53 protein-coding genes and 1 riboswitch (2 of these 54 only partly in view) are annotated in these 57,671 nt (G+C 35.6%); of the genes, 34 read left to right on the top strand and 19 right to left on the bottom strand.

The features are described from left to right. A protein-coding gene (locus LNQ34_RS11395; protein ID WP_229999787.1) for a DUF4394 domain-containing protein crosses the window boundary here: on the bottom strand, positions 1–1,262 show its 5' portion. The gene continues 274 nt to the left of window position 1, outside the view; the window shows 1,262 of its 1,536 coding nt (coding positions 1–1,262); it begins with the start codon at positions 1,260–1,262; the stop codon falls past the left edge of the window. 181 nt (positions 1,263–1,443) lie between these two features. Here LNQ34_RS11395 and polA point away from each other — a divergent pair, with 181 nt between their 5' ends. Next, positions 1,444–4,287: a DNA polymerase I gene (gene polA, locus LNQ34_RS11390; RefSeq protein ID WP_202702276.1), complete on the top strand. Its 2,844-nt coding sequence runs from the start codon at positions 1,444–1,446 to the stop codon at positions 4,285–4,287. A gap of 653 nt (positions 4,288–4,940) precedes the next feature. Here polA and LNQ34_RS11385 read toward each other — a convergent pair. Next, entirely contained in the window at positions 4,941–5,873 is a 933-nt protein-coding gene (locus tag LNQ34_RS11385; protein ID WP_202702277.1) for a glycosyl transferase family 90, read from the bottom strand. Between the two features lie 1,432 nt (positions 5,874–7,305). Beyond that, complete coding sequence (locus LNQ34_RS11380; protein WP_202702203.1) at positions 7,306–8,331, bottom strand: LacI family DNA-binding transcriptional regulator; 1,026 nt, start codon at positions 8,329–8,331, stop codon at positions 7,306–7,308. A gap of 184 nt (positions 8,332–8,515) precedes the next feature. Here LNQ34_RS11380 and LNQ34_RS11375 point away from each other — a divergent pair, with 184 nt between their 5' ends. From LNQ34_RS11375 to tsf, 6 genes are all read left to right on the top strand, one after another. Beyond that, the gene (locus LNQ34_RS11375) at positions 8,516–9,262 is read left to right on the top strand and encodes a ferritin-like domain-containing protein (RefSeq protein WP_017497944.1); all 747 of its coding nucleotides are present in this window, start codon (positions 8,516–8,518) and stop codon (positions 9,260–9,262) included. A gap of 26 nt (positions 9,263–9,288) precedes the next feature. Next, positions 9,289–10,101, top strand: coding sequence for a ferritin-like domain-containing protein (locus tag LNQ34_RS11370; RefSeq protein ID WP_229999785.1), 813 nt, complete (start codon positions 9,289–9,291; stop codon positions 10,099–10,101). 194 nt (positions 10,102–10,295) lie between these two features. Next, positions 10,296–10,751: a 50S ribosomal protein L13 gene (gene rplM / locus LNQ34_RS11365; RefSeq protein WP_017497946.1), complete on the top strand. Its 456-nt coding sequence runs from the start codon at positions 10,296–10,298 to the stop codon at positions 10,749–10,751. Beyond that, the gene (gene rpsI, locus LNQ34_RS11360) at positions 10,751–11,137 is read left to right on the top strand and encodes a 30S ribosomal protein S9 (RefSeq protein WP_017497947.1); all 387 of its coding nucleotides are present in this window, start codon (positions 10,751–10,753) and stop codon (positions 11,135–11,137) included. Before rplM ends, rpsI begins: the two co-directional genes overlap by 1 nt. A 241-nt stretch (positions 11,138–11,378) precedes the next feature. After that, a complete protein-coding gene (gene rpsB, locus LNQ34_RS11355) occupies positions 11,379–12,146 on the top strand; it encodes a 30S ribosomal protein S2 (RefSeq protein ID WP_017497948.1) in 768 nt (255 codons plus the stop codon). Between the two features lie 138 nt (positions 12,147–12,284). Continuing rightward, the gene (gene tsf / locus LNQ34_RS11350; RefSeq protein WP_202702205.1) at positions 12,285–13,247 is read left to right on the top strand and encodes a translation elongation factor Ts; all 963 of its coding nucleotides are present in this window, start codon (positions 12,285–12,287) and stop codon (positions 13,245–13,247) included. A 218-nt stretch (positions 13,248–13,465) separates the two neighbouring features. On the opposite strand, the gene LNQ34_RS11345 is transcribed toward tsf, so the two are convergent. Next, on the bottom strand, positions 13,466–15,577 hold the full coding sequence (locus LNQ34_RS11345) for a M3 family metallopeptidase (RefSeq protein WP_229999783.1): 2,112 nt from the start codon (positions 15,575–15,577) through the stop codon (positions 13,466–13,468). A gap of 171 nt (positions 15,578–15,748) precedes the next feature. Here LNQ34_RS11345 and LNQ34_RS11340 point away from each other — a divergent pair, with 171 nt between their 5' ends. From LNQ34_RS11340 to LNQ34_RS11295, 10 genes are all read left to right on the top strand, one after another. Beyond that, positions 15,749–16,435, top strand: coding sequence for a queuosine precursor transporter (locus tag LNQ34_RS11340; protein ID WP_202702207.1), 687 nt, complete (start codon positions 15,749–15,751; stop codon positions 16,433–16,435). Next, on the top strand, positions 16,425–16,997 hold the full coding sequence (locus LNQ34_RS11335; RefSeq protein ID WP_229999781.1) for a DNA-3-methyladenine glycosylase I: 573 nt from the start codon (positions 16,425–16,427) through the stop codon (positions 16,995–16,997). The genes LNQ34_RS11340 and LNQ34_RS11335 overlap by 11 nt, the downstream gene beginning before the upstream one ends. Before the next feature lie 119 nt (positions 16,998–17,116). After that, positions 17,117–17,214, top strand: a riboswitch (TPP riboswitch). A 64-nt stretch (positions 17,215–17,278) separates the two neighbouring features. Next, a complete protein-coding gene (thiS, locus tag LNQ34_RS11330) occupies positions 17,279–17,485 on the top strand; it encodes a sulfur carrier protein ThiS (protein ID WP_229999779.1) in 207 nt (68 codons plus the stop codon). Between the two features lie 139 nt (positions 17,486–17,624). Then, positions 17,625–19,448: a phosphomethylpyrimidine synthase ThiC gene (thiC, locus tag LNQ34_RS11325; RefSeq protein WP_070905797.1), complete on the top strand. Its 1,824-nt coding sequence runs from the start codon at positions 17,625–17,627 to the stop codon at positions 19,446–19,448. Between the two features lie 163 nt (positions 19,449–19,611). Next, positions 19,612–20,202 carry a thiamine phosphate synthase gene (locus LNQ34_RS11320; protein ID WP_229999777.1) on the top strand — a complete coding sequence of 197 codons (591 nt, stop codon included), beginning with the start codon at positions 19,612–19,614 and terminating at the stop codon, positions 20,200–20,202. Then, the gene (locus LNQ34_RS11315) at positions 20,169–20,924 is read left to right on the top strand and encodes a hydroxymethylpyrimidine/phosphomethylpyrimidine kinase (protein WP_229999776.1); all 756 of its coding nucleotides are present in this window, start codon (positions 20,169–20,171) and stop codon (positions 20,922–20,924) included. Before LNQ34_RS11320 ends, LNQ34_RS11315 begins: the two co-directional genes overlap by 34 nt. Further along, positions 20,914–21,552 carry a thiamine phosphate synthase gene (locus LNQ34_RS11310; protein ID WP_202702213.1) on the top strand — a complete coding sequence of 213 codons (639 nt, stop codon included), beginning with the start codon at positions 20,914–20,916 and terminating at the stop codon, positions 21,550–21,552. Before LNQ34_RS11315 ends, LNQ34_RS11310 begins: the two co-directional genes overlap by 11 nt. Further along, on the top strand, positions 21,533–22,309 hold the full coding sequence (locus tag LNQ34_RS11305) for a thiazole synthase (RefSeq protein WP_305038650.1): 777 nt from the start codon (positions 21,533–21,535) through the stop codon (positions 22,307–22,309). The genes LNQ34_RS11310 and LNQ34_RS11305 overlap by 20 nt, the downstream gene beginning before the upstream one ends. A gap of 99 nt (positions 22,310–22,408) precedes the next feature. Continuing rightward, entirely contained in the window at positions 22,409–23,521 is a 1,113-nt protein-coding gene (gene thiH / locus LNQ34_RS11300; RefSeq protein ID WP_229999775.1) for a 2-iminoacetate synthase ThiH, read from the top strand. Positions 23,522–23,598: 77 nt separating this feature from the next. After that, positions 23,599–24,309, top strand: a complete 711-nt coding sequence (locus LNQ34_RS11295; RefSeq protein ID WP_229999774.1) for a HesA/MoeB/ThiF family protein — start codon at positions 23,599–23,601, stop codon at positions 24,307–24,309. 51 nt (positions 24,310–24,360) lie between these two features. On the opposite strand, the gene aat is transcribed toward LNQ34_RS11295, so the two are convergent. From aat to LNQ34_RS11280, 3 genes are all read right to left on the bottom strand, one after another. Beyond that, positions 24,361–24,999: a leucyl/phenylalanyl-tRNA--protein transferase gene (gene aat / locus LNQ34_RS11290; protein WP_202702216.1), complete on the bottom strand. Its 639-nt coding sequence runs from the start codon at positions 24,997–24,999 to the stop codon at positions 24,361–24,363. 170 nt (positions 25,000–25,169) lie between these two features. Continuing rightward, complete coding sequence (locus tag LNQ34_RS11285; protein WP_017497965.1) at positions 25,170–25,541, bottom strand: DUF3127 domain-containing protein; 372 nt, start codon at positions 25,539–25,541, stop codon at positions 25,170–25,172. 31 nt (positions 25,542–25,572) lie between these two features. Beyond that, positions 25,573–26,448 (bottom strand): flavin reductase family protein, encoded by an 876-nt coding sequence (locus LNQ34_RS11280; RefSeq protein ID WP_017497966.1) that lies wholly within the window; start codon positions 26,446–26,448, stop codon positions 25,573–25,575. Between the two features lie 160 nt (positions 26,449–26,608). Here LNQ34_RS11280 and LNQ34_RS11275 point away from each other — a divergent pair, with 160 nt between their 5' ends. Then, complete coding sequence (locus tag LNQ34_RS11275; RefSeq protein ID WP_229999773.1) at positions 26,609–27,760, top strand: sensor histidine kinase; 1,152 nt, start codon at positions 26,609–26,611, stop codon at positions 27,758–27,760. A gap of 796 nt (positions 27,761–28,556) precedes the next feature. Here the strand turns inward: LNQ34_RS11275 and LNQ34_RS11270 are convergent. Both LNQ34_RS11270 and greA read right to left on the bottom strand, forming a co-directional pair. Continuing rightward, positions 28,557–28,946, bottom strand: coding sequence for an HIT family protein (locus tag LNQ34_RS11270; protein WP_202702218.1), 390 nt, complete (start codon positions 28,944–28,946; stop codon positions 28,557–28,559). A gap of 57 nt (positions 28,947–29,003) precedes the next feature. Beyond that, positions 29,004–29,480: a transcription elongation factor GreA gene (gene greA, locus LNQ34_RS11265; RefSeq protein ID WP_017497969.1), complete on the bottom strand. Its 477-nt coding sequence runs from the start codon at positions 29,478–29,480 to the stop codon at positions 29,004–29,006. A 156-nt stretch (positions 29,481–29,636) separates the two neighbouring features. Between greA and LNQ34_RS11260 the strand changes: the two genes are divergently transcribed. After that, entirely contained in the window at positions 29,637–30,050 is a 414-nt protein-coding gene (locus tag LNQ34_RS11260) for a Rieske (2Fe-2S) protein (RefSeq protein ID WP_202702219.1), read from the top strand. Between the two features lie 66 nt (positions 30,051–30,116). On the opposite strand, the gene LNQ34_RS11255 is transcribed toward LNQ34_RS11260, so the two are convergent. The 5 genes from LNQ34_RS11255 to LNQ34_RS11235 all read right to left on the bottom strand — a co-directional run bounded on the left by LNQ34_RS11255 (position 30,117) and on the right by LNQ34_RS11235 (position 36,468). After that, a complete protein-coding gene (locus tag LNQ34_RS11255; protein WP_202702220.1) occupies positions 30,117–32,306 on the bottom strand; it encodes a TonB-dependent receptor in 2,190 nt (729 codons plus the stop codon). A gap of 297 nt (positions 32,307–32,603) precedes the next feature. Next, positions 32,604–33,008 carry an alternative ribosome rescue aminoacyl-tRNA hydrolase ArfB gene (gene arfB, locus LNQ34_RS11250; protein ID WP_229999772.1) on the bottom strand — a complete coding sequence of 135 codons (405 nt, stop codon included), beginning with the start codon at positions 33,006–33,008 and terminating at the stop codon, positions 32,604–32,606. After that, on the bottom strand, positions 33,008–35,122 hold the full coding sequence (locus LNQ34_RS11245; RefSeq protein ID WP_229999771.1) for a DUF4301 family protein: 2,115 nt from the start codon (positions 35,120–35,122) through the stop codon (positions 33,008–33,010). Before LNQ34_RS11245 ends, arfB begins: the two co-directional genes overlap by 1 nt. Continuing rightward, entirely contained in the window at positions 35,095–35,706 is a 612-nt protein-coding gene (gene pnuC, locus LNQ34_RS11240) for a nicotinamide riboside transporter PnuC (RefSeq protein ID WP_229999770.1), read from the bottom strand. Before pnuC ends, LNQ34_RS11245 begins: the two co-directional genes overlap by 28 nt. 33 nt (positions 35,707–35,739) lie before the next feature. Continuing rightward, the gene (locus LNQ34_RS11235) at positions 35,740–36,468 is read right to left on the bottom strand and encodes a phosphoglycerol geranylgeranyltransferase (protein ID WP_229999768.1); all 729 of its coding nucleotides are present in this window, start codon (positions 36,466–36,468) and stop codon (positions 35,740–35,742) included. A gap of 81 nt (positions 36,469–36,549) precedes the next feature. Between LNQ34_RS11235 and LNQ34_RS11230 the strand changes: the two genes are divergently transcribed. The 3 genes from LNQ34_RS11230 (at position 36,550) to LNQ34_RS11220 (ending at position 37,919) form a co-directional block, all read left to right on the top strand. After that, complete coding sequence (locus tag LNQ34_RS11230) at positions 36,550–37,146, top strand: Crp/Fnr family transcriptional regulator (protein ID WP_229999766.1); 597 nt, start codon at positions 36,550–36,552, stop codon at positions 37,144–37,146. Positions 37,147–37,227: 81 nt separating this feature from the next. Then, complete coding sequence (locus tag LNQ34_RS11225) at positions 37,228–37,515, top strand: hypothetical protein (protein ID WP_229999764.1); 288 nt, start codon at positions 37,228–37,230, stop codon at positions 37,513–37,515. Beyond that, complete coding sequence (locus LNQ34_RS11220; protein WP_229999762.1) at positions 37,512–37,919, top strand: group III truncated hemoglobin; 408 nt, start codon at positions 37,512–37,514, stop codon at positions 37,917–37,919. The genes LNQ34_RS11225 and LNQ34_RS11220 overlap by 4 nt, the downstream gene beginning before the upstream one ends. A 74-nt stretch (positions 37,920–37,993) precedes the next feature. On the opposite strand, the gene LNQ34_RS11215 is transcribed toward LNQ34_RS11220, so the two are convergent. Beyond that, a complete protein-coding gene (locus LNQ34_RS11215; RefSeq protein ID WP_229999760.1) occupies positions 37,994–38,644 on the bottom strand; it encodes a 4'-phosphopantetheinyl transferase family protein in 651 nt (216 codons plus the stop codon). A gap of 328 nt (positions 38,645–38,972) precedes the next feature. Here LNQ34_RS11215 and ahcY point away from each other — a divergent pair, with 328 nt between their 5' ends. Then, on the top strand, positions 38,973–40,289 hold the full coding sequence (gene ahcY / locus LNQ34_RS11210; RefSeq protein WP_017497980.1) for an adenosylhomocysteinase: 1,317 nt from the start codon (positions 38,973–38,975) through the stop codon (positions 40,287–40,289). A gap of 224 nt (positions 40,290–40,513) precedes the next feature. After that, complete coding sequence (locus LNQ34_RS11205) at positions 40,514–42,832, top strand: patatin-like phospholipase family protein (protein WP_229999758.1); 2,319 nt, start codon at positions 40,514–40,516, stop codon at positions 42,830–42,832. A 77-nt stretch (positions 42,833–42,909) separates the two neighbouring features. Here LNQ34_RS11205 and LNQ34_RS11200 read toward each other — a convergent pair whose 3' ends face one another. Then, complete coding sequence (locus LNQ34_RS11200; RefSeq protein ID WP_229999756.1) at positions 42,910–44,751, bottom strand: hypothetical protein; 1,842 nt, start codon at positions 44,749–44,751, stop codon at positions 42,910–42,912. A gap of 94 nt (positions 44,752–44,845) precedes the next feature. On the opposite strand from LNQ34_RS11200, the gene LNQ34_RS11195 reads away from it, so the two are divergent. The 8 genes from LNQ34_RS11195 (at position 44,846) to LNQ34_RS11160 (ending at position 50,766) form a co-directional block, all read left to right on the top strand. Further along, entirely contained in the window at positions 44,846–45,925 is a 1,080-nt protein-coding gene (locus LNQ34_RS11195; RefSeq protein WP_229999754.1) for a WG repeat-containing protein, read from the top strand. A 125-nt stretch (positions 45,926–46,050) separates the two neighbouring features. Beyond that, on the top strand, positions 46,051–46,890 hold the full coding sequence (locus tag LNQ34_RS11190; protein ID WP_229999752.1) for a hypothetical protein: 840 nt from the start codon (positions 46,051–46,053) through the stop codon (positions 46,888–46,890). A gap of 88 nt (positions 46,891–46,978) precedes the next feature. Further along, complete coding sequence (locus tag LNQ34_RS11185; protein ID WP_202702231.1) at positions 46,979–47,311, top strand: DMT family transporter; 333 nt, start codon at positions 46,979–46,981, stop codon at positions 47,309–47,311. A gap of 75 nt (positions 47,312–47,386) precedes the next feature. Next, positions 47,387–47,848: a GNAT family N-acetyltransferase gene (locus tag LNQ34_RS11180; protein WP_202702232.1), complete on the top strand. Its 462-nt coding sequence runs from the start codon at positions 47,387–47,389 to the stop codon at positions 47,846–47,848. A gap of 197 nt (positions 47,849–48,045) precedes the next feature. Next, the gene (locus LNQ34_RS11175; RefSeq protein ID WP_229999750.1) at positions 48,046–48,891 is read left to right on the top strand and encodes a methylated-DNA--[protein]-cysteine S-methyltransferase; all 846 of its coding nucleotides are present in this window, start codon (positions 48,046–48,048) and stop codon (positions 48,889–48,891) included. A gap of 150 nt (positions 48,892–49,041) precedes the next feature. After that, entirely contained in the window at positions 49,042–49,755 is a 714-nt protein-coding gene (locus LNQ34_RS11170; RefSeq protein ID WP_230000589.1) for a 2OG-Fe(II) oxygenase, read from the top strand. 170 nt (positions 49,756–49,925) lie between these two features. Continuing rightward, complete coding sequence (locus tag LNQ34_RS11165) at positions 49,926–50,171, top strand: Ada metal-binding domain-containing protein (protein ID WP_202702234.1); 246 nt, start codon at positions 49,926–49,928, stop codon at positions 50,169–50,171. Beyond that, the gene (locus LNQ34_RS11160) at positions 50,158–50,766 is read left to right on the top strand and encodes an alpha-ketoglutarate-dependent dioxygenase AlkB family protein (RefSeq protein WP_202702235.1); all 609 of its coding nucleotides are present in this window, start codon (positions 50,158–50,160) and stop codon (positions 50,764–50,766) included. Before LNQ34_RS11165 ends, LNQ34_RS11160 begins: the two co-directional genes overlap by 14 nt. Positions 50,767–50,783: 17 nt before the next feature. Here the strand turns inward: LNQ34_RS11160 and LNQ34_RS11155 are convergent, their stop codons facing one another. After that, positions 50,784–51,104 carry an MmcQ/YjbR family DNA-binding protein gene (locus LNQ34_RS11155; protein ID WP_202702236.1) on the bottom strand — a complete coding sequence of 107 codons (321 nt, stop codon included), beginning with the start codon at positions 51,102–51,104 and terminating at the stop codon, positions 50,784–50,786. A 53-nt stretch (positions 51,105–51,157) separates the two neighbouring features. Continuing rightward, a complete protein-coding gene (locus LNQ34_RS11150) occupies positions 51,158–51,913 on the bottom strand; it encodes an NUDIX hydrolase (protein ID WP_202702237.1) in 756 nt (251 codons plus the stop codon). Between the two features lie 303 nt (positions 51,914–52,216). Here LNQ34_RS11150 and LNQ34_RS11145 point away from each other — a divergent pair, with 303 nt between their 5' ends. Together LNQ34_RS11145 and LNQ34_RS11140 are read left to right on the top strand one after the other, a co-directional pair. Continuing rightward, positions 52,217–52,474 carry a hypothetical protein gene (locus LNQ34_RS11145; RefSeq protein ID WP_202702238.1) on the top strand — a complete coding sequence of 86 codons (258 nt, stop codon included), beginning with the start codon at positions 52,217–52,219 and terminating at the stop codon, positions 52,472–52,474. Positions 52,475–52,790: 316 nt separating this feature from the next. Further along, the gene (locus tag LNQ34_RS11140; RefSeq protein ID WP_229999748.1) at positions 52,791–54,812 is read left to right on the top strand and encodes a DUF3857 domain-containing protein; all 2,022 of its coding nucleotides are present in this window, start codon (positions 52,791–52,793) and stop codon (positions 54,810–54,812) included. Positions 54,813–56,046: 1,234 nt separating this feature from the next. Here LNQ34_RS11140 and LNQ34_RS11135 read toward each other — a convergent pair. Then, positions 56,047–57,671 carry the 3' portion of a glycoside hydrolase family 3 N-terminal domain-containing protein gene (locus tag LNQ34_RS11135; RefSeq protein ID WP_229999746.1) on the bottom strand. 601 nt of this gene lie beyond the right edge of the window, so the window shows 1,625 of its 2,226 coding nt (coding positions 602–2,226); its start codon lies off the right edge, out of view — the gene reads right to left on this strand; the stop codon is at positions 56,047–56,049.

The following is a 57,671-nucleotide window of genomic DNA, read 5'->3' as shown; positions in this document are numbered from 1 at the left end:
GTCGAAGCTTGTGCAAAATTATTCGTGTAAGCAGCAGCTGTAACGGATGGCGTCCCCGGATTAAGACTGAGATCTGTAGCGGCAACAACCCCTGTATCCGGATGCAATCGGAGATTTTGTCCTGTATTGCTTACTACACGTATTCTGTCAACCGTGGGATTAAAATCAAACCCAAAATTTTGTCCGGATAATGTTGGAGACAATCCAGCACCAACGGCGGTCACCTGTCCGTTTGAAGAATTAATCGTTAACAATCTGCTTTGATTGGTCAGGGCATAAAGCGTTCCGTTTGCAGGCCTGAAATCTAAACCAACCACCTGCTCGCTTGTATTCATCCCCATCAGAGCAACTGAATTTGAAGTTCCTGTAACCGGATTAAATCGATACAAAATGTTTGTTTCGGATGTTGCGAAGGCGATAGGTTTTGTTTTAAAGGCTACTTCAACAATCTGCTGTGTAAAAACCCCGACCCAGGTTGCTTCTCCATTCGTTAAATTAATCGTATACAATCTTGATTGGCTATTTTTATTGTTTACCGCTATTCCCAAATTCGAATCGGGCTGTATATCAAAACCTCCAACTCCCGAAAAATCAACTTTTAAACTTCCTACTTCCTGAAGAGCTCCATCATTTGGGGGATTTTGCAGGTACAATTTATCCGTAGCATAATCAATATCGAAAAGCTGTGTCGTCGTACTTCCTGAAAGACTATTGGTATAGGCAATTGCTCCTACCTGAGCATTCGCTACCCCGTTAATATTTCCGTCGGTTGCAGCTACAGTTCCGAGTTCGGGATGCAATCTCAGATTTTTTCCGTTATTAGACACCAGACGTACCCTGTCAACTGTGGGGTTAAAATCTATAGAAGACGATGTTCCTTCAATTGCCGGAGAGAAAGATGCCGTTCCTAAAGGTGTCGCCAATCCCGAACTTTCATTTATGGTATATAATCTGCTGGTAGAGCCCAATCCATACAATTGACCTGTAGCAGGTCTGTAGTCAATACTAATGATATTCTCGCCTGATTGTAATCCTGTTATCGAATAAGAACGAACAGGAGTTTTTAAATCTTTGGCATTAAAGTAAAAAACTTTGTTATCATTGCTTAATGCGGTGAAGTCTACCGGAGGGGCAGTACTAGGCATTGGTTCAGGTTCTGGCTGAGGAATTGGAGTTCTGTCGTCATCATTAGAACATGCACCTAAAAATGACATTAATCCCATCAAAAAAAGTGATCTTGGTGTAAATAAATTTTCTCTCATAACGCATTGTTTTTTATTTACTTACGGCAAAAAAAATCTTTTGGTTTGCAATTTTTCAAAGTTTTCAGAAAATAGTTATCAAATCTTCTGTTATTTCTGAAAAACAAATAACAAAGCATTTTCTTCCCTAATATTATAGTGATATTCGTAACTTTGAAAATTGAATTGATAAATTGTACTTATGTCGTCACAAAAACGCCTTTTTCTACTTGATGCTTACGCTTTAATATTTCGTGGCTATTACGCCTTCATAAAAAATCCAAGAATTAACTCTAAAGGAATGGATACCTCGGCGATCATGGGATTCATGAATTCGCTTTTGGATGTTATCAAACGTGAAAAACCGGATCATCTGGCTGTAGCTTTTGATAAAGGCGGAAGTGCCTTGCGTAACGAAATATTCCCGGAATACAAAGCCAATCGTGATGTAACACCGGAAGCCATAAAAATTGCGGTTCCTTATATATGTGAATTATTAAAAGCCATGCACATTCCGATTATTGAAGTGTCAGGTTTTGAAGCTGACGATTTAATTGGAACGATTGCCAAACAAGCTGAGAAAGAAAATTATAAAGTTTTTATGGTAACTCCGGATAAGGATTTTGCCCAATTGGTTTCTGAGAATATCTTTATGTACAAACCTGCCCGTATGGGGAATGGGATTGAGATTTGGGGAGTTCCTGAAGTTTTAGCCAAATTCGAAATCGAACGTCCGGAACAGGTCATCGATTTCCTTGGGATGATGGGTGACGCTGCCGATAATATTCCGGGACTTCCGGGAGTTGGTGAGGTAACTGCCAAGAAGCTTCTTAAGGAATTTGGAACAATGGAAAACCTATTAGCGAATACAGACAAGCTGAAAGGAAAAATGAAGGAGAATATTGAGGCTAATAAAGAGAAAGGATTGTTATCTAAAAAACTGGCTACCATCTTATTAGACTGCCCGGTAACTTTTGATGAAAACGATTATGAGTTAACACGTCCTGATATTGAAAAAACCGAAGCTATCTTTCAGGAATTGGAATTCAGACGAATGGCCGAACAATTTGATAATTTGTTTAAAACAGGAGGCGAGAATGAAACAACTTCAGCTCCGGTTTCTGATGCTAAATTGTATAAAAAACCACAGCCTAAAAACGAAGATCAGTTTGACCTTTTTGGAGGAGGCTCTACCGAAGAAAATACAGAAGCAACCCGAACTTCTTTTTACAATACTTTAGAAAACACCCCTCACTCCTATCAGGCAATTCAAGGGGATCTGGGAATAAAATTACTTTTACAGAACCTGCAAAACCAGACTTCTGTTTGTTTTGATACCGAAACTACCGGTTTAGATGCTTTGCACGCCGAACTGGTTGGTATTGCATTCTCTTACGAAAAAGGAAAAGCTTTTTATGTTCCTTTTCCGGAAAGTCAGGAAGAAGCTCAGGTTTTAATTGAAAAATTCAGACCTTTCTTTGAGAATGAAAACATTGAAAAAATAGGTCAGAATTTAAAATACGATTTAAAAATCCTTTCTAATTATGGTGTTACCGTGAAAGGAAAACTTTTTGACACTATGATTGCGCACTACCTGATCAATCCGGATATGCGTCATAACATGGACATTTTATCGGAAACTTACCTGAAATATGCTCCAAAACCAATTGAGGAATTGATTGGCAAAAAAGGAAAAAATCAAATTTCAATGCGCGATGTAGCTCTTGAAGATATCAAGGAATATGCCGCCGAAGATGCTGATATCACTTTACAGCTTAAAGAAATCTTCACTACAGAATTAGACAAAACCGAAACGAAGAAATTATTTGACGAAATTGAGATTCCGCTAGTAAGCGTTTTAGCGGCCATGGAAACGGAAGGAATTCGTCTGGATGTGGAGTTTTTAAAGGCGATGTCAAAAGAAATGGATGTTGAAATCAAATCTCTAGAACAGAAGATATACGAAACTGCCGGAGAGAAATTCAACCTGGCTTCTCCTAAACAGCTGGGCGACATTTTGTTTGACAAACTTAAAATTGGCGGAGCAAAGCAGAAGAAAACCAAAACCGGTCAATATGCAACCGGCGAGGAAGTTTTAACTTATTTGGCCAACGACAATCCAATCGTAAAAGAAATTCTGGATTGGCGTCAAATGGTGAAATTACAGAGTACTTATATTCTGGCTTTACCGGAACAGGTGGACAAAAAGACACAACGTGTTCATACGGATTATATGCAGACTGTTGCCGCAACAGGACGTTTGAGTTCTAACAATCCGAATTTACAGAATATCCCGATTCGTACCGAAAGAGGGCGTCAGATTCGTAAGGCTTTTGTTGCGCGCGATGAAAACTATACTTTAATCTCTGCCGATTACTCGCAGATAGAATTAAGAATTATTGCCGCTTTAAGTGGTGAAGAAAATATGATTGCCGCTTTTAAAAACGGAGAAGACATTCACAGAGCAACCGCAGCCAAAGTTTTTGATGTGCCTTTAGAGGAAGTTTCGCGCGAGCAAAGAAGTAATGCAAAAACAGTTAACTTTGGAATTATCTATGGGGTTTCTGCTTTCGGACTGAGCAATCAGACTTCGTTATCCCGCAGTGAAAGCGCCGCTTTGATTGAAGCTTACTACAAAACATACCCGAGACTGAAATCTTATATTTCTGAACAAATTGAATTTGCGCGTGAAAAAGGATATGTGCAGACCATTTTAGGCCGTCGCCGTTATTTAAAAGACATCAACTCGGCAAATGCGGTGGTTAGAAGTGCTGCTGAGCGAAATGCTGTAAATGCCCCAATTCAGGGAAGCGCTGCCGATGTGATCAAAATTGCCATGATCAACATTCATAAAAAATTGAAAGACGAAAACTGGAAATCTAAAATGCTGCTTCAGGTTCATGATGAGCTTGTATTCGATGTTCACAACGACGAACTCGAAAAAATCCAGCCTATGATCAAACACGAAATGGAAAATGCCTTTACTATGGCAGTTCCTTTGGAAGTTGAACTTGGAATGGGTAAAGACTGGCTCGCTGCACATTAATTTTACATCCGTTTTTTGCTAAATTCTGTTGGGCACACTCAGGACTAAAAAACCTGTTATCATCAGTGGTTTTAATCCCATTATTTCTGAACACCCCCGTTTTTAGGTATTTTCACTAAAAAACGGGGGATTTCATTTTTTTGAAGAGTAATTTGATTTTAAAATGCTAAAATCTTAGGTTTAAATCAATACTAAAAAAAGGAAAAAATCCAATGTTCCGTGAGAAATAGTTGAAGTTTGAAAAAACAATTCCCAGAAAGTAGTTTGTTTATTTCTGAATTTGCCTTTTTGAATTTTCTGTGTTGATTTTTCATAACACATCGGTTGGAATTTTCCATTTGTTGAATGATATTATGAAAAGCCGTATTCTTGTGCTGGAAATAGCTTTCTACACAAGAAAAGCCATCAAAAAAAGCTTTTTTTTGCCCCCTTTGCTGATGTTGAGAATGATCTTATCCATGACTTGATCTGATGAAAAAAGAGTGCCAAAAGAAATTTTCTATTAATACTACCCTATGGCAATGGATGAATATTAAAGAAAGTAATCCTTACAAAACCTTAAAAAAGTAGTTATCTCTTTTTAATCGGCTTTTACCCCTTTCCACAAAAACCAGACTGATACGTCATATTGTAATTTACCGAATATCGGAGGTTTATGATATATAAAGCGATTCTAAAACCAAAATAGATACCAACTCTTCCATATATTTGTTTCTGAATTTTTTAACATACTCATTTGCATTATGTATTATTTCCAAAGCTTCTTTAGGATTATTTAAATAAAAATCTAACTTTTCATCTAAATCCGAATAATCATCTGCAATTTCTATATAATGCTCCCCTCCTCGTAATTTCCCCTCCATAAACCATGTTTCAAATTTTAGTTTTGGAGATACAGCAATAGAATTGCTACTCATTATCCATTTAAGATTAGTTGCCACATCGTATCCCTCCAAACTCAAAATATATTTATAATTCAGGTGCTCTTTATATGAGAGTCTATCTTTAAACCATTGGGCATTTTCCCCATTTTTTTTCACATGCCCTATGTCAACATTTGGATTATTAAAATGTTTTTTAAAGAACTCTATTCTGTGTTGTTTACGAATGGATAATCTTCCAATAAGTATATCATTTTTTTGAGCATACGCTATATCATTTTTGATGAATTTGAAATGGCGCTGTCTGTCTAAATTTAAGAGTATTCCTTTCCCGTTGTCATTACCAATAGGCCGACTTTTAACTATTGCATGTTCTTTGGGGACGAAATCTACATCACCAAACACGAAACGAATTGGGTAATTTTTATCAAAATATCTAGCGTATTCAAATGTGTCAATATAATAAGATGTTGGACTTTTAATATTTCGCAGATCATCAATTGTATATTCGGAACTAATATCTCGAAAAGAAAAATTATCTTTATTATAATATTGTTTTCGATCATAACACATACTTATCTCTTCATCACTGAGCTTGGAAAGCAAATATTCTTTTTTAGAGAGATACTCTTTGTAATTTGCAAAAATAGAATTATAATACCCCCTTAAATATAAAAAAAACTTGTACTCTTTTTCAACTTTCATTATTGTAAATTTTCACTATGCAATTCGGTGTCCTACCCCCATTACCTTTAATCTTAATATTTTCTCATCACACAACGCTACGCTAATTTGGATATCCGAAACGTCATTACGTTCCTCAACTATCCACAGATAGTTCTGGCGTTAGCGTTATTCTGTATTTTATCAGAAAAATAAATATGAAAAGAACAAAGTCCTAATTATTTCTTTCGAAAAAATATACTTATACCCTTTCACCTATCAACACTTTTTACCACATTGCATAAATGTTATCTGACAGAATCAGTAAATTAATTTGTTTTTTGATCTATATAAACTATAGTGAGTATATTTGGCACACCCTATTTTTTATGTAGTAAAAAACTTTCATTATCGGCAAATATAAATAACTTTATGAAATTTCAAATCAATTTATAAGAATTTTAATGTTAATTAAAATAAATTTATAAGTAAATATCTTGCATCTATTGAATGATATCCTAAAAAATCGTGTTCTTGTGTTGGGAGCGGCTTATATTATAAGAAAATACATCAAAATAACACCGATTTTATTTTACTTTTAGTTCAATGTTTCTTTTTGGCATAACTTACTGATTGCTTTTTCCTTATAGCAGGAATCGTTCTTTTCATGATATAATGGATGAGGATATGCGACTCCCTGAAGCTCTTTCTTCTGGAAGAGGAGATTTGTTTGATATATATTTACCCCCAAAGGAATTCATCCTAACTTTTTATCTGTTACAACCTTTACCGGTTCACTAATACTGCACGAAAACAGAGATCGGAAATTGGGACGAACAAAATCATCGATGCTTTGATACAAATACATTTTAGCTGCTGTTTTGGATTAAGCGCTCCCCTTCAACTGCTTCGTTTTTTTTCTATGTCATAACTTCTTTCTTTCCTCTATACCTCTACTATAAACTCATCCGCAGAGTCAGTTCACACATCGGGTATTGCAAACTATTTTTCATTACTTACCCTACTTTGGGCATAAAAGCCACACTATAAGTCAGCAGATTCCCTAACTAGAACTCACCTGCATGCCCGACATTCCTTTTCTGTTAACCGGTACAAATTACGATCTGAAGTACTTTCTGCAAGTCGAACCTTACTCATAAGGCAATGCGTCTGTCATTGGGCTTTGTGCGCGGTTGCCCTCACAACAATACTCGTTACACACTGCTTTTTACACCCCAAAGCACATCTGTATTTCTCATATAAAAGACTGTCTTTCCGTTTAAGATCTGCCGAACAGGCTGCACCTGCCCGATCATCCAGGAAAACTTTTCAAAAATCTATGATGATTTGTCCTTTAAAGTTTTACATTGCCCCGAATTACAGTGATTATTACACAGGATACATCTGGATAAATTAAAAAATTTTCAAATCAAAATAAAAAAACCATCAGTTGCGGCTGATGGTTTTTTGTTTATTAAGCTTTTCTTGTAGACTCTCGTTCTTTCAGTTTTGTTTTGATAACGATTGTTTCATAGTCTGATGTTTCTCCTTCCGGCTCTTCTAATCTTTGAATTAGTCTTTTGGCAGCGACCTCTCCAATCTCAATTCCGTGCTGACTTACTGTTGTTAAACTTGGCGACAAACGTCTTGAAGCTAAAATTCCATCGGCAAAACCTATAATTGAAATATCTTCAGGAACCTTATATCCTTTTTTCAGACTTACCCGTAATGCGGCCACTGAATCATTTTCATCCAAAGCAAAAATTGCATCTATTTTATGTTCAAAAATGCCATCAATTTTACTCTTCATATCTTCTTCAGAATCGGTACGAAGAATTATATTCTCGTTTACCGGAATATTATTGTCTGCTAATGCTTTTAAGTAACCGTCGGCTCTTAATTTTCCAACACTTAAATTGTCTACGGATGAAATCAGAGCAATATTTTTACATCCCAAATCAATTAAATGCTGTGTTGAATTTAAAGCAGAATCAAAATCGTCGACTATTACTTTGTCACATTCTACTCCATCAGCTATTCTGTCAAACATCACAATAGGTGTTCCATCAGCAATGATCGCCGAAAAATGACCATAATCTTCTAATTTTTGCGCTTCTTCAGATACTGACAATATAAATCCGTCAATCGTTCCGTTGCTTAACATTTCAAGCGTATGAACTTCTTTTTCCAGAGATTCGTTCGAAATACAAGTAATTACATTATATCCTTTTTTATCGGCTACTTTTTCAATACCACTAAAAACCTTTGCAAAAAAGGAGTTTAGTATATTAGGTATAATTACACCTATTGTTTTAGTTTTACGATTCTTTAAATTCAAACCAATAACATTCGGTTTATAATTTTTGAGTTTGGCATACTCCTTAATCTTCACCTTTGTTTGCTCACTAATCTCCGGGCTATCATTTAATGCCTTAGAAACAGTAGATACAGAAACACCGAGTTCCTTCGCAATTTGCTTTAGAGTTGCTTTAGCTTTCATTTAAAAATAAATTTTATGTAATTAATACAAATATAGTAGAATTACCTAAAATAAAACAAAAAACACGTTATCCTATTTAAAATTTCAGAGTGTTTTTTAAAATTAACTTCTTTTTCAAAACCGTAAGCCTTAAAATTTCGTTAATACCTGAATACATGCTTTTAACCTTTTAAAATCCTTGATTATGAAAAACGAAGTTAAAATTCATGAAGTTGACCCTTCATTGAACAACAGAAGGAGCTTTCTAAAGCTCAGCGGCCTTACATTAGTTGGCGCAGGCCTTCTTATGGCCGGGTGTAGCGATAATGACAATGACGATGATATGGAAGACACTACATTGCCCGGAATCAGAAACGGAGTTTTTGATTTAGGGTCCGGTGATTTTGGAGTACTGACCTATGCGTATGCTCTGGAACAGCTGGAAGCCGATTTTTATACTAAAGTCGTAAACTCAACAAGCTTTAATGTCACTTTTAATCCTATCGAACGCCAGGTATTAACAGATTTGTATCATCATGAAGTAATTCATAGGGATTTTTTCAAGGCTGCTTTAACCGGAGCGCTTCCTGACCCAAGTTCGCAACTGCTTCCCTCCTTGGCTTTTAATTATGGCTCTTTAAATTTCAACAGCCGTACTGAGGTTCTTGCCACAGCAAAAGCTCTTGAAGATACCGGAGTTGCTGCTTATAACGGAGCAGGAAAACTAATCAAAAGTGCTGATTATTTACTTTTAGCCGGAAAAATTGTTTCGGTAGAAGCCAGACATGCCTCAGCCATCAGAAGCTTAATCAATCCTAACTCTAAGGATTTTGCCGGAGATGATATTGTAAACGCAAGCACCGGTTTGGATGTTGCTCAGGATCCTTCAAAAATTCTACCAATTGCAGGAGGCTTCATTACCACAAAATTCACAGCCAAATATTTACCTTAATCTTAACAAGCTAAAACTTAGAAATTATGAATATTTTAAAATTTATAGAAACGTTTACTGATGATAGCTTGATGAGAAGCACTGGTTCAAGAAGAGACAGTTTTAATCAGTTTGGAAGTATTGGAAAAACACTGGCTTATGCATCAATCCCTTTCGGATTATCCGCAATGGCCAATAAAGCATTAGCAAAAGACATTACCGCAACTCCTGCAACTCCTATTGGAGCCTTGCAATTTGCCTTAACTTTAGAATATCTGGAAAACGAATTTTATGCTATGGCATTAGATTCCGGAGTAATTCCGGCATCAGAAAATGGAGGAAGAGATCGAAAAGTTTTTGAACAAATAGCTGCGCATGAATCTGACCACGTTAAGTTTTTGATTGCGGGACTGGGCGGACCAGCAAGTGCAAACTTTGTGGCTAAACCAACTTTTGACTTTACCGTTGGAGGAGCTTTTGACCCGTTTCATGACTACCCAACCTTTTTAGCATTAGCACAAGCCTTTGAAGACACGGGCGTTAGAGCCTACAAAGGTCAGGCAGCAAATTTAATCACTACACCTGATTTATTGACTGCCGCATTACAAATTCACTCTGTAGAAGCCCGTCATGCTTCTGAAGTACGACGCTTAAGAGGATTAAAAGGATGGATTTCTAACAGTGAGAGAGGTGCAGGAATGCCCGCCGCAACACAAGCGGTCTATGATGGCGAAGGCGTTACTGTACAGGCAAGATTCAATACCGCAGCTGCTTTTGGAGCTTCTGCAGGATCAGAAGCTTATGATGAACCACTTACCACACAACAGGTCGTTGATATTGCAAATATATTTATTGTTTAGTACAAATAATTCTAAATATTGAACCATCTTTACACTACTTGTGAAGGTGGTTTTTTTTTATAGTTTAAAATTGAAAACTGATGCGCTGATTTTCAGCAGATAAAATATTCTTTTCAGGTATTTGGTTTTAAAATAATTAATTGTACTTTTGCATCCCCTTTATTGGGGATGGAATGTTTAATTAAAATAATATTATGGACGCATTAAGCTACAAAACGGTTTCAGCTAACAAAGCCACTGTAACTAAAGAGTGGATTGTTGTTGACGCTGAAGGTCATAACTTAGGACGTCTTGCTTCAAAGGTTGCAATGATCTTAAGAGGTAAGTACAAACCAAGTTACACACCGCACGTTGACTGTGGAGATAACGTAATTGTTATCAACTCAGAAAAAATTAACCTTACAGGTACAAAAATGAATGACAAAATTTACATGCGTCATACAGGTTACCCAGGAGGACAAAGAACTTTAACTGCTAAAGTATTGCAATCTAAAAATCCTGCATTATTAGTAGAAAAAGCTGTAAAAGGAATGTTACCTAAAAACAAATTAGGAGCTGAACTTTTTAGAAATCTAAATGTTGTTGTAGGTGCTGAGCATACTCACGGAGCTCAAAAACCTAGAACTGTTAACCTAAACGATCTTAAGTAATGGGAGTTATTCACAAAATCGGTAGAAGAAAAACCGCTGTTGCACGTGTATATGTTTCTGAAGGAACAGGAAAAATCACTGTAAACAAAAAAGAATTCGCAACTTACTTTCCAACTGCAACTTTACAATACAAAGTTTTACAACCATTATCTATGACAGAAAATGCTAGTAACTTTGATGTAAAAGTAAACGTTTACGGAGGTGGTTCAACTGGTCAGGCAGAAGCTGTAAGAATGGCATTAGCACGTGTAATGTGTGAAGTAAACATCGAAAACAGAGCTATCTTGAAACCAGAAGGTTTATTAACAAGAGATCCAAGAATGGTTGAACGTAAGAAATTCGGTCAGAAGAAAGCTCGTAAGAGATTCCAATTCTCTAAACGTTAATATTACCTGTCTTGTACATTTGGTACAGGACACTATCAATTATTTATTGAAATTAAAAAACACAGTTGTTGTTGCTCTCCTATCGAGGTAGGAAATAGTTTAGCATCTAAATGGGTTAAGCGATTATAAAGATTGAAAGATTAAAAAGGTTGAAAGATTGAAAAATCTAAAAATCTAAAATCTAAAATCTAAAATCCAAAAAGACACATTGCTAATCAACAGAACGTAAACTAGTACAAAAATGGCAAACAAAATAGAAGTAAAAGAATTACTAGAAGCAGGTGTTCACTTCGGACACATGACTAGAAAATGGGATCCAAACATGGCTCCTTACATTTATATGGAGCGTAATGGTATTCACATTATCAATCTATATAAAACTGCAGCTAAAATTGAAGAAGCTAATGAAGCTTTGAAAAAAATCGCTGCATCAGGTAGAAAAATCTTATTCGTAGCTACCAAAAAACAAGCAAAAGACATCGTTGCTGATAAAGCAAAAGCTGCAAACATGCCTTACATCACTGAAAGATGGCCAGGTGGAATGCTAACGAACTTCGTAACTATCAGAAAGGCAGTTAAAAAAATGTCTTCTATCGATAAAATGAAGAAAGATGGTACTTTCATGACGTTATCTAAAAAAGAGCGTTTGCAAGTTGATCGTTTACGTGCTAAATTAGAGAAAAACTTAGGTTCAATCGCTGATATGTCTAGACTACCTGCAGCATTGTTCGTAGTAGATATCAAAGCTGAACATATCGCAATAAAAGAAGCACAAAAATTAAACATTCCAGTTTTCGCAATGGTTGATACGAATTCTGACCCAAGAGAGGTTGATTACGTAATTCCAGCAAATGATGATGCTTCTAAATCAATTGACAAAATTTTATCTTTAGTGACTACTGCAGTAATCGAAGGTCTTTCTGACAGAGGTTCTGAAAAAGAAGTTGAAGTAGCTGAAGAAGCTGCTCCTGCTGCTGAGGCTGAGGCTGCTCCTGCAACTGAAGAATAAATCAAATTTTAAATTCCAAATTTTAAATTCCAAATTCCAAATACAAAATTAAAAACGTTATGTTGATAATTTAATAAAATTGGAGTTTGGGATTTAGAAGATGGAATTTTTACTTTTAACATTAAAATTCAAAATATTATGGCAACAATTACTGCTGCAGACGTAAATAAATTAAGACAATCTACAGGTGCCGGAATGATGGACTGTAAAAAAGCTTTAGTTGAAGCTGAAGGAGATTTCGATAAAGCTATACAAATCCTTAGAGAAAAAGGACAAAAAGTTGCTGCTAACCGTTCTGACCGTGAGTCTTCTGAAGGAGCTGCTGTTTCTTTTATTAATGCAGACAACACTAAAGGAGCTATCATCACTTTAAACTGTGAAACTGACTTCGTAGGTAAAAATGAAGCTTTCGTAACTTTAGCTAAAGATTTAGTTGAAAAAGCGATCAACTTCTCTTCTAAAGAAGAATTTTTAGCTTCAGATTTCAATGGAATTACTGTTGCTGAAAAATTAATCGAGCAAACTGGTGTTATCGGTGAGAAAATCGAAATCGGTGGTTTTGAAATTTTAGAAGGTGCTTTCGTTGGATCTTATGTTCACGTTAACAAAATTGCTGCATTAACTGCAATTTCTACTGCAATTCCTAACGCTGACGTTTTAACTAAAGATGTTTCTATGCAAGTTGCTTCTATGGGAGCTGATACATTATCTTACAAAGATTTTGATCCTGCTTTCGTTGAATCTGAACTTGCTGCTCGTATTGCTGTAATCGAAAAAGATAATGAAGAAGCAAAACGTTTAGGAAAAACTTTAAAAAATGTTCCTAAATACATCTCTTTCTCTCAATTAACTGAAGAAGTTTTAAAACAAGCTGAAGAAGATGCTAAAGCTGAATTAAAAGCTGAAGGTAAACCAGAGCAAATTTGGGACAAAATTATCCCTGGAAAAGTTCAACGTTTCATTTCTGACAACACTACTTTAGATCAAGAAAAAGCATTACTAGATCAAAACTTCATCAAAGATGACAGTAAAAAAGTTGGTGATTACGTTAAAGGATTCAACGTTGAGATCACAGGTTTCAAAAGAGTTACTTTAGGTTAATATATTATTTCAATATTTAAAAAGCCCGAATATTAATTTATTCGGGCTTTTTTTTATGCGAAATGTTTATTTGTGAGATGTGAGATGTAAAAGGTGAGAAAGTTAGAATAGTGCCCTGAATCTATTTCATCTTCAGAGCAACTCGATTATTTCGTAAACCTCAAGTTTTCCTCTAATTCCATCGCACCTTTTACATTTCACATTCCAAATCTAACTATTTACTTCTTGATCGGAAAATTTCTGGCTCTCATCAAAGCATCTGATTTCGGAGCTCTTCCTCTAAAGTTTTCATAGGCTTTCTCCTGATCAATCGTGTTTCCAACACTAAAAACACTTTCGTAAAGACGTTTTGCTACTGCTTTATCATAAGCCCCTTTTCCTTCTGTAAAAGCTTCCCAGGCATCAGCATTGATCACGTCTGCCCATAAATAACTGTAATATCCTGCTGAATAACCATCTCCTGAAAAGATATGTCCAAATTGCGGAATTCTATGACGCATTACAATTTCTGACGGCATATGAAGTGCATCTAAAGTCTCTTTTTCAAATTTATGAGGATCAATAGTAGTGGTAGCCAAATGAAGCTTCATATCAATCAAGGAGCTCGAAATGGTTTCTACAGTTGAAAAACCTTCCCCAAAATTAGCTGCTCTTTCAATTCTGTCAACCAAAGCTTTCGGTAATGGCTCACCCGTTTTGTAATGTAATGCAAACTTGTTTAGTACTTCCGGAGTCGCTAACCAATGCTCTAATAATTGAGAAGGGAACTCAACATAATCACGAGCTACAGAAGTTCCTGCTAAACTTGGATAAGTTACATTTGAACACAATCCGTGAAGCGCGTGTCCAAACTCATGAAACAAAGTTGAAGCATCTTCCCAGGAGATTAAAATAGGCTCGTTTGGAGCTCCTTTTACAAAGTTACAGTTGTTAGACACAATCGTCAACACCTCTCCATCCATTCGCTCCTGATTGCGATAAGCGTTCATCCAGGCTCCTGAACGCTTGCCTGCACGTGCATAAGGGTCAAAATACCATAAACCAACTGTTTTACCTGTCAATTTATTACTTACTTCCCAAACACGAACGTCAGGATGATAAACCGGCACATTTGTGATTTGCTTAAAATTCAAATTAAACAATTCGCCCGCTACCCAAAACATTCCTTCTCTTAATTTTTCCAACTGTAAATACGGTTTAACTTCATTCTGATCTAAATCGTACTTCGCTTTTCTAACTTTTTCAGCATAATAACGGTAATCCCATGGCTGAATTTTGAATTTACCTCCTTCTGCATCTACAATCTTTTGCATTTCTGCTACATCTTCACGCACTTTTTCAACTGCAGGTTCCCATACAGAAAGCATTAAATCTAAAGTTTTCTGAGGATCCTTTGCCATTTTGTTCGATAAACTCCAATGGGCAAAAGTAGGGAAACCTAATAATTTAGCTTTTTTCGTTCGTAATTCTAAAATAGAAACCAATGTCGAATTGTTATCATTCGCATTTCCATTATCACCACGTTTTACAAAAATATCAAATGCTTTTTCCCTTAAATCTCTGCGTGTCGAGAAAGTCAGGAAAGGCTCAATTGATGAACGTGTATTAGCAATACACCCCATAACATTCAGTTTTCTGTCTTTAGCTTCAGCAATAGCTGCTTTCTTAACCTCTTCAGGCAGTCCGTCAAAATCACTTTCTGTTTTCAATTCCACATATTGATTTTGTTCTTCCGCCAATAAGTTCTGACTAAAACGGGTAAAAAGTGACGCCAGCTCTTTATTTATCGCGGCCACTTTCTCTTTATCCGCTTCATTTAACTTTGCTCCCTGACGAACAAAATTTGTATAATACAACCAGATCAGACGCTGTTGTTCCTTGGTTAGTTTTTTACTCTCTTTAGAATTATAGAGCGTTTCAACTCTTGTAAAAAGCTTTTTATTCTGATTGATTTTATCACTAAACTCAGAGAACTTAGGAGACATTTCTCTGTCAATAGCGCTAAATTCAGGACTGCTTAAATTAGATCTGTAAATTCCGTAAACAGTAGAAATTCTGTCCATTGTTTCTCCTGAACGCTCCATAGCAGCAATCGTATTATCAAAAGTTGGCGCTTTTGGATTGTTAGCAATAGCCTCTATTTGGTTTAGTTTTTCCTGAATCGCAAATTCAATTGCCGGTTTAAACTGCGAAACTTTATACTCATTAAAAGCAGGGACACCGCCGTAGGGACCTGTCCATTTTTGAACCAGCGGATTGTCCGGGATGGTCTGTGCGTTAGCCGCAAATAAGGTTGTTCCCATGAGAAAAATTGTCATTAATTTTTTCATTATCGTTGATTTGTTTTAAAATTAGGTTATCATTCCAAATGTAACTAAAAATCAGTATTCATTTGGAAATTTTAACTTTGGAATCCTCTAAAAACTACCCTTTAATTTAAATATTCCGCTAAAAAGTTATAGAGAAATAGTTTAAATTTGAAACATCATTAACCGAACCACATGTTTAAAACCCGTAGAGAAATTGTTTTTGTAATTCTGGCTGGCATCTTTATAACCAATGCTGTTGTAGCCGAACTTATTGGAGGAAAATTAATCCAGATTGGACCATTTGTAATGAGCATTGGTATTTTACCCTGGCCGATTGTCTTTCTAACAACCGATTTAATCAATGAATATTTTGGTGAAAAAGGAGTCAAAAAACTGTCCTTTATAACAGCCTGTTTAATTGCTTATGCTTTTCTGATCTTATTTATGGCTATTGTGATACCCGCCGCCAAAGGAATCAGCCCTGTTAATGACGAACAATTTAAGGCGGTTTTTGGACAAAGTATGTGGATCATCGTAGGTAGTTTAATTGCCTTTATGGCTTCTCAGTTGATCGATGTCTGGATCTTTTGGTTTTTCAAAAGACGTACCGGAGAGCGAAAAATATGGCTCAGAACCACAGGATCAACTGTAATCTCACAATTGTTTGATTCTTTTATCGTACTTGGAATTGCCTTTTGGTTACCCGGAAAAATTGATTTCGATACTTTTATTTCATCAGGATTAACAGGTTACATTTTCAAACTATCCGTAGCGGTTTTACTGACACCGGCTATTTATGCAGGACATCACCTGATTAAGAAATATTTAGACAAAGATCCTGAACACGAAAAATCCAAACACTTAAACAATGGAGAGTAAAAATCTAGTACGCTGCGGCTGGTGTTCTTCCAGTGATTTATATAAAAAATATCATGATGAAGAATGGGGTGTTCCTATTTATGATGATCCGTCTATATTCGAATTTTTAATTTTAGAAACCTTTCAGGCAGGTTTAAGCTGGATTACCATTTTAAATAAAAGAGAGAATTTCAGAGCCGCTTTTGATCATTTCGATTATAAAAAAATTGCCCAATATCCGGAAGAAAAAATAGAGTCTTTGCTACAGGATACGGGAATTGTTCGCAACAAACTTAAAATTCGTGCTACTGTTTCAAACGCACAGGCATTCCTGAAAGTACAGGAAGAATTTGGCACTTTCTCTGACTATATTTGGAAATTTGTCAACGGAAAACCGATCGACAACAATCCAAGAACATTAAAAGACGTCCCTGCTACTACTCCAATTTCGGACGAAATTAGTAAAGATTTAAAAAAAAGAGGCTTCAAGTTTGTCGGATCAACCGTGATTTACGCTCATATGCAGGCTACAGGAATGGTTAACGATCATGTTGAAGACTGCTTTGTCCGAAAGGGGAAATAGTTTTAGTCACGATCTCAGTCGCAGTCGCAGTTTTCAGTTTATAAAACCTAATGTTTTTAAGTGAAAGACTGAAAACTGCGACTGAAAACTGAAAACTTTAAAAAAAACATTATATTTGCTTCACACTTTAGGGGTGTCTGCAATTTTGCAGGCTGAGATTTTACCCTCTGAACCTGATCTAGCTCACACTAGCGTAGGGAAAAGTAAGATGACTTCTGCGCGCATTTCTATGCGCGATTGTAGCCATTCCTAAAGTATAACTACATACTAAACTTAAAGGAATGGAACTAAAAATCAACCAACAAATCAAAAAATTCGATGCTGAATCGTTAAGCATTCAGTCATTGCTCAATCTCGAAATTCCCAACAAACAAAACGGAATCGCCGTTGCTATCAACAATACTGTTGTTCCAAAATCCAACTGGAACCAACAACTCGTATCCGAAACTGACGAAATTCTAATTATTTCTGCTACACAAGGGGGATGAAATTTCAATTTTTTCAAATCCCAAAAACCCAAATTCCAATTGTCAAGTAAGAAGTAGACGCACTGCTGTGCCCCTCTACAATCGACAATTACATTTTCACCTCTTACATTTCACATCTCACAAAATACAACTACAAGCTATGACTACAGAAGAACAAATTTCCAGAACCCCGTTTCCTAATTCTAAAAAAGTTTACATCAACGGAGAAATACACCCCATCAAAGTGGCCATGCGCGAGATTCATCTAAGTGACACCAAACTTTCAAATGGCGGAATTGAAAAAAATCCTCCCGTAACGGTTTATGATACCTCAGGTCCCTATACTGATCCTAATATTGAAATCGATATTAGAAAAGGTCTTCCAAGACTAAGAGAACAATGGATTTTAGATCGAAATGATGTCGAAATTCTGAATGAAATCACTTCAGATTACGGACAAAGCCGATTGAAAGACGAAAGTTTAAATCATCTTCGATTTGAGTATTTACATCAGCCTAAAAGAGCTAAAAAGGGCGCTAATGTTTCACAATTATATTACGCCAAACAAGGCATTATCACTCCTGAGATGGAATATATTGCTATTCGTGAGAACCAACGAATAGAGCTTTTAAACGAACAAACCAAAGCGATGCAATGTCAGCACGGCGGTCATAGTTTTGGGGCTAACACCCCTAAAAGTAAAATCACTCCCGAATTTGTTCGCAGCGAAGTAGCTTGCGGAAGAGCCATTATCCCCAACAACATTAATCATCCTGAAAGTGAGCCTATGATCGTTGGCCGCAACTTTTTGGTTAAGATAAACGCTAACATTGGCAATAGCGCCGTGACTTCGAGTATTGAAGAAGAAGTAGAAAAAGCAGTCTGGGCCTGCCGTTGGGGTGCAGATACGATTATGGACTTATCAACGGGTAAAAACATTCACGAAACCCGAGAGTGGATTATCCGTAACTCTCCTGTTCCAATCGGTACCGTTCCGATTTATCAGGCTTTAGAAAAAGTAAAAGGAATTGCCGAAGATTTAACCTGGGAAGTTTTTCGTGACACTTTAATTGAACAGGCTGAGCAAGGTGTTTCTTATTTTACGATTCATGCCGGAGTACTGTTACGTTATATTCATTTGACTGCCGATCGCGTTACCGGAATTGTTTCGCGTGGCGGATCTATCATGGCCAAATGGTGCTTGTTTCACCATAAAGAAAACTTTTTGTACACTCATTTTGAGGAAATCTGCGAAATCATGAAACAATATGACGTGGCTTTTTCTCTTGGAGATGGTTTACGTCCGGGTTCTATTGCAGATGCCAACGATGCAGCGCAATTTGCAGAGCTGGAAACCCTCGGAGAATTGACTAAAATTGCCTGGAAACACGATGTTCAGGTTTTCATTGAAGGTCCCGGTCACGTTCCGATGCACATGATTAAAGAAAATATGGACAAACAACTGGAACATTGTCATGAAGCACCTTTTTATACTTTAGGCCCACTAACGACAGACATTGCACCGGGTTACGACCACATTACCTCTGCCATTGGAGCCGCAATGATTGGCTGGTACGGCTGCGCGATGTTGTGTTATGTTACTCCAAAGGAACACCTTGGTTTACCTAACAAAAAAGATGTGAAAGATGGTGTAATCACCTATAAAATTTCAGCACATGCTGCCGATCTTGCCAAAGGTCATCCGGGAGCACAATACCGCGACAATGCTTTAAGTAAGGCCCGTTTTGAATTCCGTTGGGAAGACCAGTTCAATTTAGCCCTTGACCCTGATACGGCCCGAGAGTTTCACGATGAAACCCTTCCTGCCGATGGTGCAAAAGTCGCTCATTTTTGTTCAATGTGTGGTCCTAAATTCTGCTCTATGAAGATCTCTCAGGAAATTCGTGATGTAGCCGCGGCCGAAAAAGGCATGCAAGAGAAATCAGAAGAGTTTATTGAACAGGGGAAAGAGATTTACATATAAGCACACATATTGGTCTTTAGTGATTAGTTACTAGTCCTTAGCCTTACTCTACCGAATAAAATCGAAAAACAACTAATAACTAATAACTAATAACTAATAACTAATAACTAATAACTAATAACTAATAACTAATAACTAATAACTAATAACTAATAACTCCTCTATGATCGTAATTACCAATCCTTCTGCTATAGCAAATGAAATCAGCATTCTGGATTCTTTATTTGAAGAAGGATTGGCTTTGCTTCATATCAGGAAACCTGATTTTTCCGAAATTGAAATGGCAACATTTATTCATCAAATAAAATTAGAGAACAGAAACAAATTGGTTCTGCACAACCATCCTATTCTGGCAGAAGATTTTGGAATTAACAGAATTCATTTTTCGGAAAAGGAAAGAAAAGACAACACTTTAATTTCTTCAGAAGGAAAATCATTTTCGACAGCAACGCATTCAATTGAAGATTTCAATTCCTTATCATCCGCATTCAACTATGCTTTCTTAAGTCCTGTATTTAAAAGTATTTCTAAAGAAGATTATCATCCAAAGACAAACCTGTTTGAAGCTTTAAACTCAAGAACAAATCACAGGACTAAAGTTATTGCTTTAGGAGGAATTGATGCTAAAAACATCCAAAAGACACTCGAAAATGGCTTTGATGATGTGGCTCTTTTAGGAAGTATTTGGAAAAATGAAAACCCTATAAAACAATTCAAATTATGTCAGCAAATCGTCCAATCGCACTTTCGATAGCAGGTTTTGATCCCTCGGGAGGTGCCGGTGTTTTGGCAGATGTCAAAACATTTGAACAGCATCATGTTACTGGATTTGGCATTTTAACCTCCAATACCATTCAAACGGAAGATCAATTTATTGAAATTCAATGGACTGATTTGAGTTTTGTGATTCGTTCTATTGAAACCTTTTTTGATCGTTATAAAATTAGTGCGGTCAAAATTGGAATTATTCCGTCTTTGAATTATCTGAACCACATTCTTTCAACCATAAAAAGAATATCCCCTGGCACTTTAATAGTTTGGGACCCGGTTTTAAAATCGTCAACACAATTTGAATTTATGAGTATTGAAGATCTTTTAGAATTGAATCCTACGTTGTCAAAAATTGATTTAATTACTCCTAACTACAACGAAATTGAAATATTGTTTCCGGGTTTTATTATCAATCAACTTGAGTTTCAGAATAAAATTCCAACAAACATTCTATTAAAAGGCGGACATCATCCTTCGGCAACCGGAACTGATCGTTTGTTTCTGAAAGACGAAATCATCGATCTTCTGCCTTCTGATAAAAAATGCTTCGCAAAACATGGTTCAGGCTGTGTATTATCGGCTGCAATAGCTGCAAATCTTACACGGAATCAATCTCTGGAAGGATCTTGCAGGAATGCGAAAACCTACATAGAAAAATACCTGAATTCCACTCCAACCTTAATCGGACATCATTATGTATCATAAATTACAATATATCTCGCAGGGAAGAACAATAGAAGAACAGCTGTATAATATCCATGAGGCTTTAGATGCCGGCTGCGATTGGGTACAGCTCCGTTTTAAAAATCAAACTGAAAAAGACACTTTTACTCTGGCGGAAGCAGTAAAATTTTTATGTGAAGAGTATCTCGCTAATTTTATTGTAAACGACAATCTGTATCTCACTCAGCAAATCGCCGCAGACGGAGTTCATCTCGGACTATCAGACATGAAAATTGATGAAGCAAGGGCAATACTCGGAAATACTAAAATCATAGGAGCAACAGCCAACACTTATGAAGACATTGAAAATCACATCAAAAACGGCTGCGATTATATTGGTTTGGGGCCCTTTCGTTTTACAACAACCAAAGAAAAACTAAGTCCAATTCTGGGATTGTCAGGTTATTTTAAAATTATTCAGAATCTAAAACGCAATAAACTGGAGATTCCTGTTTATGCCATTGGAGGAATCACTCTGAACGATGTCGCTCCTTTAATGGAAACAGGGATTCATGGAATTGCGATCTCCGGAATGCTTACAGAAAGTAATCAAAAAGAAAAACTCATTCAACAATTAAACGAAAAGTTATATGCAAACGTCATTGTTTAACATAGGAGATAAAACCTTAACCTCCCGTCTATTTTTAGGAACAGGAAAATTTGGTTCGAATCTGGAAATGGAGAATGCTATTTTGGCATCAGAAAGTGAGTTGGTCACTGTAGCACTGAAACGTATCGATCTCGAAACCGAAACGGATGCTATTTTAACACACTTAAATCATCCAAACATTCATTTATTACCCAATACATCGGGAGCACGAAACGCTAAAGAGGCCGTTTTCGCTGCACAATTAGCGAGAGAAGCACTAGAAACAAACTGGCTGAAACTTGAAATTCATCCGGATCCGAAATATCTGATGCCCGATCCGATAGAAACTTTAAAAGCGACAGAAGAACTCGCTAAACTTGGTTTTTTTATCCTGCCATACATCCATGCCGATCCCGTTTTATGCAAACATTTGGAGAGTGCCGGAACAACCGCTGTTATGCCCTTAGGCTCCCCGATTGGAAGTAATAAGGGTTTAAAAACGATTGATTTTTTAGAGATTATTATCGAACAAAGTAATGTTCCCGTAATCGTCGATGCCGGAATCGGATCTCCGTCTGATGCTGCAAAAGCAATGGAAATGGGTGCAGATGCTGTTTTGGTTAATACCGCAATAGCAGTTGCCGGAAATCCGACATTAATGGCCGAAGCCTTTAAAGAAGCGGTAATCGCGGGCCGGAAAGCCTTTGAAGCTAAAATTGCTCCTCAACAGAATTATGCCATGGCTTCAAGTCCTTTGACCTCTTTTTTATATGAGTAGACTAAACAATTTAACCGCAAAGTTCGCAAAGAAAAGCGCTAAGAACGCAAAGCTTTGCAAACCTTGCGTAAAACTCCGCGCTCTTTGCGGTTAAAAACTATGAAAACATTCAAATCGGTTTTTGAGAATTATGATTGGAATACTATTCAATCTAAAATATATCAAACCACATCAAAAGATGTAGAACACTCTTTGTTTAAAACCAAACGAAATCTCGATGATTTTTTAGCTCTGATTTCTCCTGCCGCACAAAACTATCTGGAGCAGATGGCACAAAAATGCCATGAAATTACCAAAAAACGTTTTGGCAAAACCATACAAATGTATGCTCCTTTATATCTCAGCAACGAATGCCAAAACATTTGCACCTATTGCGGATTTAGTTTAGACAATAAAATCAAACGAAAAACCCTCTCTGATGCTGAGATAAAAATTGAAGTAGAAGCTTTAAAAGAGATTGGTTTTGACCATGTTTTATTGGTGACTGGTGAGGCTAATTATACCGTAAACATTAATTACTTCCTAAATGCAATTGCCTTAATACGTAAAGAATTCTCTATTATTTCTGTGGAAGTCCAACCGCTTTCAACCGAAGATTATGAACGTTTGCATCAGGCTGGTGTTTATTCGGTTTTGGTATATCAGGAGACCTACCATCAGGAAGTATATAAAAAATACCATACGAAAGGCAAAAAATCAAATTTTGATTATAGACTCGAAACACCTGACCGTATTGGTACAGCCGGAATTCATAAAATGGGATTGGGGGTTTTACTGGGGCTGGAAGACTGGCGAACCGACAGCTTTTTTAATGCGTTACATCTGGATTATCTTCAAAAAAAATACTGGCAGACTAAATATTCGGTTTCCTTTCCGAGACTCCGCCCGGCAGAAGGCATTATTGAACCTAATTTTATTATGGACGATAAAGATCTGACACAACTCATTTGTGCCTATCGTTTGTGGAATGAGGATTTGGAAATTTCAATCTCGACACGTGAGAATGAGAAATTCAGAAACCATATTATCCCTATCGGTGTGACCAGTATGAGTGCAGGCTCTAAAACCAATCCCGGTGGTTATGTTGTTGATCCGCAATCTCTCGAGCAATTCGAAATCAGCGACGAACGTTCTGCCAAAGAAATTGCACAAATTATAACGAATTCAGGCTATGAACCTGTCTGGAAAGACTGGGACAAAAGCTACTGTTAAAAAAATTCCAAAATTTAAATTCCAAATTCCAACAATCTAAAATCTAAAATCTAAAATCAACAATCTAAAATTAGAAAATGAGCATTATACAGGAATTTTTACGCTACAACAGGCAAACCATTCTTCCCGAAATTGGTGACGAAGGTCAGGAGAAACTTAAAAAGGCCAAAGTTTTAGTAATTGGTGCCGGCGGTTTAGGCTGTCCCATTTTACAATATATTGCTACAGCGGGAGTTGGTTTTATTGGTATTATGGACTTTGACACTATCGAGATCCATAATCTTCACCGACAAATTTTATATACCGAGAAAGAAATTGGTCAACTTAAAGCTGTTGTTGCAAAAGAAGTGGTTTCTAAACTCAATCCATTAATAAAAGTCGAAGCCATAGTTGAAAAATTAACTCCGGAAAATGCCAGACAGATTATTGAACAATACGATATTGTAGTCGATGGTTCGGATAATTTTACCACACGCTATTTGGTTAACGATACCTGTGTGGCACTGCAAAAAACTTTGGTCTATGGTAGTATCTTAAAATTTGAAGGACAAATTGCCGTTTTTAACCATAAGGGCAGTAAAAATTTACGCGATTTATTTCCTGAAATGCCGGATCCGAAGGATGTTCCGAATTGCAATCTCAATGGTGTTTTAGGAACATTACCCGGAATTATTGGCACGATGATGGCGCATGAAACGCTCAAAATAATTTTGGAATTACCCACTTTAAACAATGAACTGGTACTCTTTAATACGATACACTGGAATTTTACCAAACTTAATTTCTAACCAACCATCTCGTCCTCATAAAATCCTTTACACAAGTTGAAGTAGATTCTTTCATTCCTTTTTTAAGATAGCTATAAACTCCTCGCGATCAATCTCACGACAGCCTAAACTTTCTAAATGGGAATTGTAAACCTGACAATCCAAGAGTTGGTAGTTCCCTTCTTTTAAATAATTTACCAAAGCTATGAAAGCTACTTTTGATGCATTCGAGACTTTCGAAAACATACTTTCACCACAAAAAACATGCCCCAAATCGATCCCATACAAACCTCCAACGAGAACGTCATCCTGCCAAACCTCGACAGATTTTGCGATTCCCTGCTTGTTAAGTTCACAATAGGCATCAATCATTTCGTTTGAAATCCAGGTTCCGTCTTGTCCTTCCCGTTTTATTTTTTGACAATTCGAAATCACCTCTCTAAAACTTTCATTAAAAGTAACCGTGAATTGTTTTCTATTCAGAACATTACGCATGCTTTTTGACACAATCAATTCCTCTAAAAACAAAACCATTCTGGGATCCGGTGACCACCAAAGAATAGGCTCTCCTTCATTAAACCAGGGAAAAATCCCGCTTTGATAAGCCAATTTCAGTCTTTCCGGATCTAAGTCTCCGCCAATAGCAAGAATTCCTTCTTCATCGGCTTCTGAAACGGGTGGAAAGAACAACTCGTTAAATACGTAATACATTTAAAAAAAATCAATTATAAAATTCCAAATTCCAGGATTGTGTTTCAACCTTTCCTTTTTCAGAGTTGACAAACTACTGCACTAAATTTTCATACAAAAACAAATTCCAAATCCCAATTACACCTTTTATGAATTGGAATTTGGAATTTATTTTTGAAGTTTAAACGATCTTAGAACGGTAAATCGTCCGGTTCGTCTTCGTTTAAATTAGTTGCAGGTGCAAAAGCTTCTGCAGCTGGCATTGGAGGCGTTTGTCCAGGACCTTCTGGTGCCAGTCTTTCGATTCTCCAACCTTGAATACTATTGAAATATCTGGTTTCTCCTTGTGGATTAACCCATTCTCTTCCTCTTAAATTGATAGAAACTTTTACTGCCTCACCTTGTTTGTAGCTACTTAATAAATCGCATTTATCTTGCGTAAATTCGATCAAAATATGCTGTGGATACTGCTCATCTGTGGTAACAACCAACTCTCTTTTTTTGAATGCAGCACTAACTTGTTGCTCTGGGTTCACCACTTTTACTTTACCTGTAACTTCCATCTTCTTTCTATATTAATTATTGTTTCTATTCTTATTGTTTTGCTAAAAGTACTTTCCAGGCCGATGAAATATCATCTTTATTGAGATATTTTTTGGCTTCCAAATGTACTTTTTCGAGATCGTCCGAGCTTAAAACTCCTTTTACCGAAAAATTTTCTTTCACAAATATACTAACTTCTTCTGTGGTAGGCAAGGCTTCAATGTTCCCTAATTTTCCAAGATCATTCCCATCAAAAACAGGACTTTCTTTAATAAAATCAGGAATTACATCTACTCCTACCCCAAGAGTTGTCAAGGGTTTAGGCACTTCAAAAAGCCCCTGATTCGATCGGGAATACCAATTACTGCCCAATCTTGAAACCAAGTCTATTTTATGCTGATCGATGGCTCCGTTTTCATCTAAAACAGCTTCGCTGATATGAAGCTTAACCACTTCACAAAGAATCAGATTTCCCGCGCCTCCCTGATCTCCCAACGGAATAATCTGAGTGACTTTACATTCAAACTGTACCGGAGACTCTTTTACACGATAAGGTTTTACAAAATCGGACGGGACTTGTGTCAATCCGGCTTTTATAAATTCATTTACACCATCACCATATTCGGTACTGGCTAATGATGTCTGTTGTACCAAATCATAATTCACAACATTTATAACTACTTCGCGGGTTTCCTCAGCGTTAATTAAAGTATGCTTTATGGTATTGTCGCGTACACGTCGTGCCGGTGAAAAAACCAAAATTGGCGGATTGGCACTGAACACATTAAAGAAACTAAATGGGGACAAATTGGGTATTCCCTTAGCACTAATTGTACTAGCAAATGCAATTGGCCTAGGTCCCACAGCACTTTGTAAATAGCCTTGCAATTTGGCCGTTGGTATTTCTTTTGGATCAATACTAATCATATTTTTCTTTTTAAAGGAATCTCATTTCCGTAGCTACAAAAATAGAAAAATCGTTTAATCCAAAGAAATAGTTTCAGACTTTAAAACAAAAAAATCTTTATCGTTACACAAAATATTAAATGTGTATATTTCGTTATATTTATACCACAAAAAAATATTTATGTCTTTTTCCGAGAGAAGAAATACAACCCGTTGGATCATTATTACCATTTCCTTTTTAATCATTTCCCTGATTCTCTGGAACACTTATACTTTTTTCCAAATCTTTAAAAACGAAGAACGCTTAAAAATGAATCTTTGGGCCAATGCACAAAAGACACTGGTCAATGCAGATGAAAATACAGATTTAGATTTACCGCTTGAAATCATCAACAACAATACCTCAGTTCCAGTTATGCTTATCATGTATGACAAGGTGATTAGTTCTGTGAATGTTCCTGAAGAAGTCCTGCAAAATAACGAAAGCACCTTATCTTATCTCAAAAATCTGAAAAATGAGAATGAGCCTATCGTTATTGAATATGCGCCCGGAAAACATCAGGAATTGTATTATGGGAATTCGGCATTGATTAATAAACTGAAATATTACCCCATCGCCTTATTGCTGATTATCTTTTTATTTGGGGCTTTGATTTATAATTTTTACAGAAGTACCAAAATGGCTACCCAAAATAAACTCTGGGCAGGAATGGCAAAAGAAACGGCACATCAAATCGGAACACCTTTATCCTCTTTAATTGGCTGGGTAGAGATTTTAAAGACAGAAGAAATCGATTCGTCTATAACTTTTGAAATTGAAAAAGATATTGAACGTTTACAGACGATCACAGACCGCTTTTCTAAAATTGGGTCGGTTCCTGTTTTAGAGGAGAGAGATATTGTTACCGAAACTTTGAATACTTATCAATACCTGCAATCCCGTTTTTCAAAGCAGGTTACTTTCTCTTATCGGACACCTCAACAAAGTATACCGGCAATGATAAACCCTACGCTGCACAGCTGGACTATTGAAAATTTAGTAAAGAATGCTATTGATGCGATGAAAGGAAAAGGAACGCTGGACCTTCAAATTGAAGAAGATGCACATCATGTAAAAATTAATGTAAAAGACTCCGGAACAGGAATTTCTAAAAAGCAGTTTAAAACTATTTTCGAACCCGGTTTTACAACTAAAAAACGCGGCTGGGGACTTGGACTTTCTTTAACCAAAAGGATCGTTGAAGAATATCATAACGGAAAAATAAAAGTTTTACAGTCTGAAATTGGAAAAGGAACTACTTTTCAGATTTCATTAAATAAAAAAGCGCCCTAAAAGACTTCGACTTCGCTCAGTCTGACATAGTGTTTCATAAATCCAACTGATTTCGTTAAATAAAAAAGTGCAGCAAATTACTTTACTACACTTTATCTTTTTTATTTCAACTGTCAAATCGAGCGAAGTCGAGATTCTTTTATCCTTGAAACGAGAGACTTCGACTTCGCTCAGTCTGACGTTTCGACTTCGCTTAGTCTGACGTATCCGGCTTCGCTCAGTCTGACATAGTGTTTTATAAATCCAACTGATTTCGTTAAATAAAAAAGTGCAGCAAATTACTTTACTACACTTTATCTTTTTTATTTCAACTGTCAAATCGAGCGGAGTCGAGATTCTTTTATCCTTGAAACGAGAGACTTCGACTTCGCTCAGTCTGACGTGGTGTTTTATAGATTCATCGGATTTAGTTAAATAAAAAAGTGCAGCAAATTACTTTACTACACTTTAATCTATTTTATTTCGACTGTCAAATCGAGCGGAGTCGAGATTCTTTTATGCTTGAAACGAGAGACTTCGACTTCGCTCAGTCTGACATTTCGACTTCGCTCAGTCTGACGTTTCGACTTGGCTCAGTCTAATATATCCGGCTTCGCTCAGTCTGACGTGGTGTTTTATAGATTCGACTGATTTCGTTAAATAAAAAAGTGCAGCAAAAATTTACTTTTACTACACTTTAATCTATTTTATTTCGACTGTCAAATCGAGCGGAGTCGAGATTCTTTTATGCTTGAAACGAGAGACTTCGACTTCGCTCAGTCTGACGTTTCGACTTCGCTCAGTCTGACATGGTGTTTTATAAATTAGCCTGAATATCTTTGGCCAAAGCCTCAAATTCTTCTTTAGAAAGTGAAACTTTATTTTGAAAACGCATTTCATCCATTTCGTTTAACGGAATCAAGTGCACGTGTGCGTGAGGCACTTCAAGACCAACAACTGCCACTCCAACTCTTTTGCAAGGAACCGTTTTTTCCAGTGCTGCTGCAATTCTCTTAGAAAACTTCATTAATCCTAAATACAACTCCTCTTCCATATCAAAAATCTTGTCGATTTCTTGTTTCGGAATACAAAGCGTATGTCCTTTTGCATTTGGGTTTACATCTAAAAAAGCCAGATAATTATCATCCTCAGCAATTTTATAAGCAGGAATTTCTCCGTTTACTATTTTGGTAAATATTGATGGCATTATTTCTTTGTTTATTGGGTGAATCGTCTAACCGACTTAACGATTAAACGCAAAAAATTAGTCTCTGGTGATTTCAAGGATTTCAAATTTCAAAACTCCATTTGGAACCGTAATTTCAGCTACTTCTCCAACAGATTTTCCCAGTAACCCTTTTCCAATAGGAGACGTTACAGAGATTTTTCCTGTTTTTAAATCTGCTTCACTTTCAGCAACAAGTGTATATTTCATTTCCATTCCATTGCTTTGATTCTTAATTTTCACATTAGAAAGAACCAATGCCTTCGAAACATCTAATTGTGATTCGTCAATTAATCTTGCATTAGAATACACTTCTTCCAGTTTAGCAATTCTCATTTCTAATAAACCTTGTGCTTCTTTTGCAGCATCATACTCCGCATTTTCAGACAAATCTCCTTTATCTCTTGCTTCTGCTATATCTTGAGATGCCTTTGGACGCATTACACTTTTTAAATGTTCCAACTCATCTTTTAATTTTTTTAATCCTTCTGCTGTATAATAAGATACTTTACTCATAACTTCGTCGTTTATATAAATACAAAAAATCCCATCGGGACGGGATTTCTTAATTACAAATATACTATTATTTTTAATAGTACATAATTATATGTTAATCATATAGAATCCAAATGTAAATAATTTATTTTTGTTTCACTAATTCTTATTAAAATAATGAAAAAATTCTGGTGCTTAATCGTCTTTGTCTCTGTGCTTTTCTCCTGCAGTGAAAATAGTAGACGCGACAAAAACCCTTACATTCCTAGTTATGCAGTTAACCTGTCTATTGATACTAATCTGCCTGCTTATTCCAATCTTAAATTTGTAAGTAATGGCGTGATTATTCCAAATTACGGAGCAAAAGGAGTTATCATTTTTAATACCGGAAGTGGTTACAATGCGTTTGATGCCGCCTGTCCAAATCAGCCCGTAACTTCCTGCACCGCCATGACAATTGACGGCATAAATGCAGTTTGTTCCTGCGATAAAACAGCTTATAGTTTATTTACCGGATTGGGAGGTAAAGATTATCCCTTAAAACAATATCGCGTAGAATTTACCGGAACAATAATTCACGTTTACAATTAAAAAAACAAAAGCCTGAAAAGTTATTTTTTCAGGCTTTTTACATTTTACGTTTGACTTCTTACTTTTTTAGAATTTCAATGTCAATCCGGCTAAGAAATTAATTCCTGCCTGAGGATAATAGGAAGGATAAACATCCCACATTGCTCCGTTTGAAACATATTTTTTATCCAGAAAATTGTTCACCAGACCAGTAATCAAAATTGATTTGAATACTGATTTTGGTTTGATTTCATAAGACACATTCAAATCATTTACAAAATAGTCTGCCAATTTTGCTGCCGGTAATTCAATATTGTTCATGTATTGTTCTCCTACAAACTTCTGCAATAACGAAATGTGCAGATTTTGGATCGGACTGTATACAATAATATTTCCCGCAATTACTGATGGTGAATAAGCGATATTGGTTGTTCCGTAATGTGTACCTTCAACAGCTAAATCAATATTTTTATTACTGCTTAAAGTAAAATTCGGTCTAAGGATAAACTTTTCAGAAAGTTGTATGGTGGCATCAACTTCTAGACCTAAACGGTAGCTTTTCTCAGTGTTAGCACGAATTGGAGCTCCAACATCGTCCAATCTTCCAGTCAAAATCAACTGATCTTTGTAGGCCATATAATACACATTCGAATTCAATTGAAATTTATCTGAATTGAATCTCCAGCCCAGTTCAAAATCATTTAGTTTTTCAGGTTTTACATTTCCACCTTCATAATCGGTTCTGTTAGGCTCACGATTGGCTCTTGCGTATGAAAAGTAAAGGGTGTTTTTTGAATTGATTGCGTAATTTAAACCTGCTTTCGGATTAAAGAAATTAAAACTGTCATCAACCAATCCTGTATCTTTTCCGTTGGCTTTGTACGTTACATTTCTATATTGCAAATCGCCATAAAAACTAAGTTTTTCTGTTAACTGATAATTGGCTTTCGCGAAGATATTTCCATCTGTTTTGGTTGAAAAATCATCATAGTAATGATCTCCCGGCAGCGCCTGAGCAGAATTTCTGGCCCAGATTACTTTACCAAAATGAGCTCCCTCATATTTATTCCAGCCACCGCCTACGATTACGTCTAATTTTTCTTCTTTATATTTTACAGAAAAAGTGGTCCCGTAAAAATCATTGTCTAACCATTTCTGACGAATTAAATCAGTTCCCGGAACTAATTCTCCAAGGTCATTTTCTACCATTTTAGTAGGCTGAATCGGCCCATACCCTTTAATTGGCTCGTTATATTTGAAGTTTTCGTAGTATCCTTGCCCTTTAGTGTAATGAAGAGCTAAGTTGCTGCTCCATTTATCAGAAATTGATTCACTCCAATGCAATTGATAATGGTTTTGTTTGTAATTATCAGTTTCATTATCATAAAAATGAACATTTCCGGCTTCATCTTTATATTTTCCGGCTGAATTATAAGTACGATCTGAATTTAGTTTTTCAGCATCAATTCCGTTCCAGGACTGGTATGTTCTTTCGGTTCCACCAAAAACCAGCGCCTTAATTAAAGTTGTTTTACCAATATAAGTTCCCTGAAGAAAATACGATTTTAAATCTGAACTTGCACGATCTACGTATCCATCTGATTTAATGGTAGACAAACGCCCTGCGAGCTCAAAATGATCATTTAGTAAGCCTGTACTGAATTTTACGGTATTTTTATTTGAATTGAAACTTCCGTAAGAGCTTGAAATTTCTCCGGTTGCTTTCGTAGCATAATTATCCGTCAGCATATTCAAACTCGCTCCAAAAGCAGAAGAACCATTAGTAGAAGTTCCAACACCTCTTTGCAATTGTAAACTCTCCACAGAAGAAGCAAAATCAGGCATATTTACCCAAAAGGTTCCCTGACTTTCAGCATCATTATATGGAATTCCGTTAATGGTCACATTTACTCTTGTAGCATCACTACCACGCACCCTGATTCCGGTGTATCCTATACCTCCTCCTGCATCAGAAGTAGTTACCACCGATGGCAAATAATTCATTAGAATTGGAATATCCTGTCCCAGGTTTCTAAATTTAATGTCCTTTTTATCAAGATTACTAAAACTTACCGGAGTTTTAGCAGTAACACGAACTGCCGAAACTAAAACATCATCCAGTTTGTTCACTTTAGTAGAGTCCTGCCCTTGCGCGAAAGAAAATTGAGAAAAGAAAATAGAAAAAAGAAGTAAGAAAATAGATTTGGTTCTGCTCGACTTTTGAATCTTAGAACCTTTGTAACTTAGCACCTCAGCACCTTTAAAAATAGTTTTCATCCGTAAAAAATTTACGAATAAAAGGGGGAATTATTCTTTTTGTTAAATTAATAAAAGTTTCACGACAAAATATAGTGTGCACGCTAAAATTTGTCGTTTTTCCCTTAGCAACATTACTCGCTCAGGTTCTTTGGGTATGATCTCAGCTCGTTATTTAGAGCACCCCTTTGAGACGATGCAAATGTAATGTTAAAAATTTCAAAAATCAATAGTAATATCAAAATTCAAAATCTCAAATTCCATTTTAAACTGATCTTTTTTTTCAGGAATTTGGAATTTGAGATTTGGAATTTCTACTTAATCGATATTTGGTTTCTTTCTGGATTGTTTGATTTCCGAAACGTTCTTTTTATCCTTGATACGCTTTTTAATTACCGATTTAGGAATTTTAGTGGCTTTACGAACTTTAGGAACATACAGCCCTTTTTTAATTACCTCTAAAAAGCGTTTTATAACAATATCTTTGTTTTTTAGCTGACTTCTATCTTCATCGCAATTTAAAATCAGGATATTTTCTGTGGTTAAACGCGCTGCTATATTCTTTTGCAAAAGCAGCTTTTCTTCTTCAGACAGTGCCTGAGACACATTCAAATCAAAAGTCAACACCACTTTTGATGACACTTTGTTTACATTTTGTCCGCCCGCACCACTGCTTCGTACGGCTTTAAAACGCAACTCTGATATGATTTTTTCGATATCCATTATTGTGGCTGATGCGCAGCTTTTAATAAATCGTTTACTGTTTTCACTGGATTAAAGGTAATTAAGGGTACTGCCACAAAAATAGTAAGCCAATTGGCCATTGCTCCGTTCCAAAGTCCCGGAAGCTCATAACTCTTTACCAATTTCCCATCCACACTTTTTTCGACAATAAAACCAGTGTTTTGATCTACAAATTGCAGTAAATCAAATTTTTCGTTTTTATAATTTTTGATTCCGCAAACTAAATCAACAGGATTAAAATGAGTGGCCGAAGCCAAGATTTCCTGTTGTTTTTTGTTTGTCAGATCGATTTGCGAAGCCTCTACAATCTGCAACGAAACTGATCCTTTGGGGCTCACTACCCAAAACGGACCTCCTCCGGGCTCTCCTTCATTTTTCACCATTCCACAAACACGAATTGGCCTGTCTAATAAGCTTTTTATCTTATTGATTTTATTTTCGAAAGTAAACTTACTATAGTCACTATTCAACTCAACATTAAGTTCTTTTGATAAAAAGATCACGATTTCTTCAAGATCTTTCTCTCGTATCTCTCCTTTTTCAATTGCATTTAAATAACTAAAAACTTTTTGCTGTATCTTAATTAAAGTCCCTGCTAATGCTTTTTTATACAATGCAATCTGATCCATATGATTTTGAATTACATTGTCAATGTTTTTGACAAAAATAACATCCGCATCAAGTTCATTTAAATTCTCAATTAGCGCACCATGTCCTCCGGGTCTAAAAACTAATTTATTGTTTTTATCCCGAATTGGATTATTTTTAACGTCTACACAAATAGAATCGGTACTTTTATTTTGATAGGAATAAGAGATGTCTATTTTAACTCCCGAATCTTTTTCTATTTTTTCTTTAAGAACCTTTATTTGATTCTCAAACAAACTTTGATGTGCTTCTGAAACGGTAAAATGCAAATTAGAAATCTGATTGGATGAAGCATAGCGAATACATTCGTTCAAATGTTCTTCGATTGGATTTGCAATATGTCTTTTGTATTGATGAAAAGGTAAAACTGCCTTTGGTTTATTTGCAAAATCAAAGTAATCAACAGACAACAATGTTTTTATAAAATAATAATTTTTATGATCCCGATCCAGCATTTCAAACTCTGGGTAGATTTCTTTTAACTTTTTATCAACCGCTTTAAAAAATGCAAATTTCTCCATAGCCACTATAAAAATAGACAGCTCTTTATCGTTTTTACGGTTGATATAAGCGTTGATAGTTTCTTTTTGAATGTCAAACTCATTCAGAAAAGCGCTTAAAAATTTAAACATTCTGCTGGCTGCACCCGAAGCCGGAACAAACTTTTTCAGCTTAATTTCTGATTTTTTAAGATCAAAAAAAGCTGCTTTTTCTTCAAATTCTGCTTCTGATAAACTTAATACACCACTGTCAATTGTGGCCGGACTAATCAAATTAGACTTGTTTATTCCGTTCTTAAAATTTTGCAGCTGCTGTAAAATCTTTTCAAAAGAAATTCCATGTTCGTATATCTGAACAAAATCTTCAGATGAAATACCGTGCTGTTTTGCGACAGCTAATTGCTCTATGATCGCTATCGCTTTAGTCAAACGGCTTTCTTTATCTCCGGAAAGAGTAATAAAAGGTTTTTTAGTATCAATAAGAGTCTGTTTGAAAACTGAAAATACGGTTTCACGACCTTCAGGAGTATCTCTAATGTCATCTTTTTCCCAGGGGATATCAATATCAGTCAGGAAAAATAAATCGTATTCATGCTCTAATGCTGCTTCGTTTAAAAGCGGATCACAAAATCCATAATACATTTCAGAGAAAACCTTTGTCACCATTAAATTGGTATCACAAAACAGATACTTACTTGACAAAGCCTGCTTTTGATTTTCAAGAGCTACTTGCCCGTATGCAATAGGCATCATATCATCGGCTACACAAATGTGCTGGTTCTCTTCCCATTTTTCCTGCAAATAATCGCGTGCGAACTCAGGAACCCATTCGGTTTCATAATATTCTGCAAGTTGTTTTGCCAAGGTAGTTTTTCCTGTGCTTTCAGGACCAAATAAAGCAATTTTTATGATAGCTGTTATTTGCTGTCTAAGATTTTTCTCCATTCTAAATAAGCTGAAATAGCCAAAATTGTAAAAATTAAATACTGCAGTGATAACATCCCTAAACCGCGATAAGCGTAAAGAGGCACCACAATAATATCACCAATGATCCAAAGCGTCCAGTTCTCGATCTTTTTCTTCGCCATGTACCACATTCCTGCAAAAAATATTCCAGATGAAATCATATCGACATAATTGTCGTTTCTAATTTCGTAATCAAAGTATTTATAGATGCCGAAAACTACAAAAACAGTTATAAAAAACAATACTATTCCAATTATTTTTTCATTGGCATTTGTTCGTGTTATAGGCAAATTGTCTTCAACCGTTCCTCCTTTGCTCCATACATACCATCCATATATACTCATAATCGAAAAATAGCCATTGATGATCATATCTCCGATATAACCCGCAACATATAACAGATAAACCGAAATAACGGTAGCAATCAAACCGGTTGGATAAACCCAGATATTTTCTTTTTTCGCAAACCACACACTCAAAATTCCACAGATAAAAACTAAAAACTCCAGGGCAATATGCCATAAAGGAGTGTTTTTATAACTGTCCAGAAAAAAATCAATCATACTTGAGCAGGTTAGTTTAGGTTGGGTTTTTATTTATGATTCAAAAAAATGGCTGTCATTTTCAAAAGCGGTTCCAATAACTACTAAATCAGCACCGGCATTATATGCCTTTTGAATTCCATGCAAATCTACAATTCCTCCACCAACAATTACAGGAATCTCAACATTTTGAGCAATTAGCCGTATCATTTCTAGGGGCACTGCTTTTTTTGCACCACTTCCCGCCTCCAGATAAATCAATTGGCTTCCTAACATTTCTCCTGCCTGCGCTGTTGCCAAAACCAGATCAAAATTATCCCTTTCCAGTGGTTTTGTTTTGCTTACACGGGCTACAGCAGTTTCATTGCCACTTTCAATCAGAATATAACCTGTCGAAATAACTTCTAAATTTGTCTTTTTTAAAATTGGAGCTGCCTGAACCTGATACTCTATTAAATAATCAGGGTTTCGGCCTGATAATAAAGATAAGAACAAAATCGCGTCTGCCTGAGGTGAAATCTGCGAAGGATCACCCGGAAATATAACAACGGGTAAATTGGTTTCTTGTTTTAATTTAGATATTAAATCTTCTAAAATTGTTGCCTGCACAATACTTCCTCCTACAAAAATATGTGTTGCGGGAGATTGATTTATTTTAAGCAATAAATGATCTAAATTTTCCCAAACAATTTTATCCGGATCTAATAATATGGCCAGTAATTTTTGTCCTTTACTTTTAGCCTCTAAAATTTCCTGTCGTAAACTGAGTAATTTTTGTATCATAGTGGGCGTAAAAGTAAAAGTTTTTTGATGTAGAAGAACTATTTTGAATGAATTATATTTGTGTTATAGTTAAACAAAATTATGATTGCAATTGATCTGCTGCAGAAATATGGTGCTTTGAGAAAGTCTTTCGCTAAAAATGAAATTATTTTTGAAGAAAACAATCTGCCCGCGTACTATTATCAGATTGTTTCCGGAGAAGTAAAAATGAGTAATTATAACGATGACGGACGTGAATTTATTCAGGGTATTTTTTACAAAGAACAGCCTTTTGGAGAACCTCCTTTATTTTTAAATCAAAAATATCCGGCAAATGCCATTACTGTTGAAGATTCGGAAATCCTTCTTCTTAACAGAAATAGTTTCATGAAACTGCTAGGGGAAAATCCGGACATCAGTCTTAAAATAATCGAAAATCTGGCGCAGCGACTGTACTATAAATCGGTTATGGCGGCAGAGATGTCTACTCAGGAGCCGGAGCATCGCATTTTAAAACTAATCGATCATGGAATTGTCTATTTCAATTTTAAAAAAGACGCAAATGGATACCTCATCAATTTTGCAAGACAACAGATTGGAGATCTGACCGGTTTGCGTGTTGAAACGGTCATCAGAACCATAAAAACTCTGGAGAAAAAAGGTTTTTTAAAAATCATAAACAGAAAAGTATACCGATAAAATAGTTCAGTTTATATGATTTAAATCATAAAATGCATCCCTATAGTGCCTGTACCTTTGTAGTATAAAAATCTCAATATCATGACACTATATCAAACAACATTCGAAAATTTCAATAAAAACTATATGGGTTCAGCTGCAATGGCGGTAATTGGTCAAAGCTGCTTAGGTGGTGCTGCGGCCATGTACGTTCTTGCTAACGGAACCTCAATACCACAAATGATACAATTGGCCATTATTGTTTTGGCCTGTGTCTTTGCCAACACTTCTATATTGGCACAAATGAAGCACAAAACGGTTTTTAACCTTATTATTGTAAGTGCACTTTTAAGTGTGTTTTTTATTCTCTTAAATAGTTTTATTCTATGAAAAAACAAATAGAGAATCGAGAAGATGTCGAATTTTTAGTCCATCAGTTTTATGCTAAAATAAGAGCCGATAATGAAATCGGCTTTTATTTCAATTCTATGATCAAAGATTGGGATACGCATTTAGAGAAGCTCACCGATTTTTGGGAAAGTAACTTATTTGCCGTAAGGAAATATAATGGTAATCCGCTTGCCGTGCACAATGAAGTCGATTCGCATTTTGAAGGAAGAATCACCTCTAATGAGTTTGGAATCTGGCTGAATCATTGGTTTCAGACTTTAGAAGAACATTTTGAAGGCGAAAATGTCGAAACGTTAAAACGACGCGCCCGTAAAATGGGAACTTTTTTGTTTCTGAGTATGTTTGAAAATCGAAAGAAAATAGCAGAAGCTAGCGCTGAATAAATTGCTTTTTTTTGTGATTACGAGACTCTAGAGAAATGACAAAACTGTAAAAAACTGAAAACTGAGACTGAAAACTACTTATCAAAAGCATAAACCAAAGTAAAGTTCTGCCCTGAAGTATTCGATTTAATTTCTTTATAGTACACGTCAAAATCTACTGCGAGATCATTAAAATGAAGACTGGCTTTGGTTTGATTTTTATCTAACGAAAACGTATTTACACTAATATGATCTTTAAAACTGATTCCTTTTTCGTTTCTGATTTTAAAAATAGCTTCTTTGGCTCCCCAAATTACTGTCAATTCCCTGATATAATCGGGAGTATTTTGAGTGTTTAGATAACTGTTTTCGGTCTCTACAAATTTGTCTGCTATTCGAAGGATTTTGTCGCGTTGCAGCTCCATGTCGATTCCTACTGTTTTATCACTAATTATAATCGCTGCAAAATCATGTGAATGCGTGATGGAGATATGATTTTCGCAATTGAAATAGGGCTTCCCAAATTCGTCGTAGTGCAAGTCCTGATCTGTAAAACCCATTTCCTGGATCAGCATACGGACGCTCAAAAAGGCGCGTTGATGCATTACAGATTTCATCCCGTTCAACCTCAACTGTGTTTTCTCTTTTAATACTACATTGCTCACTAACTCCTCAAATGATTCTGTTATGTGCCAAACTAAGATTTTAGTCGTTTCGTTGAATTGTATGGTTTCAAATAAAGGCATTCTTTTTTAATTATGAGTTATGAGTTTTTAGCTATGAGTTGTTTTCCTGATTTGAAAACGAAGTTTCTTATTTAATGTCTCGTCTTTTAGCCCTGATGGGAACGGCATCCTTTTGCAGTCTCGTTTTTTTTTACGAGACTGCAAAAGATATAGTGGACAGCAGGATTAGCTTCTTATTTCGACTACGCTCTATATAACAGCCATAGTAATCAACTAATATTCTAAAGATTAAGAAATTAAACATTTCACAATTCTGACAGAAAGTAGTCTAAATTAAAAACCTATTCCGTAAATTTGCAAAAATTTTACAATTACAAATATACTATAAATGAGTACTACAACTACGCCTTTTGTGGCTTTCAAAGTAAAAGACATCTCTCTAGCGGCTTGGGGAAGAAAAGAAATTGAATTGGCTGAAGCTGAAATGCCAGGTTTAATGGCGCTTCGTGCTGAATATAAAGACGAACAACCTTTAAAGGGTGCTCGTATTGCAGGATGTTTACACATGACGATTCAAACTGCTGTTTTGATCGAAACTTTAATTGCTCTTGGTGCTGAAGTTACCTGGTCTTCTTGTAACATTTTCTCCACTCAGGATCAGGCTGCTGCTGCTATTGCTGCTGCAGGAATTCAGGTTTATGCCTGGAAAGGTCTTGATGAGCAATCATTTGACTGGTGTATTGAACAAACTTTATTCTTTGGTGAAGACAGAAAACCATTGAACATGATCCTTGATGATGGTGGAGATTTAACAAATATGGTTATTGACCGTTTCCCTGAATTGGTTCCTGGAATTAAAGGTTTATCTGAAGAAACTACTACTGGTGTTCACAGACTTTACGAAAGAGTAAAAGCCGGAACTTTACCAATGCCTGCAATTAACATTAACGACTCTGTTACTAAATCTAAATTTGATAACAAATACGGTTGTAAAGAATCTGCTGTTGATGCTGTTCGTCGTGCAACTGACTTAATGTTGGCTGGAAAAAGAGTTGTAGTTTGTGGATATGGTGATGTTGGAAAAGGAACTGCTGCTTCTTTCAGAGGTGCAGGATCTATTGTAACGGTTACCGAAATTGATCCAATTTGTGCTTTACAAGCTGCAATGGACGGTTATGAAGTTAAAAAATTAAACACTGTAATTGCTAATGCTGATATCATCATTACTACTACAGGAAATAAAGATATCGTTCTTGGAGAGCACTTCGAGCAAATGAAAGACAAAACTGTTGTTTGTAACATCGGACACTTTGATAATGAAATCGATATGGCTTGGTTGAACAAAAACCACGGTGCTTCTAAAATCGAAATCAAACCACAAGTTGACAAATATACTATCGCCGGAAAAGACATCATCATTTTGGCTGAAGGGCGTTTAGTAAACCTAGGTTGTGCTACAGGTCACCCAAGTTTTGTGATGAGTAATTCATTCACCAACCAGACTTTGGCTCAAATCGAATTATGGAACAACAGTGCTGCTTACAACAATGACGTTTATATGTTACCAAAACATTTAGATGAAAAAGTAGCGGCCCTACACTTAGCTAAATTAGGAGTTGAGTTGGAAGTTCTTCGCGAAGATCAGGCTGCTTATATTGGTGTTGAAGTTCAAGGTCCATTCAAACCAGAATACTACAGATACTAAATAATTTTAGATTGAAGATTTCTAATTTTAGATTCCTTCAATTGCCTATTAAAACCCGACAGATTTAAAAATCTGTCGGGTTTTGTTTTTAAAAACCTTAGAAGACAAAAGATCTTTTTATATTTGAACAAAACATTTTCTTAAAACTTTACTTTTTAAAAATAAGCCCTTAATTTTAACCACAAAATAAGCCTTAGTTTCTCAACTACTTAAACAACGTAATTTTGAAAAAAACACCTTATTTCTTTATCTTATTTTTTTTACTTACAATCTCTCAGATTGGTCTTTCGCAGGAAAAGAAACCTAAAGTCGTTTTAGTATTAAGTGGTGGTGGAGCAAAGGGAATTGCACATATTCCGCTTTTACAAAAACTGGATTCTCTACACATTGTGCCTGATCTTATTGTTGGAAATAGTATGGGAAGTATCATTGGCGGTTTATATGCCATGGGATATTCCGGCGATAGTATCGAAAAAATCACCAAGAATATTTATTGGGACAAACTCCTTGGCGGAGGTCAATCATTACAATCTGTAAGTGCAGAAGAAAAAAGAGAATTCCAAAGATACTTGGTCGGAATAGGGATTAAAGATGGAAAACTCAATAGTGTTGGTTCACTTTTAAATGATCAAAACCTAAGAGAATCCCTTTCTGAATTGACCTTTCCTGTATATAATGTCAGAGATTTTGATAGCCTCCCGATACCTTTTAGAGCTATGGCTACCGACTTAGTTGAAGGCAAGGAAGTTATTTTAAGCAAAGGCAGTTTAGCTTATGCCATGCGAGCCAGCATGTCTTTGCCTGCTATTTTCAAACCAGTGCCTTACGAAAAAACCATATTAGTAGACGGAGGAGTATTAAATAATTTCCCGACAGATGTGGCCAAACAAATGGGTGCCGACATTATTATTGGCAGTGATGTTGGTGGAGGAATGCAGCCAATGGGGAAACTGAACAATATTATGATGATATTAATGCAGACGAGTATGTTTCCGAGTAATGTTAAAAACCCGGCAAATCGCGATCTGTGTACCATATTAATCGATCACATGCCCAACCTGCGTTTCTCGACAGCTGACTTTGCAGCTAGTAACGAAATTTATAAAGACGGTAAAATAGCCGCAAATCAAAATCTTCCGGCTTTAATTGCTTTAGCAGAAAAGTTAAAAGGATTCCAGCAACGAACGCACAAATTGCCCTATATGCCCAAAGAATTTGTTCTTGACACCATAATTTATAAAAAAATAAGTCCGGAAAATCTCCCTCTGGTAGTGGGAAGAGCAAATCTTAAACCCCATGTAAAATATACCTCCAAAGATTTAATTTCAGGCATCAACAGAGCTATGGGTACAAATCTTTTTGATGAAATTGGATATAGCTATTTCATCAAAGATGGTGATAAACCCGGAGTTACATTATTTGGATCTGAGCGTGCTAAAAACCAGCTAAACACCTCCGTACACTACGACACTTATAGAGGTGTTGGTGTTATTTTTAACTACACCGCCAGAAACGTTCTTGCCGATGCTTCCCGTCTTTTGGTTACTGCCGATATAGCAGAACAACCAAAAGGCAGAATCAATTTTCAGAAAAATTTTGGAGGACGCAGAGAATGGTGGTGGGGAACGGAACTTTACGGAGCTTTTCTAAAACAGGAAATTTATCTTAATGGCAAAGCCTCAGATAATATCCTTTACAATACATTTGAATTTAACAATGAAGTAAACAGAAATTTAAATTCGCTGAAAAGCTATTTTGGTTTTGGTTTAAACTATCACTACACCTACTTCAAACCAAAATATGAACGGGAATACAATCCGAACGTAGTTTCACTAAACAACTACAGCTCTAATAATATCGAATTCAACATGCATTATTCCTATAATGATATGGATAAAGTTTTCTTTGCTACAAACGGAACCATTATAAAATCAAATATAACGCGATCATTCCTTAGCGATATCAACGCCTCAATTTCCTCCCCAGATGTCATGCGTCTTTCCGGTTCAACAAATAATTACACAAAATTTGGTTTAAGCTTTGAAAAGAGGTTGCCCCTAAAAAAGAAAATTACAGGAATCGTAGGATTTGATGCTTGTTTTATTTTTCAAGATCAACTCAAAGACAATCAAATTTCGTTTTTCGATTTTGGTTATGCAACAAGATATTTTCTCGGTGGTATTATCCCAAGTTCCGGCAGTAATCGCTTTTCATTCCCGGGTTTACATGAAGACGAACTCAATGTTACACAATATATGGGGCTTAAACTCGCCTCGCAAATAAATATTACCGGAAAAATCTATCTGACCCCTCACATTAATATTGCCGCTGTAGGTTTTGACACTTTTGGTAATTTCATTGACCATGCCTTTAAACCAAAAGGAAATTGGGATCATAATTTCGAAACCAGCCTTGTGCTATCGGGAGGAGCTGCTATTTCCTATCAGTCCATTTTAGGTCCAATTCACTTTGATACTTCATGGATCAATAATATCGACAAAGTCCGATTGTTTTTCAGTGTCGGATTATCACTTAATCCATAACACACCAATAATCTCAAATAGCTTTCAAATCCGACAGGTTTTTAAAACCTGTCGGATTTTGTTTTTAATACTACTTCTTATTCATAGACAAAAATTCGCTCAACAAAATTGGCTTCTGGTTTTTCTGAACCCAGTCCGCCCTCAAAAAACATTTCGGTCCAGTTTTTTTGATTATCGATTTTAAGATACTCTAATTTTGTATCCAACTTAATTTTACCATCCCCAAAAAAAGAATCGGAACTTGATTCTTCAATTCTTCTATTATCGGAGTTGTATTTTCTATAAATTACCATTTCATTCAAATACACAGAATCCTCTTTATTATTCTTCAAATGTTCTTCTATAAGATTTCCTCTTTCATCGTACACCAATACATCCTCAGACTCCGTAATTTGTGCCTCTCCTCCCTGATAATCATAAGAAAAACTTGTTTTTATAATTTGATTTTTATCGTATTTATATTTCACCAAACTCCTTAAAGTATCATTCTCCGAAAAATAACTTTTCTCTTCTACTAATTTTTTATCCGGTCCGTAGCTGTAAATTGTTCTTCCGGTAATCTTTTCATCATCGTCGTAACCTATCGATTCTATCTTTTGTTTTAAGCTATTATACTTGTTCTCCGGATAATCAGACTTTTTGGGAAATAATTTATCTTCGACAAACTCCCCATTAGAATTCTTTTTATAAGTGGTATAATTTTGCATTTTACCTTTTACATACTTGCCATTCTTTTTTGTTGCATAGTAAACGTTCTCGGTGTATTCTTTAATGTTTCCGAATAGTTTTTCATTCCAATCTGCAGATAATTGTGGGGCATTGTAATCTTCTTTCCTCATTTTTTTAGGCTCAGGCTCTTTCAGATTCGGAATCATCTCAAAAGACCTGTTTATACCATAAACAGGTTCATAAAGAATGAAATCATTTTTAATTGGAGCAATAGTCTGAATAAAGATGTACTTTCTTTTTTCATTTATTACCTCATCGATCGTAAATGTTTTTTTAAATTCTTCAAAACTCATCGTAGGAGTGGCTTTAAAAGCCTCAAAAACAGGTTTACTTATATTACCTCTTATATCACTAAGACCTGCTCTTTCATCATTGATTTTTTTATTTTTCTTCTTTAGATCTTCCATCTCCTTTTGACCGTAAGTAATCAATACATTGCCCAACTCATCATAATTCACCAAGCGCATATTAATTTCCTGATCACTATTCGGATCGACAGCCTCAATCAAAATCACATTGTTTATAACATCCACTAACTTGTACTCGTTATTATTCAGTTTAAATGTGCTTCCTATATCTTTTTTAGAAAGCTTTACCTGGGAATAATCTGTAATGAATTTAATATTGTAAACTACACTTCCATTAATCTCAGAAAGTTCGTTATTGTTTTTAAAATTTACAGCATTGTTTATCTGATCCTGCTTCCGCAGCGTAGTAAAATTTAAATTAATCTCTTTTCCGTTCTTGTATTTGTACAAAACCTCCATTCCAAAAGAAGTCCCACCAATATGCTGAATTTCAATCAACTCTTTTTTCGAATTAAACAGCTTACTTGTTACGGGGTGAAAATCTACAATAGTAGTTTCATCATTTTCTTTAAAATAAGAAGGAAAACGAGAAGTAAACAACAGGTCGTATCCATATTCAGATTTCTCCAATTTCAACACTCCTCTTGAAATAATTGTATCTATAGAAGAGTTTATCACCTCCATCGATTGAATTGCTTTTTTTTGAATTTCATCCATTTTTCGATTTACTTTTTTAAACGGAAAGTCAGGAGTCTTAAAAATTTCTTTATTTATGTTATAAGTCATTTCATAAATCATGTCTTTCTCCTCTTTACTGGGTTGTTTTTTTTGAGAAAACACTGAAAGACTAAAGCTCAACAAAATCAATACAATTCTATTCATCTATTTTTTCTCGAAAAGTACTGCTTTTCCTCTCAACTATCCAAGGTCTATTTTTAGAAAATGTTATTCTTATCTTTACTGGAAATTTGTCTTTATGAAACGATTTCTTGTTTTTTGCCTATACTTTTTTACTAATTGTGTTATACTCGCACAAAAAAAAGACCTTTGGGTTTCATTTTGGGATAAAGACACTACCCATATTGGATTTAAAGACGCAAACGGAACTATCAAAATACCACCAAAGTTTATGGGATTCACTACTGCCCGTAAATTTGACAAAATTATTGCCGTAACCGAAGAAACCGGTGAAAGCTGGAAGAGCTATTATCTGACCAAATCCGGTAAAATAGTGGGACGTGACAGTCTCTATATTTTTGACAATGGTCCTGATTGTGAAAATGAAGGTTACATCAGATTTACAGACCGAAAAACAGATAAAACCGGAATATTTAATAGTGAAGGCAAAATTGCAATTCCTGCTGATTATAGTGCTTTATCAAAAGTTCAAAATGGGATGATTGTAGCCTTAAAAGGTGCCCTAAAAAAACAGGACGGTGAACATTTTTTCTGGAGTGGAGGAAAAAGATACCTGATAGACCATAACAACAAAATCTTAATTGAGGATTTCAAAGACAATACTGATCTTAACTTTTATTCTTTACAAAAATCAAAAGTCCCTAATAAAGAAGAAACAAGAGAGAATTTTGCCGGCGTTGGCGGTGCGTATTATTCTTTTATTAATTGCGATAAGGAATTTAAGTGGTGGTTAAAAAACAATTTACTTTCTGATTTATCCAAAGAAAATTTAATGAAGAGCTCCTTTGATAAAATCACTTACTGGAAAGAACCAAATGGATGGAAAAGCGAATCAAAGACAAAATTTATTGAAGAAAATTATGCTCTTTTAAAATCAAAACTTCAACAGCTTAAAGCTTCCGGAACGGATTATTTTATTTCGTCTGATGGGCTGAATCCCTTTATTTTTGAAACGAGCGAATATGGTGAGTACTTTAATAATTGTAATGAGCCTAAAGAATGGATCTATCCCGTTAAGAACATTATTATTAATTCAAGCGATACAGCCGATTTTAAACAGGATCATTTTGAATTTCTCCGAACCGAAAAGGGTTACAAACTGATAAGTGTTTCTGTTGCGAAAGAGGAGCTGAAATAACTTAAAATTTTCAAATCTAAAATAGCTGAAATACCTTTTTATTTTGCAGGTTAATTCTGAAATATATCAATACATTTGCCGCAGAATAAAACGAATAACCAAACCTAAAAAAATAAGATTTTAAAATGAAAATACAATTACTTACTACTAGTTTGCTCCTACTTATTACAACAGTTTCTTTCTCTCAAAAAATATCCGTTAGTGAGATCAATGAAAAAAGATCTACATCAGATAATTCATTTAGCAACGAATGTGAAATTGAACTAAAAATATCCGGGGATGAAGTACGAAAATACAAGTTTGTAAAAATTAGTAAGATCACTAAAGCAATAGACGATCAAGGTATAGATTTATTAAATGAAGATGAAAAAAGTAATGATTATAGTAAAATAGATCAAACGGCTAAAATTAAACTAGAAATTAAAATCCCTGCCAGAAAAGCTAAAACTATCAAGGAACTGAGCGGCGAAGTGAGTCTATATAACCCAAATCAGGCCAATGGAAGTGAAATAAAAATTACCAATTATCAAAACAAAACGAATGTCAATCTTTTACCTGGCAAATCCGGAATAGAGATTATTTACTTAACAAAAGAATCTTATACAAAATATGTTCAGGAAAATAAGAACAAAAAAGAAGAAGAACTAAAAAAACTTCCTGAAGCTGCAAGGCTAATGGCTCAGGGACTTTTAGGTGCCTTCGATGGTCTTTTTAGCTCTGGCGACACTGATGATAATCAAGTGTACTTCTATGTAAATGGAGATAAATCTAAATTTGTCGATTTATATTTCGAAGATACAGCTGGAAAAAAAATAGAACGAAATGGAAGTATGAGCAGTAACAGTTTGTTTACTTATTATTTTGAAGAAAAACCAAACCCTAACTGGAAATTAGTCATTAATATCGAAAGCGATAAATCCATAAAAAAGATCCCTTTTAAACTAGTTGATATTGAATTGCCGTAATTTAAAAATATAATTAGTTTTTCTATACTATTCCGTAAATTCATCTTTTCACGTCAATACAAAGGTTAACTTTACAAAAAAACGAGATATGAAAAACTTTTTCTTTTTAGGCATTGCTATTCTCTTTGAAATCATAGCTACTTCGGCCCTAAAAAAGTCTGAAGAATTTACAAAACTGATTCCAAGTATTGTAACCATAATTGGTTACTGTGGTGCATTTTATTTTTTAAGTTTTGCCATCAGAACCATTCCGGTCGGAATTGCTTATGCCATCTGGTCGGGAGTTGGGATTGTACTGATCACGATTATCGGTGCTGTTTTCTTCAAACAAATCCCTGATTTACCAGCGATAATTGGATTAACATTGATTATGGCAGGTGTTATTGTCATTAATGTTTTTTCTAAAACTACCGCGCATTAAGGTATTTTAAATCAATCATTGATACTATCAAATGACATTATAAAAACACTCCTTACACTATAAATCAAAAATTTAATGAATTTCAGAAAAGCAACAATTTCAGACTTAATGGAAATGCAGCAATTGTATACCGAAACCATACAATCGGTCTGTAAAAACGATTACGATCCAAAGCAAATTGAAGTATGGATTTCGGGTGTACAAAATACCGAGCGTTGGTTAGACGTTATTCAAACACAATTTGTTTTGCTGGCCATCATTGAAACTAAAATAGTTGGTTTTGGAACTTTGAAGAACGGCAATTATATTGATTTCTTTTATATCCACAAAGACTATCAAAAACAGGGAATTGCCCATAAGCTTTTAAATGAATTACTACTTGAAGCCCAAAAGCAACATCCAGAAACCATTACCTCCGACATTAGTATTACAGCCAGACCTTTTTTTGAAAAAAGCGGTTTTGTTGTAAAAGCCGAGCAGGTAAACATTCGATCCGGTGTTGAGCTGATTAATTACAAAATGGAAAAAGAATTGTAACGGTAATTGTTTCAGGTTTCAGGTTTCAAGTTTCAGGTTTCAGGTTTCAAGTTTCAGGTTTCAAGTTTCAGGTTTCAGGTTTCAGGTTTGAGCAGAACGTGAAACTTGAAACAAAGTCAACAAAAGTTACTTCCGCAAGTTTCGGATTTTATACCCGCAAAAACGTGTCGATATTTGCCTTATAAAATGAAACGAAGATGAACACACAGGAAAACATTAATTATAATCGAATTGCTGAAGCGATTGATTATATCAAAGCCAATTTTAAAGCGCAGCCCAATCTTGATGAAGTTGCCGAAAAAGTGCATTTAAGTCCTTTTCACTTTCAACGTTTGTTTACCGAATGGGCAGGCACAAGTCCGAAGAAGTTTTTGCAATACATAAGTGTTGAACATGCCAAGAAAATACTTCAGGAAGACCACCAGGCTACTTTATTTGATGCTGCTTTTGACACCGGTCTTTCGGGAACCAGCCGTTTGCATGACTTGTTTGTAAACATCGAAGGTATGACACCAGCCGAATATAAAAATGGAGGAAAGAACTTAGAAATTAACTTCAGTTTCGCCGAAAGTCCGTTTGGAAATATCATTGTAGCCTCAACACTTAAAGGAGTTTGTTTTATGGCTTTTGCCGAAAACGAAGGAATGGGTTTTGAGAATTTAAAACATAGATTCCCCAACGCCACATTCTGCAGAAAGCTGGATCTGATACAACAAAATGCACTGTTTATTTTTCAAAATGACTGGAGCAAATTATCCGAAATTAAACTGCACTTAAAAGGCACCCATTTTCAATTGAAAGTTTGGGAAACTCTTTTAAAAATCCCATTGGGACAACTTTCTACTTATGGTTCAATCGCACAGCAAATTGAGAAGCCCAATGCTTCCCGTGCCGTTGGTACCGCTATCGGAAGCAACCCTGTCGCTTTTTTAATTCCTTGCCACCGTGTAATCCAATCCACAGGAACCTTCGGGGGATATATGTGGGGAAACACCCGTAAAACGGCCATTATTGGATGGGAAGGCGCACAGATAAATCCATAAATACCTTATTATTTTTCCGCCACAATTCACGAATCATTCTTTTACATTTAAAAAAAATCTATACTGTAGAATAAGTTTAATTCGTGAATTACTTCGTCCGGTCGCTATCGCTCGGGCCGTGGCAAAAAACAACCTCAACTTAAAATCATGATGCAAAACATATCCACAAAAATTGCTTCCCTTCATTGGGACAGCATCACCGAATCTATGCACGAAAACGGATTCGCCATTATTTCAAATCTGTTAGATAACGAACAATGTGAAGCTCTAAAAGCCGATTATTCAAAGTCCGAATTATACCGAAAAACGGTCGTCATGGAACGCTATCGTTTTGGTCTGGGAGAGTACAAATACTTCACTTATCCCTTACCCGATCTGATTCAGAACATTCGTACTTCCATTTACCCTAAACTCGCTCCTATCGCAAACGCCTGGATGAAAGCACTTACTATTCAGACCGTTTTTCCGGATACGCATCAGGAATTACTGGAACAATGCCATGCCAATCATCAATTAAAGGCAACTGTTTTAATCTTAAAATATGGCAAAAGCGGTTTCAATACACTGCATCAGGATTTGTACGGAGATGTTTATTTTCCAATTCAGATTGTTCTTTTCCTGAACGAACCCGATGAAGATTTTACAGGCGGAGAATTTGTACTGACACAGCAAACACCAAGAGCACAATCCAAAGCTATTGTACTGAAACCTAAAAAAGGAGACGTTTTAGTTTTTACCACCAATTTCAGACCTGCGAAAGGTTCCAAAGGATACTATCGCGTAAACATGAAACATGGTGTAAGCGAGATTCATTCTGGCGAACGACATACGTTGGGAATTATTTTTCATGATGCGCTATCGTGAGTATTTTTTTCTGCCACGACCCGAGCGATAGCGACCGGACGAAGTAATTCACGAATTATGTTTTTTAAATCTGTGCGTTTATTTATTCGAATTCATTCAAATAATATCAGATAAAGCATGTAAAAGAATAATTCGTGAATTCGTGGCTAAAAAACAAAACACAAAACAATATGCTTAAACATAACAAAATTCAAGATTCAGATCTTCGAAATAAAATTAAAAAAGGCGAAATTTGCTTTGGTGGCAACCAAAAACTAAAAATCTACGGAACGCTAAAATGCAAATCCGGAAAAAGAATGAAACGCGAAAACAGGGTTTTCTTTTCAACCGAGGACGAAGCCGTAGAAAACAATTTTCGCCCTTGTGGACATTGCATGAAAACCGAATATCAAAACTGGAAAAATGGACTTATTTAATCCGCATACAGACGAAACAACGAATCTGCTTCCTAAAGACGGAACGGTTAATTATTATGGAAAATTGTTTTCGAGAGAAGACTCCAATCATTATCTGGAGGTTCTTTTAAATACTATTGAATGGAAAAATGATGAGGCTGTTATCTTTGGTAAATTGATTTTAACCAAGCGAAAAGTGGCCTGGTATGGTGATTCAGGTTTTGAATATACGTATTCCAATACCACCAAAAAAGCGCTTGCATGGACTCCGGAATTACTAGTACTAAAAGCGGTGATGGAAGAAAAAACGGGAGAGACCTTTAATTCCTGTTTGCTCAATTTATATCATTCCGGTGAGGAAGGAATGGCCTGGCACAGTGATGCTGAAAAAGATTTAAAAAAGAACGGTGCCATTGCCTCCGTAAGCTTTGGCGCTGAACGAAAATTTGCCTTCAAACACAAGGAAACCAAAGAAACTGTTTCTTTAATTTTAGAACACGGAAGTTTACTGGTTATGAAAGATGCTACTCAAACGAATTGGCTGCACCGTTTACCCCCCACAAAAACCACTTCAAAACCAAGAGTAAATCTGACGTTCAGAACTATTGTAACTTAACAGTACATTCTCACTTCTCACTTTTTCTTAAAAGCTACATTTTGATAAGAAAGAATCAAAGCGTCTTCAAACATTTCCGGTCTTGCTTTTGAAAGCTCTACAACGGTCCAGCCTTGTTTACCCCACTTATTGGGAACCGGATAAAAAATCAATTCACTTGAAGCGCAAAAAACGGACTGATCGATTTCGTTCAATTTTAAAACGGCTGTATTGTTCTTTTCTTCAAAAGTGGCGAATATTTTTTTGTTGATTCGAAAAGAAGTTTTCTCAAAATGAGGCTCTTCTGTGGCGTCCGGAAATGACAGCGCAAGGGTTCTGAATGTTTCAATTGTGACCATATTTCACTCTTTTTTTAAAATACTATTGCTCAAAATTGGTAAAGTCTTGCCTCTTACCACCCCTGATTCAGTCCGTTTTTAAGAACCTCTTTGTATTTATCTGTATCAAAAGTATATAAGTTTGGGGCTTTGTGCGCCACATTGCTTTTCTTTTCGTCCAGTTTATTCAGAATTCCGATATTGGTAATTTTACGCAGAAAGTTTCGTCTGTCTAATTTTCGATCCAAAATCGTTTCATACAGCTTTTGCAGCTGTGGAATTGTAAATTTTTCGGGCAACAAATTGTAACCCACCGGCATTAAATTCAACTCGATTCTAAGAGTATTCAGGGCTTTATCCAGAATTTCTCTATGATCCAGGATAAGTTCGGGAACTTCTTTATGATCGATCCATTCTATAATCTCCTGACTGTTTTCTTTTTGCGGAACTGCTTTTAAAAAATCGATTAAGGCATAATATCCAATGGTTATAAAACGCTGAGTAAACCATTTTCCGTCTTCTCTGGAAATATCATAGTGATCCAGTACGGCATTCCCAAAATCCAGATCGTTTCGTTTGACGCGGCCAAAAGTAGCAAACTGTCTTAAAAAAATCCCCTGCATTCCGGTACGTTCCTTTAAAACGGTCACGGCTGCGGTGTCAATATCTTCTTCAATGGGTATAAATCCTCCGGGCAAGGACCATTTTTCATCAAATGGAGTTTTAATGAGTAAAACTTTTAGCTGATTGTCATGAAATCCAAAAATGACACAGTCAATTGAAAGTCCGGGCTGGTAATTTTCGCTATTTTCTATTATCTTTTTTGGCATTTAACGTTTCTTAAATCAGCATGCTGTCCTTTAATATACCTGCAATTTAATGCATTTTTATAAATCCGGAACATTTTTGCAAAAATGAGCTTCTGTTTTGATAAGAATTCTTAAAAAAACTCCCAGGTTAACTATCACAATTTTTACTTAAAATGAAAATCGAATTAAAAAAATAATTACATTGCGTCATAATAACACATTTGAAAAACGTTTTGTTATTTTCACAACAAAAACACACTGTAAATCAGCATACTATTTACCGTTTTTAATCCAACAGGAACGCAGAACTTTAATGCAGGAGATATGATTACCAATCCGTTAAAAGACATCAATAAAAAAATAAGAAATAAAATCTGGACTTCTTTCGGGTTTGTTTCTAAGACTTATCTTCTTGAAGCTTCTTTAAAATATAGTGAAGAGCAGGAAAGAATTTTTAACGAAATGATTGTTGAAACGGAATCCAAAGATAAAAAAGCAAAAAGCGAAGCTTATGACAAGGCGTTATATGCTTCTTACAAAGGAATTGGCGCAATGGATTTTATCAACACTGTTTTAAAATAATTCTCCTTCAATTATTTGACTATTTAAGTTCAATACAAAAGTTTCCTTTATTTTATTCTTCGCAATAAAAACGAGGTGGTTTATCCCTTAATTTCTCTTATTACTTTTGGAATTCATTTTCCTAATTTCCTTAATTCTTTCAGACCTTTTTTAAATTATTTAAGGTGATATTTCTTCAAAATCAAATAATAAATTTATTTATTGTAAGAAAACTGAACTTATCCTAATAATACATTCGGTCCCTTTAGATATAGACAAAAAGCTATATTTTTGTTATAAACCGAAGATTTTACCTACTTCATTTAAAAGCCTTATTATGGAACAAGATATCCAGTCAGAAATTTACAAAATTCAAAAGCCTGAACCGTGGGCTAGTGACCTTAATGACAACCAGCTTATAGATTATATCAAAGAATCTGAATTCTCTCAAAAACAAGCAGACGAGGGACGTGACTATTGTTATTTTTTAGATAAAATTTATTATACCAATGATAACGAAAGCAGCGAATATGCTTGTGTGGCCTATACTTTAAATGAGCCTGCCAATTTGGAGAAAGCTTCTGCTGTGGATGTTGTGTTGGAAGAAAGTGAAACTTATGTGATACACCGAATCAGTGTTTTAAGAGACGGTGTTTTAGTCGACAAAATCCCCGATACTAAAGTTAAAATACTGGACAGCGAAAACCAAAGCGGTGGCGGTGTTTTAAGCAGCAACAAAAAGATTAATATTACGATAAAGGATCTTCGTTTGTATGATATTTTGATTATGGAAGATTCCAGAATTAAAATTTTTACCGAGCGTGATTTTCTCCGCAAAGAATTCTCCAGATATGTTTGGGTAGGTCCTGACAGTTACTGGGCGTACGGAAAATACAAATTCACTTTTATCAACGATCGCGAAAAGGCAGTTGCTTACAAAAAATCGTTCTTTAGAGATGAAGACGGAAATGTACTGGAACCACAGACAGCTTATTTGCAAAAGGGGGAAAAATATGTAAGAGAAGAAGAGAATTACATCAATTTTGTAGATTCAAACCGTGAGGTTTCTTCGTTTATAGATTTTGCCACGGCTGCCGACTGGAAAGAATTATCCAATTACATCTCTCCTATTTATGAGACTATTTTCGAAAAATCTTCTTTGGCAGAATTTGCTCCGGAACTGGTTGAAAAACTGGACAAAATAGGTTCTAAAGACGATCAGTTGCAATTTGCTATAGAATATGTTCAAAACCATATCAATTATATTTACAATGCCGATGAAATGAATGGCCACAAGCCACAGGAGCCTGCTGTAACGTTTACTAACAAACAAGGCGACTGCAAGGCTAAATCGGTTTTACTAAAAGTTATTTTAGATTATATTGGTATTGATTCTTCGATTATTCTGGTCAATTTCGGTACTGATTTTTATATCAAACATTACTTACCGTCGTTACTGACTTTTAATCACGTAATTGTAAAGATCAATTACAAGGGTGAAAGCTACTTTGTTGATGCCACATTGCGTGATGAATTTGGACTGATTGAAAATCGTGGTTTTATTTTCTTCCTGCATTATCTGGAAGTGAAGCCTAATTTGGAATTACAACATAAACCTCCTCATCGTCTCCCTTATTATGCACTTGATGAAAAATCAGAGCTTGTTGCCGAGAACAATGTTGGTAAACTGAAACTAACGACCGTATACAAAGGAAATCGTGCCAACAGCATGCGCAGGTATTTCAAAAACACTAATAAAAGAGAGATCATTGACAGCTGGAACAATTTCTTTTTTTATACCTTAAATTATACGAATGACAGAAACGGAACTGATCTTCGAAAGATTTTTAAAGATGCCGTAATCGAAATTGTCAGTGATGATAAAAAACTGAATGAATTTAAAATTGAATATCAGACTACTATTGAAAACCCTTATTTCTCAGACGGGAAAAACAATCGTTTCCTGATGTATTTTGACTCCAATATTGTGAAAAACAGAGCAAGGGATTTTATACATAAAGACATCTCTTTCTGGCACAATTTTGATAATGAGCGATATGAAATCACTCTTGTAACGGATCAAAAAATTGATGTTAGCGAGAAGTTTACGATACAGGAAAGTACGATCAACAATGCTTACTTTGATTATGTGAGCCGTAAAAAGATCAACAAAAACGGAGGAACTATTTACATCGACTATAAACCGCTGATTAATTTAGAAATTCCTGAAAAAGATTTTGAAGATTTCAGGGAGGCCCATAACGAGGTCGCCGACAGTAATTTTGGAATTGGGGTCGACATTATAGAAGACGGTTTATTGAACAAGCTGAAATTCAATTTCAAAAAATTAGTAAAATAATCATACAAAAGGAGGTTAATTGTAGCCTACTGTCTCAACACAAATTACACGAATTTGCACAAATTTTAATCTGTTAACCTTGTTTGTGGAATTAATTACACCAACAAATTAGTGATAATTCGTGCAATTCGTGTTATTTTTTATACTTGTGTCGACACGGTAAGCTGTAATCTATGTTTTGATGATTGGAATGCTCAAATTTTAAACACATAGAAACATAGATTTCTATTGCTAAAAGAGGATGCAAAAAAGAAATAAATTTCTTTCATCCCGATACATCGGGACGTTTTATTTAAAGTGAAACGCCTTTTTTAGGGATGCAACACCTATGTTACTATGTGTTAAAATAAATGACACCAAAAAAAGGAGGAATTGTAGACCATATCTAAACACAAATTACACGAATTTGCACAAATTTTAATACGTTAACCTTGTTTGTGGAATTAATTACACCAACAAATTAGTGATAATTCGTGCAATTCGTGTTATTTTTTATACTTGTGTCGACACGGTAAGCTGTAATCTATGTTTTGATGATTGGAATGCTCAAATTTTAAACACATAGAAACATAGATTTCTATTGCTAAAAGAGGATGCAAAAAAGAAATAAATTTCTTTCATCCCGATACATCGGGACGTTTTATTTAAAGTGAAACGCCTTTTTTAGGGATGCAACACCTATGTTACTATGTGTTAAAATAAATGACACCAAAAAAAGGAGGAATTGTAGACCATATCTAAACACAAATTACACGAATTTGCACAAATTTAATACGTTAACCTTGTTTGTATAATTAATTCCACAAACAAATTAGTGATAATTCGTGCAATTCGTGTTATTTTTTATACTTGTGTCGACACGGTAAGCTGTAATCTATGTTTTGATGATTGGAATGCTCAAATTTTAAACACATAGAAACATAGATTTCTATTGCTAAAATGAGGATGCAAAAAAGAAATAAATTTCTTTCATCCCGATACATCGGGACGTTTTATTTAAAGTGAAACGCCTTTTTTAGGGATGCAACACCTATGTTACTATGTGTTAAAATAAATGACACCAAAAAAAGGAGGAATTGTAGACCATATCTAAACACAAATTACACGAATTTGCACAAATTTTAATACGTTAACCTTGTTTGTGAAATTAATTACACCAACAAATTAGTGAAAATTCGTGCAATTCGTGTTACTTTTTATAACAGTAATCTATACTTCTTTTTGGTTAAAAAAGTTAAAGCAATTCAAAATCTGCTTTTAATTTGATGTCAGCTGATGAAGCTCCAATCATGACTTCGAAGTCTCCCGGTTCTGCTGTCCATTCTAATTTAGTATTGTAGAAAGAAAGTTTCTCTTTGTCAATAGTAAATTCAATTGTTTTAGATTCTCCTGCATTTAGTTTTACTTTTTGAAAATCTCTCAATTCTAAAACGGGTCTTACCACCGATCCGAATTTGTCTTTTAAATACAATTGCACCACTTCTTCTCCTGCTGCTTTTCCAACATTTGATAATTGAAAAGAAACTTTAATAGTTTCGTTGTTTTTCATTTTTACTGCTGACAATTTCAAATCGGAATAATTGAATTTGGTATAACTCAACCCGTATCCAAAAGGAAATTTAGGAGAGTTTTTCAGATCAATGTAGGCCGAAACATAGTTTTTGGCATCTTCATCTTTAGCGGGTCTTCCGGTACTGAAATGATTGTAATAAATTGGGATCTGCCCCACCTCTCTCGGGAAAGTCATGGGCAATTTCCCCGATGGATTGTAATCTCCAAATAAAACATCGGCGATAGCATTACCCGCTTCGGTTCCCAGCCACCAGGTGTAAACAATTGCCGGAACATGATCTGCTGTCCAGTTAAATATAAGAGGTCTTCCGGCGTTTACCAGAACTATTACCGGTTTTCCTGTTGCCTGAATTGCTTTTACCAAATCTTCCTGCACCCCCGGCAAATGAAGATCGCTTCGACTTTTTGCTTCACCGCTCATGTCACGTCTTTCACCAATACTCAAAATCACCACATCTGCCTGTTGGGCCGTTGCCACTGCTTCTGCAAAACCGTCTTTGTTATCTCCGTCTACTTCACAGCCTTTGGCATAAAGCAGTTTTGTGTTTTTACCCACTTTGCTCTGCAAACCATCCCATTGTGAGACGATCCATTTATTGTAATCAACCTCGGGTAATTCTACAGACCAAAACCCCATATTTTCTTTGTACTCTTTCACCATTGGACCAATGAATGCAATTGTTTTCAGGTTTTTAGACAGCGGTAATGTTTCGTTGTCGTTCTTTAATAAAACGATACTTTTCTTAGCTACTTCAAGAGCTGCTTTTCTGTTTTCAGGGTTGTTTAAAGCTTTATCAGCTCTTTTTTGATCTGAATATCGATAAGGATCATCAAATAAACCCAATTCAAATTTCTTGCGTAAAATACGTTTCACGGCATCATCAATCAAGTCTACAGCTACTTTCCCTTCTTTTACTAATTCTGCCAAATGATATCGATACGCATTACTTTCCATATCCATATCACTTCCCGCTGTAATCGCGGCAAGCGCTGCAGCTTTTAAATCTTTAGAATATCCGTGTGCTACCATTTCCCCAATCGATCCCCAGTCTGAAACTACGAATCCCTGAAAGTTCCATTTTCCTTTTAAGATATCACGCTGCAAATGCATATTTGCGGTAGCCGGAATTCCGTTTAAGTCGTTAAAAGAATTCATAAAAGTGGCTGCGCCGGCATCTAGAGCTGCTTTAAAAGGAGGCAGATAGGTTTCTAAAAGCATTCGTTCACTCATATCTACGGAGTTGTAATCTCTGCCGCCCACAGCTGCGCCATAAGCGGCAAAATGTT

This window comes from Flavobacterium lipolyticum, assembly GCF_020905335.1.
Taxonomy (GTDB): domain Bacteria; phylum Bacteroidota; class Bacteroidia; order Flavobacteriales; family Flavobacteriaceae; genus Flavobacterium; species Flavobacterium lipolyticum.
This window is presented reverse-complemented; position numbering and strand designations above follow the sequence as displayed.

Coding starts and splice junctions, on each gene's coding strand:
- polA (WP_202702276.1), top strand. CDS start 1,444: ATGTCGTCACAAAAACGCCTTTTTCTACTTGATGCTTACGCTTTAATA.
- LNQ34_RS11385 (WP_202702277.1), bottom strand. CDS start 5,873: ATGAAAGTTGAAAAAGAGTACAAGTTTTTTTTATATTTAAGGGGGTAT.
- LNQ34_RS11380 (WP_202702203.1), bottom strand. CDS start 8,331: ATGAAAGCTAAAGCAACTCTAAAGCAAATTGCGAAGGAACTCGGTGTT.
- LNQ34_RS11375 (WP_017497944.1), top strand. CDS start 8,516: ATGAAAAACGAAGTTAAAATTCATGAAGTTGACCCTTCATTGAACAAC.
- LNQ34_RS11370 (WP_229999785.1), top strand. CDS start 9,289: ATGAATATTTTAAAATTTATAGAAACGTTTACTGATGATAGCTTGATG.
- rplM (WP_017497946.1), top strand. CDS start 10,296: ATGGACGCATTAAGCTACAAAACGGTTTCAGCTAACAAAGCCACTGTA.
- rpsI (WP_017497947.1), top strand. CDS start 10,751: ATGGGAGTTATTCACAAAATCGGTAGAAGAAAAACCGCTGTTGCACGT.
- rpsB (WP_017497948.1), top strand. CDS start 11,379: ATGGCAAACAAAATAGAAGTAAAAGAATTACTAGAAGCAGGTGTTCAC.
- tsf (WP_202702205.1), top strand. CDS start 12,285: ATGGCAACAATTACTGCTGCAGACGTAAATAAATTAAGACAATCTACA.
- LNQ34_RS11345 (WP_229999783.1), bottom strand. CDS start 15,577: ATGAAAAAATTAATGACAATTTTTCTCATGGGAACAACCTTATTTGCG.
- LNQ34_RS11340 (WP_202702207.1), top strand. CDS start 15,749: ATGTTTAAAACCCGTAGAGAAATTGTTTTTGTAATTCTGGCTGGCATC.
- LNQ34_RS11335 (WP_229999781.1), top strand. CDS start 16,425: ATGGAGAGTAAAAATCTAGTACGCTGCGGCTGGTGTTCTTCCAGTGAT.
- thiS (WP_229999779.1), top strand. CDS start 17,279: ATGGAACTAAAAATCAACCAACAAATCAAAAAATTCGATGCTGAATCG.
- thiC (WP_070905797.1), top strand. CDS start 17,625: ATGACTACAGAAGAACAAATTTCCAGAACCCCGTTTCCTAATTCTAAA.
- LNQ34_RS11320 (WP_229999777.1), top strand. CDS start 19,612: ATGATCGTAATTACCAATCCTTCTGCTATAGCAAATGAAATCAGCATT.
- LNQ34_RS11315 (WP_229999776.1), top strand. CDS start 20,169: ATGTCAGCAAATCGTCCAATCGCACTTTCGATAGCAGGTTTTGATCCC.
- LNQ34_RS11310 (WP_202702213.1), top strand. CDS start 20,914: ATGTATCATAAATTACAATATATCTCGCAGGGAAGAACAATAGAAGAA.
- LNQ34_RS11305 (WP_305038650.1), top strand. CDS start 21,533: ATGCAAACGTCATTGTTTAACATAGGAGATAAAACCTTAACCTCCCGT.
- thiH (WP_229999775.1), top strand. CDS start 22,409: ATGAAAACATTCAAATCGGTTTTTGAGAATTATGATTGGAATACTATT.
- LNQ34_RS11295 (WP_229999774.1), top strand. CDS start 23,599: ATGAGCATTATACAGGAATTTTTACGCTACAACAGGCAAACCATTCTT.
- aat (WP_202702216.1), bottom strand. CDS start 24,999: ATGTATTACGTATTTAACGAGTTGTTCTTTCCACCCGTTTCAGAAGCC.
- LNQ34_RS11285 (WP_017497965.1), bottom strand. CDS start 25,541: ATGGAAGTTACAGGTAAAGTAAAAGTGGTGAACCCAGAGCAACAAGTT.
- LNQ34_RS11280 (WP_017497966.1), bottom strand. CDS start 26,448: ATGATTAGTATTGATCCAAAAGAAATACCAACGGCCAAATTGCAAGGC.
- LNQ34_RS11275 (WP_229999773.1), top strand. CDS start 26,609: ATGTCTTTTTCCGAGAGAAGAAATACAACCCGTTGGATCATTATTACC.
- LNQ34_RS11270 (WP_202702218.1), bottom strand. CDS start 28,946: ATGCCATCAATATTTACCAAAATAGTAAACGGAGAAATTCCTGCTTAT.
- greA (WP_017497969.1), bottom strand. CDS start 29,480: ATGAGTAAAGTATCTTATTATACAGCAGAAGGATTAAAAAAATTAAAA.
- LNQ34_RS11260 (WP_202702219.1), top strand. CDS start 29,637: ATGAAAAAATTCTGGTGCTTAATCGTCTTTGTCTCTGTGCTTTTCTCC.
- LNQ34_RS11255 (WP_202702220.1), bottom strand. CDS start 32,306: ATGAAAACTATTTTTAAAGGTGCTGAGGTGCTAAGTTACAAAGGTTCT.
- arfB (WP_229999772.1), bottom strand. CDS start 33,008: ATGGATATCGAAAAAATCATATCAGAGTTGCGTTTTAAAGCCGTACGA.
- LNQ34_RS11245 (WP_229999771.1), bottom strand. CDS start 35,122: ATGGAGAAAAATCTTAGACAGCAAATAACAGCTATCATAAAAATTGCT.
- pnuC (WP_229999770.1), bottom strand. CDS start 35,706: ATGATTGATTTTTTTCTGGACAGTTATAAAAACACTCCTTTATGGCAT.
- LNQ34_RS11235 (WP_229999768.1), bottom strand. CDS start 36,468: ATGATACAAAAATTACTCAGTTTACGACAGGAAATTTTAGAGGCTAAA.
- LNQ34_RS11230 (WP_229999766.1), top strand. CDS start 36,550: ATGATTGCAATTGATCTGCTGCAGAAATATGGTGCTTTGAGAAAGTCT.
- LNQ34_RS11225 (WP_229999764.1), top strand. CDS start 37,228: ATGACACTATATCAAACAACATTCGAAAATTTCAATAAAAACTATATG.
- LNQ34_RS11220 (WP_229999762.1), top strand. CDS start 37,512: ATGAAAAAACAAATAGAGAATCGAGAAGATGTCGAATTTTTAGTCCAT.
- LNQ34_RS11215 (WP_229999760.1), bottom strand. CDS start 38,644: ATGCCTTTATTTGAAACCATACAATTCAACGAAACGACTAAAATCTTA.
- ahcY (WP_017497980.1), top strand. CDS start 38,973: ATGAGTACTACAACTACGCCTTTTGTGGCTTTCAAAGTAAAAGACATC.
- LNQ34_RS11200 (WP_229999756.1), bottom strand. CDS start 44,751: ATGAATAGAATTGTATTGATTTTGTTGAGCTTTAGTCTTTCAGTGTTT.
- LNQ34_RS11195 (WP_229999754.1), top strand. CDS start 44,846: ATGAAACGATTTCTTGTTTTTTGCCTATACTTTTTTACTAATTGTGTT.
- LNQ34_RS11190 (WP_229999752.1), top strand. CDS start 46,051: ATGAAAATACAATTACTTACTACTAGTTTGCTCCTACTTATTACAACA.
- LNQ34_RS11185 (WP_202702231.1), top strand. CDS start 46,979: ATGAAAAACTTTTTCTTTTTAGGCATTGCTATTCTCTTTGAAATCATA.
- LNQ34_RS11180 (WP_202702232.1), top strand. CDS start 47,387: ATGAATTTCAGAAAAGCAACAATTTCAGACTTAATGGAAATGCAGCAA.
- LNQ34_RS11175 (WP_229999750.1), top strand. CDS start 48,046: ATGAACACACAGGAAAACATTAATTATAATCGAATTGCTGAAGCGATT.
- LNQ34_RS11170 (WP_230000589.1), top strand. CDS start 49,042: ATGCAAAACATATCCACAAAAATTGCTTCCCTTCATTGGGACAGCATC.
- LNQ34_RS11165 (WP_202702234.1), top strand. CDS start 49,926: ATGCTTAAACATAACAAAATTCAAGATTCAGATCTTCGAAATAAAATT.
- LNQ34_RS11160 (WP_202702235.1), top strand. CDS start 50,158: ATGGACTTATTTAATCCGCATACAGACGAAACAACGAATCTGCTTCCT.
- LNQ34_RS11155 (WP_202702236.1), bottom strand. CDS start 51,104: ATGGTCACAATTGAAACATTCAGAACCCTTGCGCTGTCATTTCCGGAC.
- LNQ34_RS11150 (WP_202702237.1), bottom strand. CDS start 51,913: ATGCCAAAAAAGATAATAGAAAATAGCGAAAATTACCAGCCCGGACTT.
- LNQ34_RS11145 (WP_202702238.1), top strand. CDS start 52,217: ATGATTACCAATCCGTTAAAAGACATCAATAAAAAAATAAGAAATAAA.
- LNQ34_RS11140 (WP_229999748.1), top strand. CDS start 52,791: ATGGAACAAGATATCCAGTCAGAAATTTACAAAATTCAAAAGCCTGAA.